Origin of the sequence: Bifidobacterium canis (assembly GCF_009727065.1) — a bacterium.
In the GTDB taxonomy this organism is placed as follows: Bacteria; Actinomycetota; Actinomycetes; order Actinomycetales; family Bifidobacteriaceae; genus Bifidobacterium; species Bifidobacterium canis.
Window position 1 is genome coordinate 519,045 of record NZ_WNLP01000001.1, and the last position, 54,152, is coordinate 573,196.

General features: G+C 61.2%; 43 protein-coding genes, 10 tRNA genes and 4 pseudogenes (1 of these 57 only partly in view). 39 read left to right on the forward strand and 18 right to left on the reverse strand.

Features of this window, described 5'->3' with window-relative positions:
- From uvrA to GSD1FS_RS02180, 10 genes are all read left to right on the forward strand, one after another.
- Positions 1-2,656, forward strand: the 3' portion of a protein-coding gene (gene uvrA / locus GSD1FS_RS02135) for an excinuclease ABC subunit UvrA (protein ID WP_155588232.1). It extends 290 nt beyond the left edge of the window; 2,656 of the gene's 2,946 nt are visible here — the last part of the coding sequence; the start codon falls outside the window, past its left edge; the stop codon is at positions 2,654-2,656.
- Positions 2,657-2,761: 105 nt separating this feature from the next.
- Positions 2,762-5,185, forward strand: coding sequence for an excinuclease ABC subunit UvrC (gene uvrC, locus GSD1FS_RS02140; RefSeq protein ID WP_425481774.1), 2,424 nt, complete (start codon positions 2,762-2,764; stop codon positions 5,183-5,185).
- Positions 5,186-5,241: 56 nt separating this feature from the next.
- Positions 5,242-6,147 (forward strand): shikimate dehydrogenase, encoded by a 906-nt coding sequence (locus GSD1FS_RS02145; protein WP_155588152.1) that lies wholly within the window; start codon positions 5,242-5,244, stop codon positions 6,145-6,147.
- Positions 6,147-7,082 (forward strand): RNase adapter RapZ, encoded by a 936-nt coding sequence (rapZ, locus tag GSD1FS_RS02150; protein ID WP_155588153.1) that lies wholly within the window; start codon positions 6,147-6,149, stop codon positions 7,080-7,082. The genes GSD1FS_RS02145 and rapZ overlap by 1 nt, the downstream gene beginning before the upstream one ends.
- Before the next feature lie 149 nt (positions 7,083-7,231).
- Positions 7,232-8,200: a DNA-binding protein WhiA gene (gene whiA, locus GSD1FS_RS02155; RefSeq protein ID WP_155588233.1), complete on the forward strand. Its 969-nt coding sequence runs from the start codon at positions 7,232-7,234 to the stop codon at positions 8,198-8,200.
- 130 nt (positions 8,201-8,330) lie between these two features.
- Positions 8,331-9,536, forward strand: a complete 1,206-nt coding sequence (locus tag GSD1FS_RS02160) for a phosphoglycerate kinase (RefSeq protein ID WP_155588154.1) — start codon at positions 8,331-8,333, stop codon at positions 9,534-9,536.
- Positions 9,537-9,622: 86 nt separating this feature from the next.
- Positions 9,623-10,405, forward strand: coding sequence for a triose-phosphate isomerase (gene tpiA, locus GSD1FS_RS02165; protein ID WP_155588155.1), 783 nt, complete (start codon positions 9,623-9,625; stop codon positions 10,403-10,405).
- Positions 10,406-10,488: 83 nt separating this feature from the next.
- The gene (gene secG, locus GSD1FS_RS02170) at positions 10,489-10,779 is read left to right on the forward strand and encodes a preprotein translocase subunit SecG (RefSeq protein ID WP_155588156.1); all 291 of its coding nucleotides are present in this window, start codon (positions 10,489-10,491) and stop codon (positions 10,777-10,779) included.
- 107 nt (positions 10,780-10,886) lie between these two features.
- The gene (locus tag GSD1FS_RS02175; RefSeq protein WP_155588157.1) at positions 10,887-11,717 is read left to right on the forward strand and encodes an HAD family hydrolase; all 831 of its coding nucleotides are present in this window, start codon (positions 10,887-10,889) and stop codon (positions 11,715-11,717) included.
- Between the two features lie 146 nt (positions 11,718-11,863).
- Complete coding sequence (locus GSD1FS_RS02180) at positions 11,864-13,498, forward strand: aminotransferase class I/II-fold pyridoxal phosphate-dependent enzyme (RefSeq protein WP_155588158.1); 1,635 nt, start codon at positions 11,864-11,866, stop codon at positions 13,496-13,498.
- A gap of 333 nt (positions 13,499-13,831) precedes the next feature.
- Here the strand turns inward: GSD1FS_RS02180 and tal are convergent, their stop codons facing one another.
- Both tal and tkt read right to left on the reverse strand, forming a co-directional pair.
- Positions 13,832-14,935: a transaldolase gene (gene tal / locus GSD1FS_RS02185; protein ID WP_155588159.1), complete on the reverse strand. Its 1,104-nt coding sequence runs from the start codon at positions 14,933-14,935 to the stop codon at positions 13,832-13,834.
- 99 nt (positions 14,936-15,034) lie between these two features.
- Positions 15,035-17,131 (reverse strand): transketolase, encoded by a 2,097-nt coding sequence (tkt, locus tag GSD1FS_RS02190; protein ID WP_155588160.1) that lies wholly within the window; start codon positions 17,129-17,131, stop codon positions 15,035-15,037.
- A gap of 214 nt (positions 17,132-17,345) precedes the next feature.
- Here tkt and hrcA point away from each other — a divergent pair, with 214 nt between their 5' ends.
- Both hrcA and dnaJ read left to right on the forward strand, forming a co-directional pair.
- On the forward strand, positions 17,346-18,437 hold the full coding sequence (gene hrcA, locus GSD1FS_RS02195) for a heat-inducible transcriptional repressor HrcA (RefSeq protein ID WP_155588161.1): 1,092 nt from the start codon (positions 17,346-17,348) through the stop codon (positions 18,435-18,437).
- A gap of 59 nt (positions 18,438-18,496) precedes the next feature.
- On the forward strand, positions 18,497-19,651 hold the full coding sequence (dnaJ, locus tag GSD1FS_RS02200) for a molecular chaperone DnaJ (RefSeq protein ID WP_343030162.1): 1,155 nt from the start codon (positions 18,497-18,499) through the stop codon (positions 19,649-19,651).
- A 119-nt stretch (positions 19,652-19,770) separates the two neighbouring features.
- On the opposite strand, the gene GSD1FS_RS02205 is transcribed toward dnaJ, so the two are convergent.
- A complete protein-coding gene (locus GSD1FS_RS02205) occupies positions 19,771-20,571 on the reverse strand; it encodes a fructosamine kinase family protein (RefSeq protein WP_155588163.1) in 801 nt (266 codons plus the stop codon).
- Between the two features lie 53 nt (positions 20,572-20,624).
- Positions 20,625-23,164 (reverse strand): annotated as a pseudogene (locus tag GSD1FS_RS02210) (excinuclease ABC subunit UvrA).
- 157 nt (positions 23,165-23,321) lie between these two features.
- On the opposite strand from GSD1FS_RS02210, the gene uppP reads away from it, so the two are divergent.
- Complete coding sequence (gene uppP, locus GSD1FS_RS02215; protein WP_155588164.1) at positions 23,322-24,209, forward strand: undecaprenyl-diphosphatase UppP; 888 nt, start codon at positions 23,322-23,324, stop codon at positions 24,207-24,209.
- 109 nt (positions 24,210-24,318) lie between these two features.
- On the opposite strand, the pseudogene GSD1FS_RS02220 reads toward uppP, so the two are convergent.
- Positions 24,319-25,118: pseudogene (locus tag GSD1FS_RS02220) on the reverse strand (PAC2 family protein).
- Positions 25,119-25,414: 296 nt separating this feature from the next.
- Between GSD1FS_RS02220 and GSD1FS_RS02225 the strand changes: the two are divergent.
- From GSD1FS_RS02225 to GSD1FS_RS02245, 5 genes are all read left to right on the forward strand, one after another.
- Positions 25,415-25,487: transfer RNA gene (locus GSD1FS_RS02225), tRNA-Gly, on the forward strand.
- Between the two features lie 30 nt (positions 25,488-25,517).
- A tRNA-Cys gene (locus GSD1FS_RS02230) sits at positions 25,518-25,588 on the forward strand.
- Between the two features lie 33 nt (positions 25,589-25,621).
- Positions 25,622-25,693: transfer RNA gene (locus tag GSD1FS_RS02235), tRNA-Val, on the forward strand.
- A 31-nt stretch (positions 25,694-25,724) separates the two neighbouring features.
- Positions 25,725-25,797 (forward strand) — tRNA-Val (locus GSD1FS_RS02240).
- A 286-nt stretch (positions 25,798-26,083) separates the two neighbouring features.
- Entirely contained in the window at positions 26,084-27,346 is a 1,263-nt protein-coding gene (locus GSD1FS_RS02245; RefSeq protein WP_196424997.1) for a tyrosine-type recombinase/integrase, read from the forward strand.
- Positions 27,347-27,564: 218 nt separating this feature from the next.
- On the opposite strand, the gene GSD1FS_RS02250 is transcribed toward GSD1FS_RS02245, so the two are convergent.
- Entirely contained in the window at positions 27,565-28,131 is a 567-nt protein-coding gene (locus tag GSD1FS_RS02250) for a hypothetical protein (RefSeq protein WP_155588166.1), read from the reverse strand.
- Between the two features lie 462 nt (positions 28,132-28,593).
- On the opposite strand from GSD1FS_RS02250, the gene GSD1FS_RS02255 reads away from it, so the two are divergent.
- The 13 genes from GSD1FS_RS02255 to GSD1FS_RS02315 all read left to right on the forward strand — a co-directional run bounded on the left by GSD1FS_RS02255 (position 28,594) and on the right by GSD1FS_RS02315 (position 36,819).
- Entirely contained in the window at positions 28,594-29,607 is a 1,014-nt protein-coding gene (locus tag GSD1FS_RS02255; RefSeq protein ID WP_196424998.1) for a pentapeptide repeat-containing protein, read from the forward strand.
- 34 nt (positions 29,608-29,641) lie between these two features.
- Positions 29,642-30,523 carry an adenine-specific methyltransferase EcoRI family protein gene (locus GSD1FS_RS02260; protein ID WP_155588168.1) on the forward strand — a complete coding sequence of 294 codons (882 nt, stop codon included), beginning with the start codon at positions 29,642-29,644 and terminating at the stop codon, positions 30,521-30,523.
- Positions 30,524-30,529: 6 nt separating this feature from the next.
- Positions 30,530-30,964, forward strand: coding sequence for a hypothetical protein (locus GSD1FS_RS02265; protein ID WP_129854621.1), 435 nt, complete (start codon positions 30,530-30,532; stop codon positions 30,962-30,964).
- A 30-nt stretch (positions 30,965-30,994) separates the two neighbouring features.
- Positions 30,995-31,068 (forward strand) — tRNA-Leu (locus GSD1FS_RS02270).
- Between the two features lie 109 nt (positions 31,069-31,177).
- Positions 31,178-31,250, forward strand: a tRNA-Arg gene (locus GSD1FS_RS02275).
- Positions 31,251-31,723: 473 nt separating this feature from the next.
- Positions 31,724-31,797: transfer RNA gene (locus tag GSD1FS_RS02280), tRNA-Gln, on the forward strand.
- Between the two features lie 168 nt (positions 31,798-31,965).
- Positions 31,966-32,025 (forward strand) — tRNA-OTHER (locus tag GSD1FS_RS02285).
- A gap of 135 nt (positions 32,026-32,160) precedes the next feature.
- Positions 32,161-32,232, forward strand: a tRNA-Lys gene (locus GSD1FS_RS02290).
- 5 nt (positions 32,233-32,237) lie between these two features.
- A tRNA-Trp gene (locus tag GSD1FS_RS02295) sits at positions 32,238-32,310 on the forward strand.
- A gap of 286 nt (positions 32,311-32,596) precedes the next feature.
- Positions 32,597-33,451 (forward strand): hypothetical protein, encoded by an 855-nt coding sequence (locus GSD1FS_RS02300; RefSeq protein ID WP_155588169.1) that lies wholly within the window; start codon positions 32,597-32,599, stop codon positions 33,449-33,451.
- Positions 33,452-33,551: 100 nt separating this feature from the next.
- A complete protein-coding gene (locus GSD1FS_RS02305; RefSeq protein WP_129864296.1) occupies positions 33,552-34,145 on the forward strand; it encodes an IS607 family transposase in 594 nt (197 codons plus the stop codon).
- Entirely contained in the window at positions 34,132-35,451 is a 1,320-nt protein-coding gene (gene tnpB / locus GSD1FS_RS02310; RefSeq protein ID WP_129864295.1) for an IS607 family element RNA-guided endonuclease TnpB, read from the forward strand. Before GSD1FS_RS02305 ends, tnpB begins: the two co-directional genes overlap by 14 nt.
- 423 nt (positions 35,452-35,874) lie before the next feature.
- Entirely contained in the window at positions 35,875-36,819 is a 945-nt protein-coding gene (locus GSD1FS_RS02315; RefSeq protein WP_155588170.1) for an adenine-specific methyltransferase EcoRI family protein, read from the forward strand.
- On the opposite strand, the gene GSD1FS_RS02320 is transcribed toward GSD1FS_RS02315, so the two are convergent.
- Both GSD1FS_RS02320 and GSD1FS_RS02325 read right to left on the reverse strand, forming a co-directional pair.
- Complete coding sequence (locus tag GSD1FS_RS02320; RefSeq protein ID WP_034258263.1) at positions 36,808-37,308, reverse strand: hypothetical protein; 501 nt, start codon at positions 37,306-37,308, stop codon at positions 36,808-36,810. The two genes, GSD1FS_RS02315 and GSD1FS_RS02320, sit on opposite strands and share 12 nt — an antisense overlap.
- Before the next feature lie 441 nt (positions 37,309-37,749).
- Positions 37,750-38,373, reverse strand: coding sequence for a hypothetical protein (locus GSD1FS_RS02325; protein WP_155588171.1), 624 nt, complete (start codon positions 38,371-38,373; stop codon positions 37,750-37,752).
- A 595-nt stretch (positions 38,374-38,968) separates the two neighbouring features.
- Between GSD1FS_RS02325 and GSD1FS_RS02330 the strand changes: the two genes are divergently transcribed.
- Positions 38,969-40,366 (forward strand): DNA cytosine methyltransferase, encoded by a 1,398-nt coding sequence (locus tag GSD1FS_RS02330; RefSeq protein WP_155588172.1) that lies wholly within the window; start codon positions 38,969-38,971, stop codon positions 40,364-40,366.
- A 98-nt stretch (positions 40,367-40,464) separates the two neighbouring features.
- Positions 40,465-41,241: a hypothetical protein gene (locus GSD1FS_RS02335; protein WP_155588173.1), complete on the forward strand. Its 777-nt coding sequence runs from the start codon at positions 40,465-40,467 to the stop codon at positions 41,239-41,241.
- Between the two features lie 80 nt (positions 41,242-41,321).
- Here the strand turns inward: GSD1FS_RS02335 and GSD1FS_RS02340 are convergent, their stop codons facing one another.
- Positions 41,322-41,882 (reverse strand): hypothetical protein, encoded by a 561-nt coding sequence (locus GSD1FS_RS02340; protein WP_155588174.1) that lies wholly within the window; start codon positions 41,880-41,882, stop codon positions 41,322-41,324.
- Positions 41,883-41,905: 23 nt separating this feature from the next.
- The gene (locus tag GSD1FS_RS02345) at positions 41,906-42,406 is read right to left on the reverse strand and encodes a hypothetical protein (RefSeq protein WP_155588175.1); all 501 of its coding nucleotides are present in this window, start codon (positions 42,404-42,406) and stop codon (positions 41,906-41,908) included.
- 135 nt (positions 42,407-42,541) lie between these two features.
- Between GSD1FS_RS02345 and GSD1FS_RS02350 the strand changes: the two genes are divergently transcribed.
- Positions 42,542-42,922 carry a hypothetical protein gene (locus GSD1FS_RS02350; RefSeq protein ID WP_054320835.1) on the forward strand — a complete coding sequence of 127 codons (381 nt, stop codon included), beginning with the start codon at positions 42,542-42,544 and terminating at the stop codon, positions 42,920-42,922.
- Between the two features lie 76 nt (positions 42,923-42,998).
- Here the strand turns inward: GSD1FS_RS02350 and GSD1FS_RS02355 are convergent, their stop codons facing one another.
- The 6 genes and pseudogenes from GSD1FS_RS02355 to GSD1FS_RS02385 all read right to left on the reverse strand — a co-directional run bounded on the left by GSD1FS_RS02355 (position 42,999) and on the right by GSD1FS_RS02385 (position 47,721).
- Positions 42,999-44,384, reverse strand: coding sequence for a hypothetical protein (locus GSD1FS_RS02355; protein ID WP_210766383.1), 1,386 nt, complete (start codon positions 44,382-44,384; stop codon positions 42,999-43,001).
- 618 nt (positions 44,385-45,002) lie between these two features.
- Positions 45,003-45,920 carry an RNA-guided endonuclease TnpB family protein gene (locus GSD1FS_RS02360; RefSeq protein WP_196424999.1) on the reverse strand — a complete coding sequence of 306 codons (918 nt, stop codon included), beginning with the start codon at positions 45,918-45,920 and terminating at the stop codon, positions 45,003-45,005.
- Between the two features lie 29 nt (positions 45,921-45,949).
- Positions 45,950-46,078, reverse strand: a pseudogene (locus GSD1FS_RS10365) (helix-turn-helix domain-containing protein); the annotation flags it as partial.
- Between the two features lie 14 nt (positions 46,079-46,092).
- The gene (locus tag GSD1FS_RS02370; RefSeq protein ID WP_155588179.1) at positions 46,093-46,503 is read right to left on the reverse strand and encodes a hypothetical protein; all 411 of its coding nucleotides are present in this window, start codon (positions 46,501-46,503) and stop codon (positions 46,093-46,095) included.
- A gap of 48 nt (positions 46,504-46,551) precedes the next feature.
- The gene (locus GSD1FS_RS02375; protein WP_155588180.1) at positions 46,552-46,995 is read right to left on the reverse strand and encodes a hypothetical protein; all 444 of its coding nucleotides are present in this window, start codon (positions 46,993-46,995) and stop codon (positions 46,552-46,554) included.
- Between the two features lie 300 nt (positions 46,996-47,295).
- A complete protein-coding gene (locus tag GSD1FS_RS02385) occupies positions 47,296-47,721 on the reverse strand; it encodes a hypothetical protein (RefSeq protein ID WP_155588182.1) in 426 nt (141 codons plus the stop codon).
- A gap of 583 nt (positions 47,722-48,304) precedes the next feature.
- Between GSD1FS_RS02385 and GSD1FS_RS02390 the strand changes: the two genes are divergently transcribed.
- Both GSD1FS_RS02390 and GSD1FS_RS02395 read left to right on the forward strand, forming a co-directional pair.
- Entirely contained in the window at positions 48,305-49,288 is a 984-nt protein-coding gene (locus GSD1FS_RS02390) for a hypothetical protein (RefSeq protein WP_155588183.1), read from the forward strand.
- Positions 49,281-49,583 carry a hypothetical protein gene (locus GSD1FS_RS02395; RefSeq protein ID WP_155588184.1) on the forward strand — a complete coding sequence of 101 codons (303 nt, stop codon included), beginning with the start codon at positions 49,281-49,283 and terminating at the stop codon, positions 49,581-49,583. Before GSD1FS_RS02390 ends, GSD1FS_RS02395 begins: the two co-directional genes overlap by 8 nt.
- Positions 49,584-49,666: 83 nt before the next feature.
- On the opposite strand, the gene GSD1FS_RS02400 is transcribed toward GSD1FS_RS02395, so the two are convergent.
- A complete protein-coding gene (locus tag GSD1FS_RS02400; RefSeq protein ID WP_155588185.1) occupies positions 49,667-52,150 on the reverse strand; it encodes a hypothetical protein in 2,484 nt (827 codons plus the stop codon).
- 56 nt (positions 52,151-52,206) lie between these two features.
- Between GSD1FS_RS02400 and GSD1FS_RS02405 the strand changes: the two genes are divergently transcribed.
- Entirely contained in the window at positions 52,207-52,704 is a 498-nt protein-coding gene (locus GSD1FS_RS02405) for a hypothetical protein (RefSeq protein ID WP_155588186.1), read from the forward strand.
- Between the two features lie 11 nt (positions 52,705-52,715).
- Positions 52,716-52,994: a VRR-NUC domain-containing protein gene (locus GSD1FS_RS02410; RefSeq protein ID WP_343030163.1), complete on the forward strand. Its 279-nt coding sequence runs from the start codon at positions 52,716-52,718 to the stop codon at positions 52,992-52,994.
- Here the strand turns inward: GSD1FS_RS02410 and GSD1FS_RS02415 are convergent.
- Positions 52,955-53,920 carry a hypothetical protein gene (locus tag GSD1FS_RS02415; RefSeq protein WP_155588188.1) on the reverse strand — a complete coding sequence of 322 codons (966 nt, stop codon included), beginning with the start codon at positions 53,918-53,920 and terminating at the stop codon, positions 52,955-52,957. The two genes, GSD1FS_RS02410 and GSD1FS_RS02415, sit on opposite strands and share 40 nt — an antisense overlap.
- A gap of 32 nt (positions 53,921-53,952) precedes the next feature.
- Between GSD1FS_RS02415 and GSD1FS_RS02420 the strand changes: the two are divergent.
- Positions 53,953-54,152, forward strand: a pseudogene (locus tag GSD1FS_RS02420) (hypothetical protein); the annotation flags it as partial.

Consider the following 54,152-nt stretch of genomic DNA (forward strand, 5'->3'; position numbering starts at 1 on the left):
CGGGCAGATGGACAAGCCGGACGTCGATTTCATCGAGGGTCTGAGCCCGGCGGTCTCCATCGATCAGAAGACGACGAACAGGAACCCGCGTTCCACCGTCGGCACGATCACCGAGATCTACGATTACCTGCGTCTGCTGTTCGCACGCACAGGCGTGCCGCACTGCCCGGTCTGTGGAGCACCGGTGCAGGCGCAGACTCCTCAGCAGATGGTCGACACGCTGCTCAAACAGCCGGAGGGCACGCGCTTCCAAGTGCTTGCGCCGGTTGTGCGCGGGCGTAAGGGCGAGTTCGCCGATCTGCTCGAACTGTTGCGCGGCGACGGGTATGCGCGTGCGATCATCGACGGCCAGATGCGCCAGCTCTCCGACGACATTGCGTTGACGAAGCAGAAGAAGCATACGATCAGCGTGGTGATCGACCGTCTCGTCATTCGCGACGGCATTCGCCAGCGTCTGACCGATTCGGTGGAAACCGCGCTGAGACTGTCTCATGGCGTGGTGGTCGCCGATTTCGTGGACCGCGACGAGAACGATCCCGACAGGCAGGTGCCGTTCTCCGAGCATATGGCCTGCCCGAACGGGCATACGCTCGACCTCGACGAGATCGAACCGCGCACATTCTCGTTCAACGCGCCGTACGGCGCATGCCCCGAATGCACTGGCCTGGGCTTCAGCCTGGAAATCGACCCTGAACTGGTGGTGCCGGATCCCGACAAAACGCTTAACGAGGGCGCCATCGAACCATGGATGATGACGAAGAGCACAGGCGACTACTACCGTCACCTGCTCGAAGGCCTCGCCAGCCAGATGGACTTCGACCTCGACACCCCATGGAAGGATCTGCCGCAGGACGTTCGCGACGCGATCCTCTATGGCAAGGATTTCAAGGTCGAGGTCTCGTACCGCAACCGTTGGGGGCGCATGCGCGAATACACCACAGGCTTCGAAGGTGTGATCCGTTCGCTGATGCGCCGCCATGACGAAACCGATTCCGAACAGCGCAAGCAATACTACGAATCGTATATGCGCGAAGTGCCGTGCAGTGCCTGCAAGGGCAAGAGGCTGCGCCCTGAGGTGCTGGCGATCACCGTTGACAACAAGTCGATTGCCGACGTGTGCGACATGGCTGCGGAGAAGAGCCTGCAGTGGATCAACGATCTCAATCTGACCGGCTCGGCGGCAAAGATCGCCGGTGAGGTGGTCAAAGAGATTCGCGCGCGTCTCGGATTCCTCAATGACGTCGGCCTGAACTATCTGACGCTCTCGCGTGCCGCGAAAACGCTGTCCGGCGGTGAGGCTCAGCGCATTCGCCTGGCCACGCAGATCGGCTCTGGCTTGGTGGGTGTGATGTATGTGCTCGATGAACCGTCCATCGGCCTGCATCAACGCGACAACGCACGTTTGATCTCGACGTTGCACCATCTGCGTGATCTGGGCAATACGCTTGTGGTGGTCGAACATGATGAAGACACGATCACCAGCGCCGACTGGGTTGTAGACATCGGCCCTCGCGCCGGTGAAGGCGGCGGCGAGATCGTGTATTCCGGCCCTGCCGAGCACCTGGTGGATGCGCCACGCTCGATCACCGGCGACTACATCGCCGGTCGTCGCAAGATCGAGGTGCCGAAGAAGCGTCGTAAGATCAAGCGTTCACGCATGTTGCGCGTGGTGGGTGCACGCGAGAACAACCTCAAGAACATTGACGTCGAGTTCCCACTCGGCGTGATGACCTGCGTGACGGGCGTCTCCGGCTCCGGCAAATCGACGCTGGTGAACCAGATTCTCTACCCGGTGCTTGCCGACAAGCTCAACGGGGCTCGCATCGTGCCGGGCAAGCACACGCGCGTCGAAGGCGTGGAGCAGTGTGACAAGGTGATCCACGTGGACCAGAATCCGATCGGACGCACGCCGCGTTCGAACCCGGCCACCTATACCGGCGTGTGGGACAAGATTCGCACACTGTTCGCGAAAACCCCTGAAGCGCAGGTGCGCGGCTATGGCCCCGGCCGCTTCTCGTTCAACGTGAAGGGTGGACGCTGCGAAGCCTGCCACGGTGACGGCACGTTGAAGATCGAAATGAACTTCCTGCCCGACGTGTATGTGGAGTGCGAGGAATGCCACGGCAAGCGCTACAACCGTGAGACGCTTGAGGTCAAATACAACGGCAAGACCGTCTCCGACATTCTCGACATGCCGATCAGCGAGGCGGCGCAGTTCTTCAAGGAGTATCCGTCGATCTCGCGTTACCTCGACACGCTCGTGGATGTCGGCTTGGGCTACATTCGTCTTGGACAGCCGGCGACCACGCTCTCCGGCGGCGAATCGCAACGCGTGAAGCTCGCCACCGAATTGCAGCGCCGTTCCACCGGCAAGACCGTCTACATTCTCGACGAGCCGACCACCGGCCTGCACTTCGAAGACGTCAACAAACTGCTGCTGGTGCTTCAAGGATTGGTAGACAAGGGCAACACGGTCATCATCATCGAACACAACCTCGATGTGGTGAAGTCGTGCGATTGGCTCATCGACCTAGGCCCTGAGGGCGGTGACGGAGGCGGAACTGTCGTGGCCGAAGGCACGCCTGAGCATCTGGTGCAATGCGATGGTTCGTGGACCGGCAAATTCCTCGAACCGATGTTGCAGACGAAGAAATAATGCCGGCTGGAAATAGAAACCGCTTATAGCTATACGACGCATTGCGTATGGAAAGGATTCGCTATGCCGATGTTCGAGCGTCACGCGCCCGGCACATGGAAGCAGATGGCTTCACGGCTTGCGGAGCCGGCCGCTTCGACGACCGGTTCCGCAACAGGCGGCAGCGGCGTCAACAAGAACGGCGCCCCGCTGCTGGGTGATTCACGCGACCTCTTCCGCCCGAAAACCAGCGACATTCCCGCCCAGCCCGGAGTCTACAAGTGGCGTGACGGCGACGGTCAGGTCATCTATGTCGGCAAGGCGAAGAACCTGCGCAACAGGCTCACGAACTATTTCCAACCGCTCCACCAGTTGCACCCGCGCACGCAGACGATGGTGCTCACGGCCAGATCGTTGGAATGGACCGTCGTAGGCACCGAGTTGGAGGCGCTGACCCTCGAATACACGTGGATCAAGGAGTTCGACCCACGGTTCAACGTGGTGTTCCGCGACGATAAAACCTACCCGTATCTTGCGGTATCGGTGGGGGAGGAATACCCCCGGGTGTGGATCACGCGCAGCCGTAAACGCCGCGACACCCGCTATTTCGGCCCCTATGCGAAAGTGTGGGATCTCAAGAAGAGTCTCGACGGCCTGTTGCGCGCATTCCCGGTGCGCACCTGCACGCCGTCGAACTTCCGCAAGGCGCAGGTCACGAACCGTCCATGCCTGCTCGCATCGATCGGCAAATGCTCGGCTCCCTGCGTTGGCCGCATCTCCCCGAAGGATCACCGACTGCTGTGCGAACGGATTGTCGGCGTGCTCACCGGAAGTCTCGGCAAATCGTATGTCGCCTCGCTCACCGCGCAGATGAAGGAGGCGAGTGCCGACCTTGATTTCGAGAAGGCCGCGCGTCTGCGTGATGAGATCCAGATGCTCGGCACGGTTGTCGAACAGAATTCGGTGGTGCTCGATCAGGATGTTGATGCCGATGTGTTCGGCATCGCCTCCGATGAGCTGGAAGCCTCGGTGCATGCGTTCTTTGTGCGTTCCGGTTCCATTCGAGGTGAACGCAATTGGAGCATCGAACGCGTCGAGGATGTCGACGATGCCGAGTTGATCAGCGATCTGATCATGCAGGTGTATTCCGACTTGGCCGGTGAACGTGAGGGCGAATTCCGAAAAACATCTCACATGCCTTCTGACGTGCCGACGATTGATCCGCCTGTCGCCAAGACGGATGGCGCTACTGGCACCGGCTCGGCTGAACCGGCGCCGATCACCATGCGCAGTTCGCAGATCAAGGTGTCGGAGAAGCGCACTGCGATCGGCTCGACGCAACGCATGTCGGCAGGGGATGCACTGACTCGAGCGCAATCCACAAAGGCCCGCAACCAGCGCCAGGAGCAGACGGGCAGGGCTGACCTGTTGGAGCCGATCGCTCCGGTTCCCCGTCAGGTGTTGGTGTCTGTCATGCCATCTCGTGCCGATGATCTGGAGAGCTATCTTCGTGGGCTGCGCGGCGGCGCGGTGTCGATCAGCGTGCCGGCGCGCGGCAATAAGAAACAGTTGTTGGAGCGTGCTGAGCAGAATGCGCAGCAGGCGTTGCAACGTTCGAAGATGAGCCGCATATCCGACATCGGTGCTCGTACCGCCGCCATGAACGATGTCGCCGATGCGCTGGGATTGGCGCAAGCTCCGCTGCGCATCGAATGCTACGACATTTCGAACACCGTCGGCGGTGCCTTCCAGGTGGCGTCGATGGTGGTGTTTGAAGATGGCATGGCCAAGAAGTCGGAGTACCGTCGTTTCGCCATCCGCGGTGAAGACGGCAAGGGTGCTCTCGATGATTTGAGCGCATTGTATGAGACGCTGACACGTCGCTTCCGCCATGGCAATATTGCCGGAGACAGCGGTGAGAGCATGGACAACGAGAAGCGTCTCGAGCAGGCCATGAATCAGTCGCCGGATTCGAACGGCTCGGGTTCCGATCAGCTTGACTCCGCGGAGGATGTCGCTGAAGAGATGGTGCAGCAGAACACTGATCGCCGTCATTTCGCCTATAAACCGAATCTCGTGGTCGTCGACGGCGGCAAGCCGCAGGTGATGGCCGCCGCACGCGCATTGCATGATTGCGGTGTCACCGATGTGGCCGTCTGTGGATTGGCGAAACGCATGGAAGAGGTGTGGGTGCCTGATGACGATTACCCGATCATTTTGAAAAGATCGTCGGAGGGCATGTATCTGCTTCAGCGCGTGCGCGACGAATCGCATCGTTTCGCCATCACCTATCACCGGCAAACGCGTCGTAAGGGCGCATTGCGTTCGGCTTTGGACGAGATTCCGGGCATCGGGCCGACCTTCCAGAAGCGATTGCTCAACCATTTCGGTTCCGTACGCAACATGCGCGCAGCCAGCGTGGAGGAGCTGGAAGCGGTCAAAGGAGTCGGGCATGCCAAGGCCGAAGCCATTTATGCCGCCTTGCACAACACCGCTGAGAAGAACGATTCCAAAGTCTCTGACGGCAATGCGGGCAGCGTTGATTCGTGATGATCGACCGGTGGCGAATATACTGAGGAACAGAGAGAAACCGACAGAGGGAAGTTATGAGTACTATTCAGCGTGCGGCTGTGTTGGGCAAACCCATCGCGCACTCCCTTTCCCCGGTCTTGCATGAAGCGGCATATCAGTCGCTCGGACTGCATGATTGGGCATACGGCAAGATCGAAGTGGGTGAAGACGATCTGCCGGCATTTGTGAACGACTTGGATGATTCTTGGCGCGGGCTGAGCCTGACCATGCCGCTCAAGCGCACAATCCAACCGTTCGGCACGCCATCGAACCAATGGGCGAGGGAACTGGCCGTGGCCAACACCGTTGTGTTTGATTGGTCTGGCCGGCAACCTCGACTGGCGCTCTACAACACCGACGTCTATGGCATCGCACGCGCATTCCATGATGCGTTCGGCACCGTATCGCGCGCATTCCCAGAGCATGCGACGGCTGTGATCCTCGGCAACGGCAATACCGCAGTATCGGCCATGGCGGCATGCATCATGCTTGGCGTGACAACGGTGACGGTGGCCGCACGCCACCCGGATCGCAATCCGCAGTTCGCGCAATTGGCGGCAGCACACGGGCTTACCGTTTCGGTCATTCCATTGGAACAGGCCATTGAACCGTTGGAACACTGCGATATAGCGATCAGCACGATCCCCGGCAGGGGAGCCGACCCGATCGCCCAGCAACTCAGTGCAACGACTACACCGTTGCGTGGGGTGTTGCTCGACGTCGTGTATGATCCCCGTCCATCGCTGCTGATGCAGGTATGGAGGGCTCATGGGGGACTGGCGATCGGCGGTGAACGGATGCTGCTTCATCAGGCCGTCGCGCAGGTTCTTCTGATGATGGGTTCGGCTGTCGGAACTGATTTCGATACGCTGACGAATAATCTGCCCCAAACGGCTACACTGGAACAGGCGATGTGGGAAGCATTGGAAAAGGAGCTGTGATGCAAGCTGAACAAGATACGCAGAACAAAGGCGAGTCAGCGGATCACGCACACGCCTCCTCTCCAGCCGAAGGCTTCGAGGTTCTGCTGATCACCGGCATGAGTGGCGCCGGTCGCTCCCATGCGGCCCACAGCATTGAAGACATGGGTTGGTATGTGGTAGACAACATGCCGCCGAAACTGCTCGAACCATTGGTCGATATGATGACGGCATCGAAATCCGGCGTGCATAAGCTCGCCGCCGTGATCGACGTGCGTTCACGCGACTACTTCATGGACTTGAGCGCAGTGCTGTCTCATTTGGATGATTTGGGCTTGAAAACGAGGATCCTGTTCCTCGACGCCGACGACGACGTGCTCGTCAAACGATTCGAATCGGTTCGCCGCCCGCACCCGTTGCAGGCCGGCAATCGTCTGATCGACGGCATTCACGAGGAACGCAAGCTCTTGGAGAATCTGGAAGAGCGAGCCGACATCGTCATCAACACGTCGAAGCTGAGCATTCACCAGTTGTCGACGAAACTGTATGACGCATTGATGGGTACCGGCCCTACCACGGTGTCGGTGCACATCTTCAGTTTCGGATTCAAATACGGCATCCCGATCGACGCCGATTTCGTCGCCGACGTGCGCTTCCTGCCGAACCCATACTGGGTGCCGGAACTGCGTGAACTCAACGGGCATGATGCGCCGGTGAGCGAATATGTGCGGTCGAACGACAAGGCCACGAAGTTCCTCGACGCATATGAGAAGGCGATCGAAATCGCCATACAAGGCTATGCGCAGGAAGACAAGCATTTCGTGACGATAGCGATCGGTTGCACCGGCGGTCAGCACCGATCCGTCGCAATGAGCGAGGCCTTGGCTTCGCGATTGCGCTCCCACGGTTTGACCGTGACGGTCTCCGCACGTGAGCTTGACCGTAATTCCCAATGATTGCAACGGATTCTCGCATGCTGGAACACTAGCTTGCCTGCGAGGAAAAATACGCGTGGTTGTCCAAGACTTTCGGTATCACAGAACAGCGGAAGTCAATGCGACACGCCGAACAGTTGATAGACAACAACTACATACAGGAGGATCTTTTGGCGCTTCTCGATGAGGTCAAAAGCGAGCTGTCGAATATCGATGGGGGAACACCGGCGGTACAGAAGGCGCAGGTGACGTCGATGCTGTATTTCGGACGAGGCTTCCGCAGGGTGCAACGCGAGTCGTCGACGCAGATCATTGTTCAGCCACAGTTCGACTCCATGGAGGCCGCCCACTGGCTTCAGGAAACGATTGAAAGCCTCTTCAAGATTCCTGCGGCATTGAAGTCCGTCGACGTGAAGACACCTCACGGTTCGTTGCGCCGCTACGCCGTCGATGTCGGCCCTCGTGCCGGATTCGCCTTGGCTGTGCGCACGGGCATGATCGACCCGCGACTCAACCGCATCGTCAAAGGACTTCCTTCCGAGCTTTCCAACGGCAACATCGCGCAGATCAAAGGCGTGTGGCGTGGCGCGTTCATGTCTTCCGGCACGCTTTCCGACCCCGACAAGCCAAGCGCTTTGGAGATCATCTGCCCGAACGACGAGACCGCCGATTCGCTGATCGCGATGGGGCAGCGCCTCGGCATTCGCGCGTCAAAGCACACGGTGCGCAGCTCGGTGCGCATTCACCTTTCCAACCCCGATGCCATCGAGCGTCTGCTCACGATGATGGGTGCGGGGAGCACGGTTCGTGATTGGACCGGCAAGCGTCCGGATCCCGAAACGCATCATCGTGCGAATCGTCTGGCCAATTTCGATGACGCGAATATGCGCCGTAGCGCGAAGGCGGCCGCGGAAGCGGTTGTGAAGGTGCAGCACGCCTTCGATGTGCTTGGGGATGATATTCCGCAGAATCTGCGTGCTGCAGGCCAGCTGCGCATCGATCATCCAGACTTCTCGTTGGAGGAGCTTGGTCGTGCCGCACGCCCGCAGATCAGCAAGGACGCGGTTGCCGGCCGTATTCGTCGTTTGCTGCAAAGGGCGGAAAAAGTCGAGCAGGAGAACATGGCGAATAAGAGCTGATAAGCTTGAAAGCGGATTGTTTGGCATGATCGCTGATGCCTGGCATCGGCAATGCCGTGCAATGGTTTTGGCGCTAAGATGTGCTGCGGCCGTCGGTCGCTTGGCATCTTGCGGTTAGAAAGGAAAACGAATGAAGACACTCAAGGATCTTGGAGATCTGAAGGGCAAGCGCGTTCTGGTTCGCGCTGATTTCAATGTTCCGCTCGATGGAACCACCATCACCGATGATGGCCGTATCAAGGCTGCCCTGCCTACCATCGAAGCCCTGCGCAAGGATGGCGCGAAGGTCATTCTGATGGCTCACTTGGGCCGTCCGAAGGGCAAGGTCGTTCCTGAGCTGTCGTTGGCTCCGGTCGCCGCACGCCTGAGCGAACTGCTCGGCTGCCCGGTTGTGCTCGCTTCCGACACCTATGGTGAGGATGCGCAGGCGAAGGTCGCCGCTATGAACGACGGTGACGTGGTGCTGCTTGAGAACGTGCGCTTCAACCCTGAGGAGACCAGCAAGGATGAGGCCGAGCGTGCCGCCTATGCGAAGAAGCTCGCTGCTCTCGGCGACGTGTTCGTTTCCGATGGCTTCGGCGTGGTTCACCGTGCACAGGGCTCCGACTACGACGCGGCCGCCGATCTTCCTGCGGCCGCCGGCCTGCTCGTTGAGAAGGAAGTCAAGGCGCTGTCGAAGGCCACGAACAATCCGGAGCGTCCATTCACCGTGGTGCTCGGCGGCTCGAAGGTTTCCGACAAGCTCGGTGTGATCGAGAACCTGCTCGACAAGGCCGATCGTCTCGTGATCGGCGGCGGCATGGTCTTCACCTTCCTCAAGGCCAAGGGCTACGAGGTCGGTACTTCGCTGCTCGAGGAAGACATGCTCGATCAGGTCAAGGGCTACATCGAAACCGCTGAGAAGAACGGCGTCGAACTGGTTCTGCCTGTCGACATCGTGGTGAACAAGGGCTTCCCGGCTGGCGACACCCCGGTTGATCCGAAGGTCGTTCCAGCTGATCAGATTCCTTCCGACATGATGGGTCTCGACATCGGCCCTGAGTCCCAGAAGCTCTTCCACGACAAGATCGTCGACTCCAAGACGGTTGTGTGGAATGGCCCGATGGGCGTGTTCGAGGTTCCGCAGTTCGCAGCCGGCACGCGTGCCGTCGCTCAGGCACTCGTCGATGCGACTGCAAAGGGTGCGTTCACCATCGTCGGCGGCGGCGACTCCGCGGCTGCGGTGCGTCTGCTCGGCTTCCCCGAAGATGGCTTCTCGCACATCTCGACCGGTGGCGGCGCCTCCCTCGAATTCCTCGAAGGCAAGGAACTCCCTGGCCTGAAGGTTCTCGAGTAATAACCCGTATATAGCAAACGCGATGTGAGACGTTCGTGCTTGAGCGTCTCACATCGCGTTTATGCAACCTCACGCAAAAGAGAAACATGGCTACAGCAATACGAATGCCAATGGTCGCCGGCAATTGGAAGATGAACTTCGACCACCTCGAAGCCACGGCTTTTGTTCGCGAGTTTTCCCGCAATCTCAAGAAAAGCCACTTCGATTTCAACCAGTGCGAGGTGGTGCTGTTCCCGTCGTTCACCTCGATCCGTAGCGTGCAGGTCATCGTCGAATCCGAACGGCTCAAGATCAAGTATGGAGCGCAAGCCGTTTCGGTGACATCGCAGGGTGCGTTCACCGGCGACGTGTCGGCCGACATGATCGCGCGCCTAGGTTGCAGTTACGTCATCGTCGGTCACTCCGAACGCCGTAAATACCATCCGGAAGACGATGCGAACATCGTCGACCAGGTGCGTGCTGTGATGGCCGCCGGCATGCAGCCGATTCTATGCGTGGGCGAGAGTCTTGAGGAAAGGCGCAAGGGCATCGAACTGGAATTCGCCGTCGGTCAGGTGCATGATGTGACGCGAGATCTCTCCGACGAAGAGGCCGCGAAACTCATCATCGCCTACGAGCCGGTGTGGGCCATCGGCACGGGTATGGTCGCCACTCCGCAAACCGCGCAGGATGCGGCGCACGCGTTCCGTGAAGATCTTGCGAACACGTTCGATGACCATGTTGCGAACACGGTGCGCGTTCTCTACGGCGGATCCGTGTCGTCAAAGAACTGCGTCGAACTCATTGAAGAGCCGGACGTCGACGGTTTTCTCATAGGCGGCGCCGCGCTCGACGTCGATGAGCTCACGTCGATCTGCAGAAAACAATAGCGACGACTTCGCACTGACGTTTCCGTGAAGATTGTTGGGTTGGCCGTGTTCAGTAATCGTATTGTTCCGGGCAATGAGGTACTATGGTCACCGTTAAGAAATTTTTGGAGGTACTTGTGTCTGCTCTTGCCATTGTCAAGCTGATCTTGCAGATTGTGCTCGTTATTCTCAGTCTGTTGCTCACCCTGCTGATTCTTATGCATAAGGGCAAGGGCGGCGGTCTTTCCGACATGTTCGGTGGCGGTCTCACGCAGAACGCCGGCTCGTCTGGTGTGGCAGAGAAGAACCTGAACCGTTGGACGGTGATCATCGCCCTGATCTGGGTTGCGATCATCATCACCCTCGGGCTGTTCACCAAGTTCGGCATCGCCTGATTCATCGTTGCGAAGAAACCCATGCTTCTTTGTGAGGCATGGGTTTTTCTATACTCGCACACAACAAATTCCTGACTCATCACAACTTACGGTAGGGGAGAAGTAGCTTGACGCAACCATTCATTGTGGCTGATCTTGACGGCACGCTGTTGCATGACGGAACGACGTTCGAACAACGCGCGCTGTCTCGGTACACGATCGAGACAGTCGATCGGCTGCATGCGCGACACATTCCGTTCGTCGTCGCAACGGCTCGACCTGTGAGCACCGGACTCGACATGGTAAGGCAACTCAATGCCGATGCATGTATCTATCTTAATGGAGCGTTGATCGATTTTCATCCTCGAACATCGAGTTATGCGATGCTGACCGGCGCGGCATCGGCTCCTGCTGGGCAGTTACTGAAAATCGGTTTGTCATCGCGACGTGCGTGCGAAGTGTGCCGAACGTTCGTCTCGACTTTTCCGAATATCGAAATCGGCATCGTCATGGACGATGTGCGCTACACGAACTTCGATGTGAGCAAGTATTGGAAAACGCAGGAATGGAAGTTCACCGATTTTACTGATGTACCTGAGGGGACGGCAGATAAGATCATCATCTTCCCGCATGATGAGCCGCACGATGTGCTCGCCTCGTTGATTCCTGACGACCTGTCGTTGAACATCAGTGAGGGAACACTGTGGATGCTTATGAATCCGCACGCCAACAAAAAGTACACGATGGAACTGCTGTGCGACAGATTGAACATCGATCTGGCTGACGTCATAGCGTTCGGCGATGACGTCATTGACATTGACATGATGACCACAGCCGGCACCGGGGTGGCAGTCGCCAATTCAAACCCACACGTATTGAACATAGCGGATGAGATATGCAGTTCAAATAATGATGACGGCGTTGCCCACTGGATTGAACAAAAGATACTGCTGAACTAGATGTTCAATATAGTTCAATTTTAAATTATGTAAGATGTGAGGCATATTGTTCAAAACTACGACACGCTCACATTGAACTAAATATTGAACTTATGATATTTTGAACAGAGCACTGTAATTGTTCAAAATATGTTTCAGGGGGCGCTATGGCACAGTTCAACGACAGATTGAACCAAGCTATGGAACTGCGTGGCATCAAGCAGATCGATTTCGTCAAAGCAGCACATGAGCACGGAGTCAAACTCGGCCGTAGTCACATCAGTCAGTATGTGAGTGGGAAGACCCGCCCGAGAAAAGACATCGAATACTTCCTGGCCGCCGTGCTGCGAGTCAACGAGCATTGGCTGGCGGGGGAGAATGTGCCGTTCGACGACGATCCGGCCACATTCGCACACGTGTCGCAGCAGATCGCTGAAGCAAACCACATCGAAACGTCGGAGCATCACACCCAGTCGCCAAAGGAACAGGAGCATCATATGGAACCGGAACATAACAGCGACGTGCAGAATCCGTCTTTCCCCGATGTTCCCGCATCGGTCAACGACGAGCCGAGCATGCCGACCACGCGCAGAACGTTCACGAAGTCGCACAAGCTCGACAACGTGCTCTACGATGTTCGAGGACCGGTAGTCGATGAGGCGGCTCGCATGGAGGCCGCGGGCATGCATGTGATGAAATTGAACATCGGCAATCCGGCCCCGTTCGGTTTCCGCACGCCTGACGAAGTGGTGGCGGATATGGCGCATCAGCTCGCTGACACCGAAGGGTATTCGGCGTCGAAGGGCCTGTTCTCCGCACGCAAGGCGATCATGCAGTACGCCCAGCTCAAGCATCTGCCGAACGTGGACGTCGAAGACATCTACACCGGCAACGGCGTGAGCGAATTGATCAACCTGAGCATGTCCGCCCTGCTCGACAACGGTGACGAGGTGCTGCTGCCGGCACCGGACTACCCGCTGTGGACCGCATGCGTCACATTGGCCGGCGGCAAGGCCGTGCATTACATTTGCGATGAGCAATCCGACTGGTATCCGGACATCGACGATATGCGTTCGAAGATCACCGACCGCACGAAGGCGATCGTCATCATCAATCCGAACAATCCGACGGGAGCGCTGTACCCGACGGAAGTGCTTCAGCAGATCGTCGATTTGGCGCGCGAGCACCAGCTGATGATCTTCTCGGACGAGATCTACGACCGCTTGGTCATGGATGGGTTGGAACACACGTCCATCGCTTCGTTGGCGCCTGATTTGTTCTGCGTCACCTACAGCGGCCTGTCGAAGTCTCATATGATCGCCGGATACCGCATCGGCTGGATGATCTTGAGCGGCAACAAGGCTATCGCCAAGGACTACATCGAAGGGCTTGACATGCTCACGAACATGCGCATCTGCTCGAATGTGCCAGCACAATCCGTGGTGCAGACGGCCCTTGGCGGCCATCAGAGCGTCAAAGACTACTTGGTGCCGGGAGGACGCATCTACGAGCAGCGTGAATACATTTACGAAGCGTTGAACTCAATCGACGGCATTACTGCGGTCAAGCCGAAGGCCGCGTTCTACATCTTCCCGAAGATCGACACCAAGAAGTTCAACATCCACAACGACGAGCAGTTCGCGCTCGATCTGCTGCATGATCAGAAGCTGCTCATCGTGCAGGGTAGCGGGTTCAACTGGCATGAGCCGAACCACCTCCGTGTGGTGTATCTGCCGCGCGTTGAAGTGCTGAAAGACGCCACAGCGAAGCTGACGAACTTCTTCAGCTACTACCATCAGTGAGTTCAAGCATCAATATCTGAACTAGTGGTCGAACATCACATAACGGTGGTGTGGGAGAGTATGGATCTTCCACACCACCGTTTTTGCTATGCACTCTTGTATTGAACATGATATTCATAGAGTTCAAAACTATTTTTGAATAGTTCAAAGTTTCGTTTGAGAAGTTCAATATTCAATGTTCTGTTGATCTGTTTCAATATTGGCACTGTCTCAGCGATACATCGAAACCGGTCAGCTTTACAAAATTATAAGAATATGAAAAGGCCGGTGCGCTTCCACATGGAGCGCACCGGCCTTTTGATCTCCTAGTCTAGGAGTGCCGTGATGTTAGAATCAGGCGTTCACGCGGTCGATGCCGGACTGAACATCGGCGAGCACGGAATCCCAGGACTTGATGAAGGCTGCGACGCCATCAGCTTCGAGCTTGTCAGTGACGTTCTTGAAGTTGATGCCGACCTCAGCGAGATCGTTCATGATGTCGTGAGCTTCATCGAAGTTCTCGGTGATGCCGATGGTGGCCTGGCCGTGATCGGCGACAGCGTTCAGCGTCTTCTCTGGCATCGTGTTGACGACGTTCTTGGCAACGAGCTCGTCAACGTACTTGACGTCGGAGTAAGCGGCGTTCTTGGTGCCGGTGGAAGCCCACAGCGGACGCTGCTTCTTGGCGCCCTTGGCTTCGAGAGCAGCCCAGCGCGGATCCTCGGCGAACTTCTTCTCGAAGAGTTCGTAAGCGAGGCGAGCATTGGCAACAGCGGCCTTGCCTTCGAGACCCTTGGCCTCGAGGGAGCCGATCTCTTCCAGCTGCTTGTCGACCGCGGTGTCCACGCGGGAGACAAAGAAGGAAGCGACGGAAGCCATCTTGGAGAGATCCTTGCCGTTGGCCTCAGCCTGAGCCATGCCCTCGATGAAGGCGTCGATGACCTGCTCATAGCGTTCGAGCGAGAAGATCAGCGTGACGTTGACGGAGATGCCCTTGGCGAGGGTTGCGGTGATGGCCGGCAGGCCTTCGAGGGTCGCCGGGATCTTGATCATGGCGTTCGGGCGGTTCACCTTGGCCCAGAGTTCCTCAGCCTGCTTCTCGGTGGCTTCGGTCTCGTGGGCGAGACGAGGATCGACCTCGATGGAGACGCGGCCGTTGACGTAGTCGGAAGCCTCAGCGACCGGCTTGAAGATGTCGCAAGCGTTGCGCACATCGGTGGTGGTGAGCTCGCGAATAGCGGTCTCGACATCGACCTTACCCAGTTCCTTGAGCTGCGGATCGTATGGGCCGACCTGGCTCAGAGCCTTCTGGAAGATGGACGGGTTGGTGGTAACGCCAACAACGTTGTCGTTCTTGATGAGCTCTTCGAGGTTGCCCGACTCAATGCGGGTGCGAGACAGATCGTCCAGCCAGATCGAAACGCCGGCATCGGAAATTGCCTGAGTAGATGCAGTCATTATTTATCTCCTACTTATTTGTTGGATAAAACCATATGCTGTTCAAAACCAAGTTTGAACAAGGGGGAGGGGATGCCTTGCAGCATCCCCTCATACGATTCAGCGAGCTTCTTCGATGGAAGCCTTGGCGGCTTCGACGACGTGCTCGGTGGTGATGCCCAGATCGATCATGTTCTGTGCACCGTCACCCTGCAGACCGAACTGATCGATGGCGATGGCCTTGCCGTAGGTGCCGAGGTACTTGTACCAAGACATTGCGGAACCGGCTTCGACGGAAACGCGAGCCTTGACGCTCTTCGGGAGGATCTCCTCCTTGTATTCCTCGTTCTGCTCCTCGAACCATTCCATCGAAACCATGGAGATGACGCGAGCCTTGATGCCTTCGGAAGCGAGCTGCTTGCCTGCGGCGAGAGCCCACTGGACTTCGGAACCGGAAGCCATGATGATCACGTCCGGCTCACCATCGCAGTCGAAGAGCACGTAAGCGCCCTTGCGAACGCCGTCCTTGGCCTTTTCAGCGGTCTCAACGAGCGTCGGGACACCCTGGCGGGTCAGCACCATCGCGGTCGGCAACGTGTTCTTCTTCTCGAAGAAGTAACGGTAGGCTTCAGCGGTCTCCCACTCGTCGGCCGGACGAACGACCTCGAGCTGCGGGATGTCGCGGAAGGAGCTCAGGTGCTCGATCGGCTGGTGGGTCGGGCCATCTTCACCCAGAGCGACGGAATCGTGACTCCAGATGTAGAGGTTCGGGATCTCCATGAGGGCCGACAGACGCACTGCTGCGCGCATGTAGTCGGCGAACATGAAGAACGTGCCGGAGAACGGGCGGGTGTCGGAACCGAGCAGGATGCCGTTGGTGATGCAGCCCATGGCGAACTCGCGAACACCGAAGTGCAGCTGACGGCCATATGGCGAGCAGTCCGGCCACTGGGTGGTGGCGTCATCGGCAGGAGCGAAGGAGGCAGCACCCTTGATGTTGGTGTTGTTGGAACCACCGAGATCGGCGGAACCGCCCCACAGCTCAGGCATGATCGGCGCGATGGCGTTGATCACGGCACCGGAAGCCTTGCGGGTAGCGACCTTGGAGCCGGCTTCGAAGCTGGCCTCGAGATCGTCGATGGCCTTGTCGAACTCAGCCGGCAGCTCACCGTTCTTGATGCGGTTGTAGAGAGCAGCCTTGTCTGGGTTGGCCTTGGCCCATGCGTCGAAGGCGGCGTCCCATTCCTCGTGAGCCTTCAGACCGCGCTCTGCGACCTTGCGAGCGTGAGCGAGGGCTTCCTCGTCGACCTGGAAGTTCTTCTCCGGGTCGAGACCCAGAGCCTTCTTGAGGCCGGCGACGGCTTCGTCGCCAAGAGCGGAACCGTGGGACGACGGATCGTTCGTCTTGCCCGGGGTCGGCCATGCGATCAGCGTATCGACCTTGATGAAGTGCGGACGATCGGTGACCTGCTCAGCCTTCTCGATGACCTTCGACAGGCCTTCGATGTCTTCCTTGTAGGAGCCGTCAGGCTGAATGAAGCTGAACTCGTCGGTGTACCAGCCATAGGCCTTGTAGCGTTCGATGACGTCTTCGTCGAGGGAGATCTTGGTCTCGCCTTCGATCTGGATGTGGTTGGCGTCGAAGAAGACGAACAGGTTGCCGAGCTTCTCGTTGCCGGCGAGGGAGGAGGCTTCACCGGAGACGCCTTCCTCGATGTCGCCTTCACCGCAGATGACCCACACCTTGTGGTCGAACGGGGACTTGCCTTCTGGTGCTTCCGGATCGAGCAGGCCACGCTCGTAGCGCTGGCCGTAAGCGAAACCGACTGCGGAGGCGACGCCCTGGCCCAGAGGACCGGTGGTCATTTCGATGCCCGGGGTCAGGCCGTATTCAGGATGGCCTGGGGTGCGGGTGTCGGCACCGCCGCGGAAGTACTTGAGGTCGTCGAGGGTCAGACCATAACCGGAGAAATACAGCTGCACGTACTGCGTGAGCGATGCATGGCCGCCGGAAAGAATGAAGCGATCACGGCCGGCCCAGTTCGGGTCGTTCGGATCATGCTTGATGAAACGCTGATACAGCGTGTAGGCAATAGGAGCCAGAGAGATTGGGGAGCCCGGATGGCCGTGGCCCGCCTTCTGCACTGCATCGGCGGAGAGGGCCTTCGCCATCTTGATGGCGCGCTCATCCAATTCAGACCAGGTGTTATCGGTCATAAGTGATCTACTTTCCTTCCAATATTTCGAGCATCGGCGCTTCGGCTTGTGCCGAACGCCCAGCTCTTCACATTGCATTTACATAGTAACCGCAATAACCGACGAGGTTTCGAGCCGATGGCGTGTTCATGACGCTTTCTCTACAAGCCGCAAAATTAGCACTCCAATATCATGAGTGCTAATACAATGGATACGAAAGGCTTGAGGGAGATATATGAGTCAGACACGTCGCATGCTGGTGTTGCGCGCCGTCGTAGAAGACTATATACGGCAGCAGGAGCCAGTTGGATCCAGTGCATTGGCGGCTAAGCACAATCTTGGTGTCAGTCCGGCAACCATTCGAAACGATATGGCGGCACTTGAGGAGGAGGGGTATCTTGTACAGCCCCACACTTCCGCAGGGCGCATTCCCACGGAGAAGGGGTATCGCTATTTCGTCGATTCCCAGGCGTCGCTCATGCCGTTAACCGCTGAGCAACGCCGTTCTGTGACGAGTTTCCTGAGTGATTCGGTGAGCTTGCAAGACACGCTGCAACGCGCCGCCCGCATTCTCGCGACGATCACCGGGCAGTTCGCCGTCGTCTCGGCTCCTTCGCTGTCTCGTTCGCTGATGAGGCATGTGGAGATCCTGCCCGTTTCCACCGATTCTCTGCTGCTCGTCGTCATCACCGAAACCGGTAGGGTCGTGCAGCGCATCGTTCACGCTGCGCACATGCCAGATCTCGAGCAGTCGCAACGCATCAGTGACGAGATCAACCGGGAGTGCCACATGCTCACGTTCAGGCAGTGTGCTGCCAGAATACGCGCATTGCCAACGAACGAGGACCTGCACGCGCCATTGCGCAATGCGATAGCCAAGGCGTTCACCGGCTTGGAGAACGAGGAACGCACCAACGAGCTGTTCACGTCGGGCGCATCAAGCTTGACGCATCAGCATATCGACGCCGAGAACCTGGCGCCGCTGTTCGACGCGTTGGAGGAGCAGGTCGTGCTGATGCGACTCATGTATGACCTGACCATCCACCCCGATCAAGGCGGCGTCGGCGTCGCCATCGGCTCGGAGACGCACACTCCCGGCCTGTTGCACGCCTCCGTGGTGAGTAGCGGGTACGGGCGCAGTTCGACGCCTCACACAGATGAAGAGGATGCGAATGCGAATTCCGACGAGGAGCAGATGCCCATAGCCGTCGTGGGGTCGATCGGTCCTACGCATATGAACTATGCGGTGACCATGGCCGCGGTGCATGCGGTCGCCCGGTATCTGACGGAATTCCTGCGCCACGACCATAATGGGACGCAGGAATAACCATCAACGCTTTCGAGTAGCACTATACAGACAACGTAACCATAACGGAAAGAATGGCAGTGGCTGACTATTACAAGGTTTTGGGTGTTGAACACGACGCGACCGAAGAGGATATCAAGCGTGCATATCGCAAGATGAGCCGCAAATACCATCCTGATCTGGCGGGTCCCGAATTCGAGGAGAAGTTCAAGGAGGTGAACACCGCCTACGAGGTGCTCTCCGACCCGGAAAAGCGCCGCATGTTCGACATGGGCGTCGACCCGAACGATCCAAGAGGCTCGGCCGGCTACGGTAATGGCCAGTCGTTCTCTGGCTTCGATATGGGTGATGTGTTTGGCCAGTTCTTCGACGCCTTCGGTGGTGGCACCGGCAATGGCCCGATTCCACGCAGCCAGCCAGGGCGTGATCAGCTCGAAGAGTTGAGCGTCGACTTGAAGACCGCGGTCTTCGGCGCACAGCAGCATTTGAAGTTCTCCACTTTTGGCACATGTCAGGCGTGCAAGGGAACCGGCTCCGAGCATGAGGAGCCGCCGGTGACCTGCCCGACGTGCCATGGTGCCGGCTATACGCAGAAGGTAGTGCGCACACTGCTGGGGCAGATGATGACCTCGGTACCGTGCGAAACCTGCCAGGGGCATGGCAATGTGTTCGAACATCCATGCCAGGAATGCCAAGGCACCGGTCGCATTCGCACCGAACGCGATGTGGTGATACCGATTCCGGGTGGCGTGCAGACCGATTCGCGGCTGCGCGTGCCGGGTCAGGGCGAGGCTGGCGAGTGCAATGGCCAGCCGGGCGACCTCTACGTCGACATCACGGTGAAGAAAGACAAGCAGTTCACTCGCGATGGCAATGACCTGCACTGCTGGATCCGCATTCCGATGACGTGGGCCGTGCTTGGCCATACGACGACGATCGATTCCTTCGATGGCGAGCAGACGCTTGAGATTCCGGCTGGCACGCAGCCTGAGCAGACGATCGAACTGAAGAACCTCGGTTTGACGAAGCTCAACGACAAGGAGCAGCGCGGCAATCTCGTGGTGCATATCAACGTGCAGATCCCGACGAAGCTCAACGACAAGGAGCGTCAGCTGGTCGAGGAGTTCGCACAGCAGCAGAACGACGCGAACGAGCAGCCGGTGCAGCAATCCTCGCGTCCTGCCACACCGCAGAAGAAGGGATTCTTCAGCAAGATCAAGGATGCCTTGGGCTGAAGAGCCGCTCGCCGGTAGAGTTTAAGGTATTCACAACGAAATCAGGGTGGTGTCTGCGGATTATCTCCGCAGACACCACCCTGATTTGATTTTTGCAGTGCAATATCTACAACTGTCTGTCAGTGCAGCAGCGAGCGGCACATCTCACGGTATTCACTCACGTAACCGCCGCCGAAGAACACACAGTGCCCTGCGATGGGGTAGAGCTGCCATAGCGTGATGCGTTCCTGCCAGCCAGCCTTCAATGGGTGTACCGACATGTATCCGTCGGTGATTTCGGTCAGGTAGCTCATACCGAACAGGTGCAGCATCGCGAGATCCTCCTCACGATGCCCGCCATGCGCGGCCGGATCGATGAGCACGGCTTCGGTCTCACCGGAATCGGCTGTCCACATCACATTGCCGCTCCACAGATCGCCATGCACACGAGCCGGCTTGTCTTCGGCGGCACGCCCGAGAAGCTGAGGCAGGGCGTCGATGACCTCATTGGTCAGATCCATGTCGGATTCACGCAGCGAGCCACGTTCTATGCCCATCTGCACCATCGGACGCAGGCGCCCTTCAGCCAAATATGTAGCCGGATCGGTCCACGTACCCGTGTCCATCGGCACCGGATCCTGCAAGGGGCCGAAATAGCAGGTGCCATCGTAGTCTTTGGGCGCAGAGCCGAAATACGGGGCGCCTGCATCGTGCATGCGAGCGAGCGCGGCGCCGAAATCATATGCCGCCTTCGCTGTAGGCATCGCCGGATTCACGCGTTCGATGTCTAGGTAGTCATCACCCCAGTCGAAGACTTTGACCACTCGCGGACCGCCTTGCGCGTGGGCTTCGCCGAGCCATTCGAGTCCTTTGCCTTCACATTCGAAGAAACCCTTCGGGGCGAATCTGCGTGTTTTTCTGTATGTGGTTGCGTTGTTCATGGTGCTCCTTTGTGTTCGCCGTTGCCGATCACATTCATCGTATGCGCATCGTGTTATTTCACGTTGCGTCGCTCCTTCTCGGCCTGCGTGTGAGCCAAGGTCTGTGCGAGATATGTGCCGGTCAAACTGTGCTTGTCGCCCGCGATCTGGCGTGGCGTGCCTGTTGCGACGATGCGGCCACCTTCCTCGCCTCCGCCTGGCCCCATGTCGATCACATAGTCGGCGTTGGCAATCAGGTCGAGGTCGTGTTCGATGACGATCACGCTCGCCTGCGCGTCGATCAGTTGCTGGAACACGCCGATCAGTGTGCGCACATCGAGCGGGTGCAGGCCGATCGTCGGCTCGTCGAACACGAACAACGCGTTCTTCTGGCTTCTGCCCATCTGTGAGGCGAGTTTGAGCCGCTGCGCCTCACCGCCGGAGAGCGCAGGGGTGGCCTCGCCCACGGTCAGATACCCCAATCCCAAGTCTGAGAGCGTCTTCAAACGGTTGCGTACTGACGGCAGCGAATGCATCGTCTTCATGGCATCGTCGACGCTCATCGCCATAAGCTCGGGCAGCGTGCAGCTTGCATTGCCTTTATGCGCATGCCAGCGTATGGCGTCCGCCTGTTTGCCGTAACGACTGCCACGGCAGTCGGGGCACACGATCTGCACGTCGGGCAGGAACTGCACGTCGAGCACGATCGTGCCGGTGCCATCGCAGGTCGGGCAACGCAGCGAACCGGTGTTGTACGAGAAGTCACCAGCACCGAGTTTGAGTCGTTTGGCGTCATCGGTTTTTGCGAACAGTTTGCGCAGCACGTCCATCACGCCGCAATAGGTGGCCACCGTGGAGCGTACATTCGCTCCGATGGGCGTCGCGTCGATCATATGCACTGTGTCGATGCCGCCAGCTTCGAGATGCTTCACATGCTCCGGCAGCGCCGCACGCTCAATTTCGGCCTGCAATGCGGGCACCAAACTTTCCAGCACCATCGTCGTCTTGCCGGAGCCCGAAACGCCGGTCACCGCCACCAGTCGCTCCTTCGGGAATCGAACGTCGAGTGCATGCACCGTGTGCAGGGGAGCGGTCTGCAAGGCGAACGCCCCATCGTCGAACACGTGCGCCGCCTCAACCTGTGGTCGTACGCGCACTTCGTATTCTCCGGAGAGGAACCGTCCGATCTTCGAATCAGGATCTTGTTCGAGAACGCTTGCACTGCCTTGTGCCAGCACGCGGCCGCCGTTCGCCCCGGCCTCGGGGCCCATCTCTATCAGCGAATCCGCTTCGCGCAACACTTGGGTGTCATGGTCGACGAGCACCACGGAGTTGCCTTCGTCCACCAAGTCACGCACCACATGCAGCAGCCCGTCTACATTGGCCGGATGAAGACCAATGGATGGCTCATCGAGCACATACAGCACCCCGGTGGTCATGTCGCGCACAGCGCGCGCCAGTTGCACGCGTTGACGTTCTCCTGTAGACAGCGTTGAGCCGCGACGGTCGATCGCCAAGTATCCAAGCCCGAGTTCAAGCAATCGCCGTGACGTCAACGCAAACTGTTCGCACAATGCTTTCGCCATCGTTTGCATATCCTGCGGCATCGTCTGCGGCAGATGCTGCACCCACGGCTGCAATGCGCTGAGCGTCATCTCGCAGATCTGCGGCAGCGTTTTGCCGTTCAGCACCGAAGCTCGCGCCCGCGCATTGAGTCTCGTGCCGTGGCAGTCCGGGCATGGCCCTTCGGTGAGGAATCGTTCCACTCGTTTCATGCCGCGTTCGTCTTTGACTTTTCGAGTGCGTTCTCGACGGTGGCGTTGGCGTTGTAGAACGTGAAGTTCAGCTCGGTGACCTGGCTGCGTTTCTCCGACGTGTAGAGAATATGCTTCTTCTCGGCCGGCCCGTGCAACACGATGTTCTTCTCATGCTCAGTCAGCTGGTTGAATGGCACATCGGTGCGCACGCCCATCGCACGGCACACGTCTTTCATGATCGACCACATCAGCGTGTTCCATGGGGCAACGGCACCCTCGTCGATCGTCAACGACGGATCGGGCACCAGTGATGCTTGATTCACCGTGCGCACCACGCCGGTTCCGTCACATGAGGGGCATGCGCCCGTCGAGTTGAACGAGAAGTCCTGCGCGGCCGGTGGTATGAACGTTGCGCCGCAAACCGGGCAGGTGAGTTCCTTGTCGAGTGCCACGTTCGTGCTGGGCGGCACCAAATGACCATTCGGGCAGGCATGGCTCGCCAATCTGCTCATCATCAGCCTCAACACGTTGAGCAGCTCGCTCATCGTGCCGAATGTGCTGCGCACGCCGGGAACGGCGGGTCGCTGGTGCAATGCCAGCGCAGCCGGAATATGCTCGATGCTGTCGACGTCCGCTTCACTGGCCTGTGTGAGCCTGCGGCGCGTATATGCCGACAACGCCTCCAAATACCGGCGCGACCCTTCGGCATACAGCACTCCCAACGCCAACGACGATTTACCCGACCCCGAGAGTCCGCACACGCCCACCAGCGCATGCAGCGGCACATCGACATCGACGTTCTTGAGATTATGCACTCTCGCGCCACGGATCTGTATGCACTTCGGCAACTGCGCCATCGTGTGCCTCCATCACGTCCGGAAATGTTCTCTATCAATGTTCTACCAGCATCACCCCATCGTGAAAAAGCCTTGACGCGCTTCCGCGGGGAAGCCACCCGCTACAGTGAGAGACGCGACAAGCAATTCACAAGCAAACCACATGTAAAGAGGGTTCATGAATTTCTTCCAAGCCATATTCCTTGGATTGGTGCAAGCGCTTACCGAATATCTGCCGGTTTCGTCGAGCGCCCACATACGCATCGTCGGTGACCTCATGCTGGGAGGGGATCCCGGCGCCGCGTTCACCGCCATCATCCAGATCGGCACCGAGCTCGCCGTGCTACTGTATTTCCGCCATGACATCTGGAACATTCTCAAGTCGTGGTGCCTGTGCCTTGCCGGCAAGGAAGGCAAGGACCGCGCTTCGCGATTCGGCGCCCACAACAAAGACGCTCGTCTCGGCTGGTACATCATCATCGCCACCATCCCGATCCTGATCGCAGGCGTGCTGTTCCAGAGCGTCATCGAAACCACATTGCGCAACCTGTGGATCACGGTTGCCATGCTGTTCATCTTCGGCATCATCCTGTGGATCGTCGACGACAAATCGCGTCAAGTCAAGACGTTGGACGACATCAACACCAAAGACGCCATCTGGTTCGGCATCGGCCAGATGCTCGCGTTGATTCCGGGCGTCTCGCGCTCCGGCGGCACCATCACCTTCGGCCGTGCCATGGGCTACCGCCGCGACGCCGCCGTGCGTGCCGCATTCCTGATGGCCATTCCCGCCGTGTTCGGCGCCGGCATTCTTGAAGCCGTCAAAGCCATCAAAGACGTCAACGCCGATGCGATGTTCCCTGGTTGGGGAGCGACGATCGCGGCCACGGTGGTTGCCTTCGTCGTCGGCTACATCGTGATCATCGGTTTCCTCAAGTTCGTATCGACTTACTCCTACAAGGCTTTCGCGATCTACCGCATCGCCCTTGCCGTCATTGTGGCGATTCTGTTGCTGTGCGGCGTGCTGTCGCCAATGGAGGGCATTCCGGTCGCCGGCAACGCCTGATGGTCTGACCTAGCTTCGCATCAATGCAGTTGCCCTTCCCGTAGTAGGGAAGGGGCCAACTGCATTGATGGAGCTTTCTCGTTTCGCCGCGCTCCTTGTTCCGGTCGTTCTAATCCTGATCTCTCAGGAACGCTTCCGCCTCCTGCACCAGTTGTTCGGCCATAGGAGCGCCGGAAGACGACAGTTCCTTGGCTTGCTCATGCATGTCATGCTCATGCTCCAGCTGAACGAGGAAGCGCCCGAGATCGGCGTTATTGCGCACGATGATGTCGCAACGAGAACGCCACTGTTCGGCCTTGTTCTCAAGAGTGCCGGTCGGAGGGTTCACGCCAAGCGTCTCACCGAGCTTTTCCAGCAGTGTCAACGTCGCCTGCGGACATGGGTCGTTCGAACCGAGGTATTGCGGCACCGACACCCATAGTGATGTCGTGTCGAATCCCTGTTCGACGGCCATCGCATCGAGTGCGTGCGTGATGCCGATGGGTCCGTTGTATGCGGAATCCGGATCCTGTGCCACACCGCTGTTGGAGATGTCGACGGGAAGCGAACGGGTGTGCGGGCATTCGGCGAGCATCGAACCGAGCGTGATGATGCGTTCGACGTCATATTGCTCCGCGAAACGAAGGCTCTCCTTGCAGTATTCAAGCCACAGATAGTTCGGTTCAGGGCCGAGTTGTGCGAGAATATGCAGGTTCTCGTTCACCTCGATATCGTAGAACGCCGTCTGTGGCCACAGAATGCATCGCGACCCCTGCACGGTGCACTGCATCGGTCGTGCAGTCTGATAATCGTAAAACCGTCTTTGTTGATATGACCAACCTCAAGGGACCTGCACCTCGACACAAGATGCCGGATCACGTTGGTCGCGCTCTGGCATGCATCGTTCCAACCGTCAAACGCCGCAACCATGACGTATCTGGTTCTGATTCCTTGTTCATTCATGTTTACAACTGTAACCCTTGAAAAGCGTGCATTCTGTGAAGGTAATCCCTGAGTGAAGAGTGTGAATATTCGTTCACAAAACTACCCGCCGCCAGCGTCAATTCCACGGTTTCCAATATCAATGACAGCAATCACAAATAAATGGAAATACTCGAAAGCAGTCGAGAGAAAGACACATCGGCGACACGCCGAAGTTGCGAACTTCAACAATCACGCTATAGTAGATACTCGTGCTCAGGCAGAGGAAATCTGCGAGAACACATGCGGACATAGCTTAGTTGGTAAAGCGCGACCTTGCCAAGGTCGAGACCGCGGGTCCGAGTCCCGTTGTCCGCTCTAAGGTCCGACGAGCGTAACAGACCTTACGGTGGGTTAGCCAAGCGGTTAGGCAGCGGCCTGCAAAGCCGTATAGACGAGTTCGACTCTCGTACCCACCTCGCATGAATGGTAGCATTCACGCAAAGCTAACCGGGCGGTTGGCGCAGAGGTAGCGCACTTCCCTGACACGGAAGGGGTCACAAGTTCGAATCTTGTATCGCCCACGAGCCGAGCAATCGGCATATAATTGAACACGGGTGATTGGCGCAGCGGCTAGCGCACTTCCTTCACACGGAAGGGGTCGTAGGTTCGATTCCTACATCACCCACATCCAAACCCCACGGACCAGCGGTTCGTGGGGTTTTGTTTCGGCGTGTCCGTTGGGATTCCCCGGCGTGTCGGGCGTGTCGCAACAAGGGCGTCCATGGTGTGTGCGTTCCGGTTGCCTGTCACGTTTCGGAAACGTGACAGGGGTGTTTAGACACCTGTTTAGACACCAGCCTCATGCAAACCACAAGTAACAATCCTTTGTCGCATTAGGTTAGAACATGAGAACACACCGGTTCGGTAGCATCACCGAAAAGAAGAACAAGCAAGGCAAAACGGTCGGGTGGATGGCGGCGTACGCGCATCCCAAACAACCCAAGGGCAAGGTCAGGCGTCAGTTTCCCACGGCCGCGTTGGCGCGTGAGTGGTTGGAGGGGGAGGAGCTGCTGGTGCGCGCGTACAAGCGTGGCACGGCGGACTGGACGCACCCCAGGGAACGGGACGCGCGTGAGCATACGCGGGGCGTGTTGTTCATGGATTGGGCGGACGAGTGGATGGACAAGTGGGGCCGGTTCAAACCCAAGAGCGCGCGTGAACCGTTGGCGCCCGCCACACTGCGACGCAAACGCCTGCTGTTGCACCGGGTCAAACAGGTGTTCGGCATGCGCGCCCTGGAGGAGATCAGTGTGGCGGACGTGAACCGATGGCTGGACACCTGTCCGTTGGATGCGACGCCCAAACGGGAGGCGTACATCATGCTGCGCGCGATCATGCGGTGCGCGGTGCAACCGCCGGACGGGCGGCCAGCGTTGTTGGACCGGTCGCCGTGCATGGCTCCGATCCCACGGCGCGTGTTGTCGGACAAGTCGTTGATGGTGGAGGTCAGTGCGGCCGATGCGGCGCGTATCAAATCGTTCATGCCCGCATACACGGCCGTGAGCGTGAACGTGCTGCTCGCGTTCGGTTTGCGTATCGGTGAGTTGTGCGCGTTGCGTGTGGACGATTTCGATTTCGACCGCATGGTCGTGCATATCCGCCACAGCATCCGGCGAGGCCCGGATGATACGGGCGAGTTGCGTCTGGCCGAGTTGAAGACGGTGGGCAGCATGGACGCGTTGCCGATCCCGCCCCAGTTGGTGCCGGTGTTGCGGGAGCATATCGACCGGTTCACGGACGCGCCGCGGCCGGGGGCGATGTTGTTGCGGCCGGCCAAATCGCGGGTGATGAGCGACCGGACGTTGCGTACGCAGTTGGAGAAGGCCGCGGTGAAAGCGGGCCGGCCTGATGTGACGCCGCATGCGTTCCGGGCGACGGCGATCAGCCGGATCATCCATGAGGGCGGCGAGATCAAGGATGCGCAGTTGTTCGCGCGGCACACCGACCCGTTGGTCACGGTTAGGTTCTATGAGCGTACCCGTGGTGAGCAGACCCGGCGTGAGTTGAGCGAGTTGGCGTACGGGAGCATGTTCACCGCACCCAGGTCCCGGTTGGAACTGGAGCATGAGTATGAGCGGGCGCAACATGAGTTGGCGCGGTGGGCGGACCGGTGCCGCAGCCTGCACACACTGCTCGAACAAGACACGCCTGGTGGCGTTTCAGCCAACGGTTGACGATAAGGGTGGGGTCGTTCTGATCGGCGGCCCCACCCTTTGTCGTGGTGGTTCACCAGTTGTCGGCGGCGCAGTCGGGGCACAGTTCGCCCAGCAGGCAGCTTGCGCACACGGCGCAATGGCAGTCCATGCAGTCCATGCCATGGGTGGGGTTGCCGCAATACTCACACATGTTCTCATGCTCCTTGTCGTGCAATGGTTGTTGACGGGATGCGTCCTCACCAATCCATGGTGGTGTGGGCGAGCAGGCGGGCCTGGGTTTGCACCTGCGGGTCGGGGTGTTCGGTGAGGTCACGGGCGGCGCGTGTGGCCAACCGGGGGTCGCCGGCGCACATGGCCAGTATCATCAGTGCGGTCGGCTGGTCCACTGTGTGTCGTGCGCTGGTGGGGTCCATCACCTCGCCCATGTCGAGCATGTGTTGGAACGCGCCCACGGTATTGGTGTGTTCCAGGGAGCGGGCGAACCCGTCCGGGTCGAGGACGGCGAGCTGATCGTACAGGTTCAAGGCCACATCATGCTGTTGCAATCGGGTCAACCCATGCGTGTCCAGTTCCCCGTGGGCGATCATGTCACGGCACGCGCGGCCACGCACGGTCGCATACGGGTTGGTGTGCGCCATATGGGCGACGTCGCACCGATGGCCACGCATGATCGCCTGTTCCATCATGCGCATCATGTCCTGCACCTGCGGATCGGTGAATCGGTGGGAGCACACGTCCATGGCGGGCGGCTGTGGTGTGTCGGGCAATGGGGTGATGGGTGGCAGCTGGTGTTCGGTGACCATCTGCCGGTAGGTGCGGGCGCAACCCAGGGTGTGGAGTTGGGTGTGCAGTTCGTGGGGTGTGTCGCCGTAGTGGTGGGCCAGATGGCGGGTGAGGTCATGGCGTTGCCCATCGGCCAACATGGTGGGGGACACGGCCCCGCGGGTGATGCGTTCATGCCATGCACGGCCGCGGGTCAGGCTGTCGGGGTGGTATAGGGCGGTGCGTTCCAATGTCCGGTCGTCCACTTGGGGGCCGTTGCCGGTGTGCTGGTCCAGGTGGGGCAGGCCGGTGGGGTCGGTGGGGTGTGTGGTGTATTGGCCGCCCGTACCATTGGGTGCGCCTTTGGGTTTGCGTGGCTGCATCATCGCCGCCTTCCTTGCCATGCCAGGGTGGTGCCGGCCTTCTATGCCCTTGTGGCGACGGTTTGTCGCATAGCAGGGGGATGGCAAACAAGAGTTCCGATCATGCGAAGGACGGGTGTGATGACACAGCCACGCAAACCCAAGGGCGCGCCGAACAGTGCGGGCGGCCAATACGACACATACGCGCACAACAACCGGGAGTCTCTGCCCGCATTGGACCGTGAGCTCGCGTGGGAACGGGAACGCGGGGAGGGTGGCCGTGTCGAACAATCGCAACAACCAGCCCCGCCCATTGGTGGGAGCGATGTGGGGTATGGGCGGGTGGACCCGTACCTGCCGTCACCGGTGCGCGCCGATCTGGTGGAAGGGTCTCGTATCAACGGCGATCTGGGGGCGATCCCATTGCAGTTCCGTGACCTGACATGGAGCGAATGGGATCGGGTGCGGATGGGGGGCGCGAACCTCAACGGCGCGAACCTCACGGAAGCCCGGTTCGACCGGGTGGATGCGCATGATGCGAACTTGGTGCGTGCCGATCTGACCGGCGCCGTCATCCGGAACAGCAGCCTGCGTGGCGTGCGGGCGGCGGGCGTGGATCTGCCCCATGCGCAGGTCACGGACACGGATATGCGCGGCGCCGACTTGCGTAACGCGGATGTTGATCATGCGGCACTGCGCAATGTGGACTTGTCTGGCGCCCGGGTGGAGGGTGTGGCGTTCCACCGGGTGGACACGTTGTCGAATGTGGATCTGACCGGTACCGGGTTGACCGGTGCCAGCGGCACGTTCGATGGGCTTGGTCAGATGAGCGTGGTGTTGGGGGACCGTGAGCAAGGGGTGTGCCGCTATGAGCGGACGGTCGATGGCACCCATGCCGGGTTCTATCCGCCCACCCCCGTGGGTGAACCGTTGCGGCACCCGGACATGCAGGCGTCCACCCAACGGGGTGTGTCCCCGGTGTGGGAGTCCCGCCAGGACATGGAGATGGCGGTGCACGCATGGGGGTTGGGGCCGGATGCGGTGCGCGTGTTGGACGCGCACGCCGATTACGAGCATGGGGTGTGGCGGGATACGGACATCGCGTTGTGCGCGGCCACGGTGGACACGATCGGCGGCAAGCCCGTCACACAGTGACCTGTTAGCGTGTTGGGCCGCATAGTCGGCTTGTATGGTCAATACGAATATGTTGCGTGCCCGGCGTGGGGAGAGCACGGACGAGTGGTACACCACATGGCCGGTCGTGGACCGGGAATTGTCCCGGCACATGGATGGGTTGCGTGGCATGCGGGTGTATTGCAATTGCGATGGGCCGGAGAGCATGTTCGCCCAATGGTTCGCCATGCATTACACCCAATTGGGGTTGGCCGGGTTGCGTCTGTCACGGTTCAACCCGGCCTCGCATACCCTGTTCGCCCCGGACGCCAGCGGGGACACATGGGAGTGGGATGGAGCCGGTTGGGTGCATGCACGGTTGCATGGCGACGGGTCGTTCGACAGTGTGGAGTGTCTGCGGTTCGCCGCCCAGGCGGATGTGGTGTGCACGAATCCGCCGTTCAGCCTGTTGGGGCAGTACCTGCCGTTGATGGTGGAGCATGCGCGGCATGTGCTGGTGTTGGGCAACATGAACGCGGTGAAATACCACGGGGTGTTCCCGCTCATGATGGGTGGCCGGTTGCGGTTGGGGTATGACACGGGACGTATGGGGTTCATGGTGCATGGAGAACGGCCGGCGGTGTTGAGCACCGCACGCTGGTTCACCACCCTGCCCGTGGAACGCGCCCCGTTCCACCCTCAGGGCACGGGGGAAGGGTTGCCGGTGTTCGATGCACATCCGGATGTGGTGTGTGTGGATCGGTTGGTGTTGCTGCCGGACCGGCCGGGCTTGTATGGGGTGCCGGTCACGGTGTTCGACCGGTTGCCGGACCCGTGTTGGCGGGTGCGGGGGTTGTTCACGTCGGGGACGCATTCGTATGGCATGGGGCGCCATGGTGGGTGGCCGGGAACGGTTCGCCCGCGTGTTGATCGAACGCCTCCCCGACTAGATGGTTAGGAGTTGATGGTGATGGAAACCGTGGAGGAGCAGAAGGCGAGGATCGCGCGCATGCGGCGCCCGTTCAGCAAGGCGCGGTTGGCGTGCAAAGCCGCCAAGGATGATGTGCAGGCTATCTCGTCACTGTTGGACATCGCGATGGGGTGGGAGGATGTGCACGATGATGAGGACCAGCGTGTGTTCGACGCGTACCGTGTGGTGTTGGACGATCTGTTCCTGCAGGCGCAGACGAATGTGAAACTGGGCGACGAGTATGCGGATGAGGATGTGCGCCAAGGGGTGCGGACGGCCGGTGAGTTGGCGGATGTGCGCCAATGGTTGAGTTGGGCGCGTTGGTATGGGCTGCCTCAGTTGCATGAGCGGTATCTGCGGCATATGGATGAGGAGTATGACATGGATATGCGGGAGGCCGAATCGTTGGACCGTTCTTGGGACGCATAGTGGGGTGTGCCGGACGGTTGCCCGGTGCTGGTTCCCCTGGCCCAACTGGTAGAGGCGGCGAGCTCAAACCTCGCTGGTTGCGGGTTCGAATCCCGCGGGGAACACGAAAGAAGCAGTCCGGTCATCGGCTGTGATGCCATATGCATGTGGAGAGGGATGGAGCACCTGACCATCATCCCAACCCCTGGGGTAGGCGGGGGTAGGTGGCCGATTGCCTTCGTGGCCCAGTGGATAGGGCGTCCGCCTCCGGAGCGGAAGGCCGCGGGTTCGAGTCCCGCCGAAGGCACGGGTGCCAGATGATGGCCGTCATCTGGTGCTTACGGAATTGGCTGAAACGCCCTAGGGTATGGAGGGCAAGGCACATCCGGGCTTCACAGCTGGGTTAGTGACCCAACGGACGGTGCGCTTAAAACGGAGCTTACGCACACCGTACCTTGGCGCTGCCGGTGAAATCGAATCCGGCATTCCGGCCTTACACCCTGTTTGATTGGGGTGTGAGTGGCCTGTTGGTGTAATGGCAGCACGCCGCCCTCTGTGGGTGGAGATCCAGGTTCGAATCCCGGGCGGGTACGCAAGGTACGCCACCCGTCGGGCGTGAGGGACACGACGGGCACCGGACCCATGTGGCGGGTCCCCGCGGCATCCACCCTGTCGTGGCACAGCAAGCGTTTGCGGGTGGTCGCAATGGCGGGCGGTGTCCGTCACATCCGGGCCGGCGGGTGGCGTCCAGCGAGTGGGTGGACGCGCAAACCGGCATATAGGCGGGTGGTGCAATTTGGCAGCACGACGGTCTTTGGAACCGTATGTTGCAGGTTCGAATCCTGCCCCGCCTGCGAACCATCCACGGAGGTGGACACACCCCTGTGAACTCTCTGTAGTGGAGGGGTCGAAGGGCTGGTCCTGGCGGCCGCCGGTTCGTGGATGGCTGTCTGGCCGAGCTTCGCATACGAAGCCGGAGGCCTGCGGCCGGACATTGGCGGACAGGTTGATCGCCGTCCGTCAGGGGTGTAGCTCAAATGGTAGAGCGCTAGCGGATGCTGGTTCGAGCCCAGCCGCCCCACGTGCGGGCCTTGGTGCAGGCTCGTCCCGATCCTATTAAAGATCGAAAGGGTCGAAGACACGCCATCTTCGGCAACACCATAAGGCGATGGTGAACGCATCCCGCATATGCGCCGATCATAACGGTGGGTATGCGCGAGGCTGTAGCTCAGCGGAATAGAGCACCGGACGTTTAATCCGGGGACGCGGGTTCGAATCCCGCCAGCCCACGAATACGCGGATAGCTCAGTTGGTAGAGCGGCGGTCTCCAAAACCGCAGGCCGGAAGTTCAAACCTTCCTCCGCGTGCGAACCGCCCCACGGGGCGGGCGGCTTGCCCGACCGGCAGGGTCGCACCATCCGAGGGGTGCGGCTGAATGCCGGCCGGGGGTGGGCTGCGATCCTGTGGGATGGTTCCGACTGATTCTAGATACTCAGTCGTTGGGGAGCCAGTGGTTCCCATAGCTGATCTACCGGGTGTAGAAACAGTCCCCTGGGGTCGTCGGCAACCACCGGCGGCCCTTGCCCAATCCCGACCCCATGCTTGTTCTTCGGCAAGGACGGTATGGCGTTGTGGGGTGTGACGCATAGAGGCATGGCGACCCACAACATTCGAGGAAACGAGGGCGAGCAACGCATGGGCAACATGGACCATATCAACAGCGGCGACGAGACCGCCATCATCCCTGTCATCGACATGGCGGCCACCAAGGAGGACACATGGGAGGACACGGCCCGTCCACGGTTGCCGCGCACGGGCTTCGGCGGCTATCAGCCGGCCGCGGTGGACGCGGCGATCGGTGATTACGAACGCCGGTTGGGCCAGGCGAAATCCCAAGCGAACAGCGCATGGGCGCAACATGACCTGGTGGTGGCCCAGCAACGTGAACTGATCGAGGAGAACAAACGGTTGGCCACGCACAATGAACAGTTGCGTGACCAGTTGGAGCAGGCCCGGCATGATGCGGCCAACAGCATCGAGGCGTTGGCGAAGCAACAGCAGGGGTTCGTCAACGATTGCCGTGCGCGCGGCGAACGGCTCGTCCAGGAGGCGCAGCAGCAGTGCGACCAGTTGACGGCCCGGGCGCAACAGGAGGCGGACAAGACCGTGGCGGCCGCCCACACACAGGCCGACCAAATGGTCGCGTCCGCGCAGCAGACCGCGAAGGAGTTGACCGAACGGGGACAGGCGGCAGTGCAGGAGGGTGAACGGCAGGCGGCGCGGATCGTGGAGGATGCGAACCGGCAGGCTGAACAGCAGGCGCGTCAGGCTCAAGGGGAGGCGGACCGGATCGTCAAGGACGCCACGGCGCATGCGCAGCAGGTGCAGGCTGAGTGCGACCGGATGGTGGCGCAGGCCCGTGAGCAGGCGGCGCATGCGAAGGGCGTGTACACCGAGTACATGGAGAAGCTGCGCGCGTTGGCGGATAAGCTCAACAGCGTGGTGTGACACCCGCATGGGAACAAGATAGCGCGCACGCCACGAGGGGCCGTTATCTGTTGGTGTATGAGTTTGTTTTGCGTGGTTTGGATATGTTATACTTGGTTTCATGTTGGTGAAGGAATGGGCGGCCCGTGAGGGGTTGCATCCGCAGACGGTGTGGAAGTGGTGCCGTGAGGGCACGATGCCCGTGCCTGTGGAGCATACGCCGACCGGTATGTGGCTCATCCACGACCCGAAATACGAAACCAGGTCGTGCGCGACGCCCGACGGTTCGCGCACGGTGTGCTATGCGCGCGTGTCCAGTTCAGACCAGAAGACCGACCTGCAACGTCAGGCCGACCGGCTCAAGGCGTTCGCCCTCGCCATGGGCGTCGAACACCCTGAGGTCGTCATGGAAGTGGGGTCAGGCATGAACGACAAGCGGCGCAAGCTCAACCGTCTGCTGGCCGACCCGGGTGTGGGCACGATCATCGTGGAGCATCGTGATCGCCTTGCCCGTATGAACGCGGGATTGGTCGAAAGCGCGTTGAAGGCGCAGGGGCGGCGCGTCATCGTCGTGGACGACGAGGAGCTGGACGACGATCTGGTACGGGACATGACCGAAGTGCTGACCTCGTTCTGCGCACGCCTGTATGGACGCCGATCAGCCAGGCATCGCGCGGAAAAAGCGTTGGAGGCGATGCGCGATGACCTCGTATGAGGCCGTCAGGGTGCGGCTCGACCCCTCGCCGCGACAGGAGCGTCTCATGGAATCCCATGCGGGCGGGGCGCGCTACGCGTACAATCTCATGCTCACGCACGTCCAACGCCAGCTCGCCTTGGGCGAGAGGCCCGATTGGACGATGTACGCGATGCGTCGATGGTGGAACGAGTGGAAGGACGAGCTCGCCCCATGGTGGCGCGAGAACAGCAAGGAAGCGTACAACAGCGCGTTCGAATGGCTGTCCCGGGCGTTGAGGAACTGGTCGGACAGCAGGAAAGGCAGTCGCGCGGGCCGCAGGGTCGGCTGGCCGAAATACAAGTCGAAACGTTCCAGCGTCCCGCGTTTCGCATACACGACGGGTAGCTTCGGCCTCATCGACGGCGACCCCAAGGCGTTGCGGATGCCGCGCATCGGACGCGTGCACTGCATGGAGAACGTCGCCCGACGCGTACATGGGGGACGTGTCGTGCGCATGACCGTCAGCCGCCACGCGGGCTTCTGGTATGCGTCTCTCACCATCGAACGACAATCCGCGGGCACCCGCCCGAAGACGGGAAAACGGGAAAGCGCCAACCATCCGGTCGGCGTGGACCTGGGCGTCAGGACACTCGCCACCCTGTCCGACGGCACCACGTTCCCCAACCCCCGCAACTACGTGAACGCGCAGCGCAGGCTCCGCCACGCGCAGCAGACGCTGAGCCGACGAAACAAGGACATGAGCCACGGGCGCGGATCGAACCGATGGAACAGGGCGTTGGCGCGCGTGCGCCGCATCCACGCGCACATCGCCGCACAACGCGCCGACCATATCGGCAAACTCACCACATGGCTCGCCACCAACTACACGGACATCAGTATTGAAGACCTCAACGTGCAAGGCATGAGCCATAACAGGCGGCTTGCCAAACACATACTGGACGCGGACTTCCACGAGTTCCGCCGCCAACTGGAGTACAAGACCGCACGCGCCGGCACGAGACTGCACGTCATCGACCGGTGGTATCCAAGCAGCAAGACATGCAGCCGCTGCGGGACGGTGAAAGCCAAACTGCCCCTAAGCGAACGCGTCTACCATTGCGACAAGTGCGGGCTTGACATGGACCGCGACCTGAACGCGGCCATCAACATCATGGTCGCCGGGAGTGCCCCGGAGACCCTAAACGCACGCGGAGGGGACGCAAGACGCGACCGACGCAAGCCGGCCGCGCAGACCCCTGCGAAACGTGAACCAAGCAGCCAAAACAATGGCATGAGACTTGGAGCTGGCCCCGGCAACGAGGCCATGCAAACTACAACAAACTAGTTTGCAACGGCACTCCACCATCCCATTGGCGGGCTTGTGGGTTTTCCACCACGCCCGGTCACGGGCCCGCAGTTTGGCCCGCAACCCCCGTAACCGCTCATCCAATGCGGCATCATCCATGGGTTCGGGGCGCATGGCCTCATCATGGTAGAGCACGGCGGGCAACGCCATCCCGTTGGCATGGTCCTGCAACCATTGCACCGCCTGGCCGGTGTCCGCGCACACCACATCCGCGTGCATGGCCACCGGCATGGCATCCAACCCCATGGCATGGCGTTGTTCGGTGACCAGCTGTTGCACCTGCGCCAATGTGGCGTCCGGGCCCAATGTGAGCACTTCCATATTCCACCGCTCCTTGCCCTACCGATCAAACACATTCGACGGGTGTGATGCGTCCTGTGGTTGGACGCATCAGGCCGGGGCATGACGAACAGCTCGCTTCTGGCCGCGCAAGCGAACGCGGACGATGAATTCTACACACCCCTGTTCGAGATAGAACACGGTCTGGCGCCATACCTGGACCGGTTGCGGGGCGCGCGCATCCTGTTGAACACCAACGACGGGCAATGGAGCATGTTCTGGCAGTACCTGACCGGCCGGTTCCACGAGTTGGGGCTGCGGGAGGTGGTGAGCATGGAGTACAACCCCGATCATGGCACCCTGTTCGCCCAACCCGGCGACACCGGGCGTCTGCACCATTATGACGGACAGCGCATGTGGGTGGAGGACACGCATGACAGCGGCGGCTTCGACGCGCCCAGCGGCCTGGACGCGTTGCGCCACACGGACGTGGTGCTCGGCAACCCGCCCTTCACCCGGTTGCATGACTACGTGCCCCTGTTGTTGGCCACGCCGGTGGATTGGCTGATCGTCGCGAACATCCACTGCGTGCTGTACTCACGGATCCTGCCCGCGTTCATCCAAGGACAAGTGCGGGTGCGCGCCGGCAACGGGGGCATGTGGTTCAGACTGCCCGAGGGCCGTACGGCGCATGCGCGCATGCGGCGTGTGGACACGGATGGGCGGCCCATGGTGCGGGTGACGAACACGGGATGGTTGACGAACATGCCAACCGAACCGGCCGTGTTCACGCCCACCCACCGGTATGACCCGCACACCAACCCCCTGTATGACACGATCAACGCGGTCGACGCGCCCAGCCGCAACCTCATCCCTTGCGATTGGGCGGGGCGTGTGGGTGCGCCGGTGAGCATCCTCAACCGGTGGCCGGCCGGCTACCGGCCCATAGGGATGCTCAGCACCGGGCACGGCCCCTTGGACCATGGCGCGCCCATGGTCCAAGGGCGTGCGTTGTACAAACGCATCCTGATCGAACCGGGCCCATGGCCCGGTGTGTTAGAGCAATAGGTCGTCATGGACGGTCACGTCCAAAAACACCACCGTCCCATTGTCCACGACGTATCCCAACCGGGGTGCGCTGGGCATGCGGCTGATGGACGTGCGTTGCACCGGCAACCCATGCCAGGTGCGTGTGGGCATACCGGCGCCGGTGCCCGCACGCAACGGGTGCGTGCCACGCGCGAAGGAACATGTGTCCAATCCCAGCAGCACCTCCACCATCACATCCACCGTCTTCCACCGGTCCGCGCTGTGCGGCCACTGCTCGAACGAGTCCGCATACCGCCATTGGGCCGGCAGGGGCCGGGAGGGTTTCTCCGCGGCCGGGATGCGCTGCAACCACCGATAGCGGACCATATAATCGAGCCGTTCACGCCAGTCCACACTCCACTGGTCCGGGTCGGGCACCAACGCGCGCAACCGTTCCAGTTCGCGTTTCTGCTCACGCACCCGTTCGCGCATCTGCCGCATCGGCTGCGTGTCATCCGCCCGCGGCATACGCGCCGGCGTGGAAGAGACGCTGGTGTTGTCACAACCCAAAACCCATGGATCAAAGAGGGTATGTCGTCTCCTTCCATGGGCCGCCAGTAGCGCGAGCGCCCGTCGGGGCGCCATGCGCGGATGGTGCCGGGGGTGATGTACTGGTTTCCGGCGGCTTGGTTGAAGGCGCGTTGCGCGTCCCATTGCAATCGGACGATGTCGCATACGTGGTTGAACCGTCGGGCGAGGAGGGTCAGGTCGGTGGGGTCCTGGTCGTGGTAGGGGACGATGGCTATCAGGGGGCGGGTGCGGTGGTGGAGGGTTTTGGCGAGTTTGTCGCCGTCCGTCCATTGGTCCAATCGTTGGTACAGTACGGTTGGGGTGTCATTGTGCGCCATGGGGGGCTCCTTTGTGTCATAGGGTGTTGCCTCCCATGGGTATGCGTCCGCGTACGTGCGGTCAGGTGGTGATGGGCATGGTGTCCGCGGATAGGGTTGTGGGGCGTGGGCTTGGTGGGGTGTGGCCGGTGGTGTGGTTCCATGCACTGGTGATGGCCCATTGCGCCACGGTGCGGGGGATGCGCGCCTGGTCGCGGTGCAACTGTGTGTACAGCCATGCCGCGGGGGATTGGCTTGGGGCCATGAGCCACATGCTGCGGGTGTGTGGGGTGCTGTAGGGGAATGGTTGCCAGAACATGTCGACCATGTGGGGGTTGTGGCTGGTGTGGTCCTGGATGAGCATGAGCATGGCGGTGAGTGCGGTGGGCAGTTGCATGTGGCTGTGTGCGTTGAGGCGTTTGGCGGGCAGGTAGTAGTCCGTGTGCAGGCGTGCTCCGCCCAACGTGTCCGCCAATTCGATGGTGCGCATGGGGGTGAGGGTGTGGGGTGCGCGTGTGTGGAACAGCATGCCCGCCTCCCCGTAGGTGCGCCATCGTTCGAGCATGGTGAGCAGTCCGGTGAAGTTGACCACGTCGACACTGGGGTAGTGCAGGCCCACCAGGCGGAGCAGTTCGTGGCGCCATGGGGCGCCTTGCATCATGGGTGGGTTGGGGGTGGTGGCGTGTGGATCGGTTGGCGTGGTCATGGTGGACGGGGATGCGTCCCATGGTGTTCTCCCGTTTGCCGTGTGGCACCCTAGAGGGGTGGGTTTTGTTTGGCTGCCGAAATAACAATACAATGGTCAATGCATTGGTTTTTATGTTGCGGCTGGATTGGTGACGCAGTGACATCCCATGTTTCTTCACCGACCTGCAACTGTCTTCACCGACTTCTGACATAAGTCACCGAAGAAACATGGGTTTCTTCACCGACATTGAAAAGTCACTGAAGGCTCCCAAGCCTACTGACGATTGAGGTTTATGAAGTTTCTTCGGTGACGCACCGACTTTTAAGGTCTTTCTATAGGGGAGCCGATTCCAAGGGTTCCTTTATGAACCCACTGCGTCGGTGAAGAAAGTTGTTTTTGGGGCTCTGAACTTCAATCGGCAGTAGGGTTGAGCACTCTTCACCGACATCACTGCGTCGGTGAAGGGTGCCCTGGGGCCACTGAAGCATGCCGCCGTTGCCAACGGGCGCCGCAACCGGGACGGACGGTTATTTTTCCCCACCGTCCCTGTGTTTTTCGTTGGCATTGTTTTTGTTGGCGTGGGGTGCGGGGTGGTGACGCATCGCCAGCGGGCATGGATACCAGCAAGGAACACACACACCCATCGGCCACCCCGTTGTTGAGCCTGTTCTCCGGGTACGGCGGTCTGGACATGGGCGTCGAACAGGCGTTGGGGCCCATGCGCCCGGTCGCCGTGTGCGACATCGAACCGGGGCCCACCGCGATCCTCGCCGCCCACTGGGACGCGCCCAACCTGGGGGACATCACCCACGTCGACTGGCAGGGGATGCCCCAAGTGGACGTGGTGTGTGGCGGCAGCCCGTGCCAATCCATGTCCTTGGCGGGTTTGCGCGCCGGCATGAAACACGGCACCCGTTCGGGGTTATGGTCCCACCAGTGCGATGCGATCGAAACATTGCGGCCCGCGTTGGTGGTGTGGGAGAACGTGGCGGGCAGCCTGTCCGCCGTGGCGTCCAGCCAACAGGACGTGCATATGGCGGACGCGCGCGGCCGTTTGCTCGCCGAACACGGGTTGTGCGGTTGCATGGAGCCCCGCCCGCCCATGGTGGACGGGTTCACCCCGCACACCGGGGAGGGCGCGGGCCGTATGGACGACCAGTTGTTGGACTGGCTGCGCGCCCACCAACTTTTGGGTGAGGCGGGCCAATACCAATGCACGCAATGCGGGTTGCCCCTGTTCGAGCATGCCAACGGCCAATGGTTGGCGGGGGACGCGCGGTTGGACGGTGCGCACACGGGGTGCACGATCCGCGCGTTGGGACGTGTGTTGGGGGATCTGGCGAACCTGGGCTATGACGCGGTATGGCACGCCATGTTCGCCTCCGACACGGGTGCGCCCCACAAACGCCTGCGCGTGTTCGTATGCGCCTGGCCACGCGAACCCAACCCAGCCGATCCCACTCCCGCCAATGCGCGTCTGGCGCGCCTGGCAAGCCTGGGCCCCATGCGCCCTGAGGGCATGCCGTTCGCCACATGGGACCGGGATAGGGACGTGTGGTGCAATCCCATGGGCGGTGACCTGTTCGACGAACCGGCCATGTTCACGGACCCGTGGCCCAAGCACGGGATCATGGCCGAGGGGCGCGCATGGTTGGCGCCGGCCGAATGGGTGAACCAACCCGTGCACGACCCGGGGTTGCAACCGGCCGGCAGTGGCAATGGCATGGTGATGTACACGCCGAAGGCCACGGACGCGGCCAGTGACCTGCCCGGCGTGTCCGGCCGGCCCCTGTCGGGGTCGACGTTTTTGGCGACGCAGGTGCGCCTGTTGGATTTCCCCGGACGGATCACCAACAGGCAACGGCGATTCCGTGACCGGTTGCTGCCCACCCCCAGCGCCGTGTACGACGCGGACAAGGCCGGCAACCAGGCCACCAGCCGGTACCGGGCGCACACTGGGCGTCAATTGGGGTTGTCGGACATGGTCAATCTCATGGGAGAGGAGCAATGATGGCGTATCCACGATTCGAAGGGTCCACCAGTGGGTTTCTGCCCACACCACGCGCCCGGGATGCGAACGGGTTGAATCAGCGGTGCAACCAGGAGTGTTTGGAGGGCGCCGTCAGGTTCGGCATGCCGTTGATGCTGCCCACACCGAACACCATGGACATGCTGCCCGCCCGCACGGGCGCCGCCCGGGACCGTATCCTGCACCGTGGCCGGGCCAGTGGCATGGCGTGCGAACAGACGGGCAACGTGCGTGAAAGCGTGATGATGATGACCCCGGACGGGTACGGGCGGTACGGGCGGTTCACGCCCGCGATCCGGGTGTGGGAGCGGACGTTGGGCCGCACGGCGCCCAGTCCCACCTGCATCACACGCGTGTTGCGCCAATGGGTGCGCCAATTGCCCACGGAAGGGCTCACACCCGGCTGGTTGCTGCGCCATGCGCTGACACCCAACCGCCCCAAAGGCGAACAGTGGGTGACCATGCCGATGCGCGGGCGCGTCATGGCCATATGGCGCCAATCGGGCGATGTGTCCGCGTTGCTGCCGTTGGATGTGTGGCAGGCCATCTGGGCGGACCGTGTGGGCGAGGATGTGGTGTTGGACGCGGACATACTGCCCCAACCGTGTGTGTTGCAGGCATGGGAGCGGCTGTCGGGCCGTGCCCTGCCGGCGAGTTTGACGTATCTGTCACCCGTGTTCGTGGAGTGGATGATGGGTTTGCCCGCCGGGTGGGTCACCGACCCGGAGCATTGGCGGGGCGTGGAGGGCAACCACCGCAACATGATGATCCGCATGCTGGGCAACGGGGTCGTGCCCCGCCAGGCCGCCGCCGCCATCGACTGGTGCCTGGGGTTGCGCGAACACCTCAGCCAATGAACCTGCATAACCCAAAGAGGGGGGTGTATGGGTGTATGGAACCGGCCCCATACGCCCCTACACCCCCGTTACAGGTGTGATCATACGATGCCGAGGATACGTTCGCGGGGGTAGGTGATGGTTGTGCCGAACAGGGTGGTGACCGTCACCAGTCCCGTGGCGGGCGTGTCATAGTCGATGGCGGTGTACGTTCTGGTGGTGATGGTGTTGCCCCACACGGCGTTCAGCTGGTGGTAGGCGTGCCGGGTGCACAACACCGCGATGGGGCGTTCGTCCAACGCGGCGGTGGGGGAGAGCGTGCCGCCGCCGGTGGCATACATGATGAACCGGTTACTAGTGGCGGTGGTGCGTTCACGCAATTCGAACAGGTTCTCCCTGTCCGGAGCCTTCGTGGCGGTGACGATGTGCTCCCCATATGCCCCATTGTCGTCGCATGTGAGCAGCAGATACGATTCACCCTCTTTGACCCGGCGCACCCGGTCCGTCCAAGTAATCGACCGGCGCGCCTGCTTGGCCAACCGGTCGCGCATCCACTCCGGCATATCGTTCGCATTGCCCATGATCGTCAACCTTTCTTGCATTGTGGTGGTGTTCGCGTATGCACCCCACCCATGCGTCCCCGGCCCGGGCATCGTGGGCATGGATGCACATTGCATGGCCGGGTTCATGCCATGACCGCATGGCTACGCATGCCCACGGACGCGCCCACGGCGGCGAGCGCTGCAAGGCTCGGCACCGGTTGGCTGGCATCGAGGTGTGCGGTATGCTCATGCAATGCCTCCATGTCATCGGTGAGCCATGCCAGCCACATCGCCAACGCCGTGGCCATATTGGCGTGTTCGGCGCACACGCCCCGCATCCGTTCGGCGAGTCCCATGAGACGCCTGTACCCGGTGGCGTCAATTGGGGCGAGCCCCTCGCAGATGGCGTTGAGCGTCTCTTTCACCTGCTGTTTGTTGCCGGGCGTGTGGGGGTGTTGGGCGAGGTCGAGCGTATCGGTGAGCGTCCTGGTGGGCGTCAGGGCGCACATGATGAGCGCGTCACGGGCGGCGATATCGTCGTCGATCAGCGCGGCCAAGGCACACACCGTGGTGTCATCGACGGGCGTGCCATGGGTGAGATGGTTGTAGGTGGCGGTGATGAGTGTGGTGGTGTTCCGGTCCATGATGCTCGTGCTCCTTACGGTGGACGGTTGGCATGGTGCATGCGTCCGCGCCCCGTCATCGCACCACGGGGACGCATGAGCCATGCCACGGGCAGCCAACACGGGCCGCCAACAGGAAAAAAGGGGGGAGCGGCCATGGGCAACCACAACCAACAGGGGCATGTGCATGAGGGCGAACCATACCCATACGACCTGCCCCACAATCCCGCATCACAGGCGTTGCGCGACGAGGCGGCGCACTACATGGAACTGGCCGGACGGTTCACGGACTGGCTGTTCGACCACACCGACCATCCGATCGACCTGCTCGCAGGCGACCCGGACGCCATCCAAGAGGCCACCATGCGCGAACGGCTGATCGCCGACCAAGCCAACACCTACCAAAGCCTGGCACGCCAACGCCTCGCCAGCGCACGCCGCGACGAGTGGCGCACCATATACGGAACCGAACCATACGAATGGCCCCATTGCCAGCAATGCCACAAGGATGCCGCACAAGCACGCCATCAATACTGACCCGCCCAAGGCCACGGGACACACAAGAACACCCCACCCGCCTTCAAATATGGGTGGGGTGTTCTTGCGCACGCGGTCACTCAGCCCCCATCGCCCCATCGATATGCAAGACGATCGCGGACGCCACCGTGCGGGCTGTGGCCAACGGCTGACCGCCACCGGGCATGGTGGCGATCTGCTGGGCCCAACGGCGTGTCTCCGCCCGATCGCCCACACCGCCAACACAATCGGCGTACAACCGCACCGACGCGGACAACCAAGCCGCCCCTTGCATATCATCCGCATTGCTCTCCACACACGTCAACACCGTGGACAACGCCCGCGCGTTGCGTTGGGCGCTCGCGTCGGGATGCGCGGCCAATTGTTGGACCAGGGTCTGTTGCAATCCCACGCCCTCGCTGGCGGCCTTGGTGTTCATCTGCCCGGTGAGCATCTCGACCGTGTGGACCGGATCATGGTTCAACCCCAACGCGATGGTGGACAGGGAGTCCATGTCCCCGGTCGGGTCTGGCGCATCCAGCACACGGAGCGTGGATTGCCGCACTTGTGTGGTGAGGGTGCCGTCATTGCCCGTATACGCGGCTTCGCGCATGCAGATGACATTGTTCAGGTCACGGCCCGCATATTGCGCGTTGCGTTCGTTCTGCCGGTACATGTCCATGTTGAGGCGCGTGTCATGGTCGAGGTCGGTGTCCGTTTCGTTGGAGCGCCCTGTACCCCACACGTATTGTTCGTACGCCTGCTCGCTGTTGTTCATCGTGACAATCTGCATGGGAGACAGGTTCTCCATGTGCAATCCGGGGTGCCGGCACGACAGTTCGTACGCGGCGCGCACATACAAGGGTTGGTCACCCCACGCCTGCTCCCATTCATGTTCGCCCACGAACCCGTCCGGGGTGGCGTGCACCGTTTCACCCGGGTTGAAATCCATGGATTCGCCGGATTGTTGCGCCAATTGTTCGCCGGTCCGGCGGACACGATCCGCAACCGTGGCGCCGATGGGCTCGTCCAAATCGTAATCGTCCTCGTCCTTTTCGGTGTAAAACACGTACGCGGGGTGGAAACCACCCGCATCATAAGCGTGTTCGATCTCAGCGGGGCTCATGTGGGCGACCTCGTCCGTGGTGTACTGGCCGTTGTCGGCGAGCATCCATGCTTTTTCCTCCAACGGGTGCTCGTCCCACACGTCCCGCCAATCGTCCTCGGTGACGTAATCGCCGAAATCGTTGATCCGGTAACACCCGCCAATGGGCAGATCGTCCCAGTCCTGCTTGCGGTCGAACAGTTTTTCCGCGATCTCGGCGGTCTTGTCGATGAACTGTCCGCCCACGGGTTGGGTGGACACGTCCAACGCGGGCAGGCCCATGTCCGTGTGGTTCATATGGTCGAATTGGCCTCCCGTGCCATTGGGTGACCCTTTGGGTTTGCGTGGCTGTGCCATGATCATCATCCTTCCCGACATATGGTGTGCGTTCACCCACCCTCTATGCGACCGGAAAGGGGCAATCAGCAGCGGGGTTGAGCGGCCGAGGAGGAGTGTCCTCGCCTGTATGGGGACATCCCCGTCGAAGTGGGCGCGAACGGCGAGATGCGGGGAGTGTCCTCGCCTGTATGGGGCGACTATGAGCCGGAGCAACCGGCGTCACGTCCAACGGAGTCTCCACTCGCGTGTGGGGCGTCCTCCAGCCAGCTCCAGTGCCTCGCATGTAGGGAGTCTCCACTCGCCATGTGGGGGCGCCCTACTGCGGTGACGATGATATGCTGCACCCAGTGGGAGTCTCCACTCGCGTGTGGGGCGCCCCCTGTCCGAACCGTTGAAAAACCAAGGTTCATCATCATCGGGGAGGCCCGAACACCTTCGATTCGCCCCATGAGCATGTGGACATGACCGTCTTGCGACGGTCAGCTTCAAGCCTCACACCACCACTACGATGGTGGCTGCTTGATAGGCGCTTCCCAGTACCCGTCCAACGATCCTAAGGTGGTTGGCATTGGGTTCTCCACGCCCGTTGTCCGTATCCCCACACCAAGAGTGCGGTTCGTATCCTGCACAAGCCTCTTATGCAGCTGTCTGTTGTGGTTATGCGTCCGGCGACGGTCCATTGGCAAGACGTTGCGCCAACGCCATGGCGTCCACATGCTGTTCAACCGTCATTGGTTCGTGCATGTGCACGATGGCGCCGGTACGTGCCGTTTTGTACGCCAGTTGGCGGGTGAACTCGGCGAACGCGGCGTCCGCCAACGGTTGGGCGAGCACATGGTGTCGCATGCCGCGTGCCAGATGGATGCGTTGCACATGGATCACGCCATAGTGTTCGGCCAACCGTTTGCTGGCCGCATGCAACGCGTTGTCACGCAACGCCTTGACACGCTTGTGGATGCGGGCGACCTTGCGTTGCTGATCCAGATAACGGACGCTTCCGGGGGTTTTGCGCGACAAATCACGGGAGGCTTTTCGCAGATCAGCCAACGCATGCCGGTAAGGCCGGGGGTTGGTGAGCCGGGTGCCGTCGGACAGGGCGATGTACTCGTCCAACCCGAACACCACCCATACTTCGGGTTTCGTGTTCACGGGCGGTGTGGGGGTGGGTGTTTCGCACAGGATGCTCGCATACCAACGTCCCGCCTCACAACGGATCGTCGTGGTTTTGGTGGCGCGTCCAGCCACCAGCCGTTCGACGTTGCGCAATGTGTGGACGCGGCCGATGCGGGGCAGTTTCACGCCGTGCGCGTCCGGGATGGTGATAGTGCTGAACGCGAACGCCTTGGCCGCGGCGCGCGGTTTGAATTTGGGGAATCCTACCGGGCCGCCTTGGCGTTTGCCGGACAGGCTTTTGAGGAAGTTGGCGGATGCGTGGCCGAGGTTGTCGAACGCGCAGTTGAACACCTGCGAGGCGACCTCGGGCCACCACGGTGCCAACGTGTCGCGGTTGGCGCGCCACCAATAGCCGAACTTGACCACATTGTTGTCGATCTTGACAAGGTCCTTCTTGGCCACCCCGCCTCGATCTGCGCCTTGCGTTCGTCCAGTTGTCCCTTCATGTGCGCCAATGCGGCGTTGTACGCGAAGCGTGCCGCGCCCGCGTACATACGGAACATGCGCTCCTGCGCGGGCGTGGGGTCGAGCGGGACTTTCACCGCCTCGTAATCGGCCATGGGTGGATTCCTTTCTAGAAGTACCGCAGCAGGTCCGGTACGGTCAACCCGTGCGGCGGCGAAACGTGGTCATGCATGTATCGCGTGCACACCTCGCGCATGGCACGGTCGGGCATGCCTTGTTTCAATGCCTGCAGTTGCATTTCCTCCAATTCGGCGCGCAACTGTCCATGCGTCCGCCACCATGCCTGCGCGCGTCGTTTGATAATCGACGGCCGTGTGCCGCGCCGGCATGTGGTGGTTTTGTACCCGTGTGCGCGGTATGCGGCCGCCGCGGTGCGGTATCCATATCCTTGCGCATCGTCCACGATGTCGCTGGTGGCCGTGTCCACAAGCCGCCACCGGGTTTCCATGTGGTCGAAATCGTACCCGTCCCCGGCTGGGACCGTGACCGTATAGGGGACGGCTTTGAGGTTGCCGGTCATGATGCCTCCTTTGTGCTTGCGCACCCCGGTTATGCGTCCCGCTGTCGTTTACGCATCTATGTCGTCGCCGTACGGCAACCCGGAAGCGACCAACGCGTCCTCGAACATGGGGGTCCCGCCACGGCCCTGTGATTGGTGCACGTTGGGCACATGGGAATCACGGATGCGGTAGTGGGTGAAGAAATCCTCCATGATGTCGGCGTGTTCCTCCCATGTCTGGAACTGCCATGCGTGGAACGTGTGTCCGGCGAAGGTGAAGTATTCGCCGTCCTTGCCTGTTCGGATGCTGCGCTGTCTTGTGAGGGTGCGAAGCCCCCTCTTCCTGACCGTGAAAAGCACCTTGCGCGCCTCGGCGTCGACCTCGTCGATGGTGCACAGAATGGTGCTGAGCGAATTGTTGGCCGTGTCTGCACGGAACCTGCCGGGCAGGTGGTGTGCGCGCACGATGTCTTCGATGATGGCCGGCGCCTGCGTGTTGGTGATGATGGTCATGATCCCCGTCCTTTCCCGTGTGTGGTGTTGGCGGATTCATGCGTCCGCGCAAAGTTGGGACGGTGCGGGGGGGGAGAACTGCGCCCGCCCCGGCCGGACGGTGGGTCCAACCGGGGCGGGCGTGGAAAACAGGCTGCCGGCACGGGAAAATATGCCAGGCAAACATGGACCATCATAGCAAAGGCCGCCACATGAGAGGGTCAGGGGATGATGGTGGTGTGGCTGAACAACGCCAGACGCAACCGCATGCTGGCCGGCAGGGTGCCGTCCGGGCGGCGGGTGACGGGACGGTTCGCATCCTCATCGTTTGCGTTTGCGGACGGGGTGGCGTGATTGGCGTGGGGGAGCGGGGCGTGCTGGCTGGTTCTCTGCATGGTGTGTTGTGGCCTCATGATCGTTGTCCTTGCCGGTAGGGGTGGGGGTGTGGTTCCAGTCGCGTACTGTGCGGCGGGTCTGCCAGATGAGGAACAGGGCGCACCATATGAGCATCTGGTCGAACGCCTCACCGTAGAGCATGATGCGGTACAGCACCGTGATCCACGGCGCCAACGCGACCACCACCACAGCCATCACGATCCTTCGTGTCATCAGCCGGCCGCGTGGAGAACGCATGGCATGCCATATGGTGGTCGCCTTATGGCCGATCCATGCCGGCCATGCGCGCCAACCGTGCGCACGCCGTGCGCCCGCGTCGGCCGACTGCGTGTCGTGTGGGGGTGTCTTCATGCCCCACCCTATGCGTCCGGGGTGCGCCACCAGCATGCACGACAACACACGGCATGCAAATAATGACACCGATAATACTGTACTGCAGGAGGGTTTTATTCCATGTTGGGCGGATGACATGGGTCGCGGGCGCCAACCACACGTTTCACCGACCATGCAGGTATCTTCACCGACGCAGTAATGTCGGTGAAGAGTGCTCAACCTTACTGCCGATTGGTGTTAGGGGCTTCGAAAACAAGTATCTTCACCGACGCAGCGTGTTCATAAAGGAACCCCCTAAATCGGCTCCCCTATAGAACGACCTTAAAAGTCGGTGCGTCACCGAAGAAACTTCATAAACCCTTTATGGCAGTAGGGTTAGGAGCCTTCAGTGACATTCGAATGTCGGTGAAGAAAGTTAGGTTTCTTCACCGACATCACTCGCACGGTCGGTGAAGATAGTTGCAGGTCGGTGAAGAAACATGGGATGTCACTGCGTCGCCGATTCTGACGGACACAAAAACCAAACCATTATGGTTTGCATTGTTTACCCCTCCGGTTCGGATAATAACTTGCAAGGAGAGCAACGGCATAGGGGATGGGTATGTTCGATCCCAGTGATGACAAGTATTGGGCGATGGGCAGCCAACTCAACTGGTGGGACTCCACGTTGGGCTACCGGCCGGCATGGCTCACCGATCCCACCCAGGCCAGGCAGCGCCTGCAACGGCGTCTGCCCCTCGTGTTGCGCGCCCTCGCCTTGATCCATGAGCACCGCACCGTGGAAACCAGCCAACTGCACGCTTTGGACCCGCAACTGCCCGCCAACCCACGCGCCCTGATCTACATGGACATGGCATCCATGGGCTTGGTGGACGTGGGCTACCCGTTGTCCATCACCGGGCGCGCATCCAGCACCCCCGGCTATACCCCCTTCACCGCATGGCGCCTGCCGATCCACACCACCATCGAACCCGTGCTCGACCAGTTGGGATGCACCCCGATGCAAACGGCCGCCATAGGGCCAGGCCCGTTGCGTGGCGCACGCCAATACGACAGGCACAACCTCATGTGCGCCACGTTGAGCATCACCGCCCGCCAACACGGTTGGCGCACCGTGGGGGAATTGTACGGACGGTTCAGCCTGCTCACCGGCGACCCGTTGGCCGGCCACGGCGGTCCCGATGTGACCCTCATCGGCGAACACCTGCGCGTATGCGTGGAGTTGACCGCGAGCGCGAATTTCTCCCTGACAGGCAAGTTCGCCCGGTGGGATCGGATGTTGGCGTATGAGGCGTGTGCGGATACGCATGTGGTGTGGGTGAACGCGGCGCGTACGGATAGTCTGCTGACCCAATTGGAGGGGTTGTGCCGGCAGCGGGCGCGCCATCATGCGGCCGATTGGCGGGTGTGGCGTGACCGGTTGGAGACGGTGGATGGGTTCACGCCAAGCCCGGGTGCGCCCCGACGGGCGGATGGTGGGTGGGCGCGCGGCCAGTTGGCGCGCATGGTGTCCGCGTTCGGGTTGGACGGGTTGGACGGGTGGCGGATCCCCGCCATGTTGGATCCGGGGGTGTTGTATGACTGACGCATTGGGGCGGGGCATGACGAAGCAGAATATGGGTGATGGAACGTGTTTGGCCGGTCTGGGGGCGCCTGAGTTGTTCGGTGCGTTTGCGGCGGGCCATGATGATTATGTGGTGTTGGCGGATGCGTGGCGTGCGTTGGAGCATTTGGATCCGGTCCAGCGGCGCCGGGTGTTGGACGCGTTCCGTGTGGTGGGCCGTCTGGCGGGCCCGGGTGATGGGTTGGCGGAGTGCATGGGGGTGTGCGCGGTCGTGATGGATCAGGCACGGCGTGCCAACACACCCCACTGCCCATAATCCACCGCCGGTACCAGATGCGATAGGGGGTGTGGTTCCCATCATGGGGATCACACCCCCTGTTTGTGTTGCCGGTTGGCGGGTTATTCGTCCCGCATGCTCACCCCGTCACCATTGGTGGGATCCGGGGTGGTGTGGCGGCGGCGCGTGATCATGGTCGCCGTCAGGGCGCCCAAACCAACCACGGCGAGTGCCACGCTGGCCCAGATGAGCACGCTGGTGGTGGTGCCGGTGGCGGCCAACGCGTCCTTGACCTGGTCGACCGGGGTCTTGGCGGTCACATGCACACGGTAGGTGACGGTGACCAGCCCGTCGGCGCTGACCGTTTCGATGGTCGCGTCATGGCCGTGTTTGTCCATGCTCACGCTCATGCCGGTCATCTTGTCGAATACGGGGGTGAGCACATACCGGTCGGGGTTGTCGACGGGCACGGTGTACTCCAACCGGTCGGGGGTGAACCCGTCAATGGGGGTGCCGTCGAGTTTGATGCCGGTCAGGCCCGCCCGGTGCGTGTCGTGGGTCAGGTAGGTGACGGTGAGCGTGGTGCGCCCGTATGTGGTGTGGTCGGCGGCCAGCACGTCCAGATCGTATTTCCATGTCATGCCGTGCATTCGGGTGCCGGTGGGTTGCACCACCTGTCCGGCGTACGAGCGCCATGCCAGCACGCCATGTTCGGGGATCGTGAACGTGGTGGCATCCTGGGGATGGTATTCGCCATTCAGGGTGTACCCGTAGGACACGAGTTTGGTGTTCGTTTCACTGGGGTTGGCCTTGTCGGACACCTGCCCGGTGGGGGTGGGTGGCTCGAACCTTTCGTCCGCGGTCTTGTCGGTGTGTTCGCGCACGAGGGTGACGGTGTAGGTGCGGGTGGAGCCGTCCGGGCCGGTGACCTGCCAGGTTTGCACCGTCGTGTACGCCGTCTGCCGGCTGGCGCCCGCCACGACTTTCACGCCCGTGCCCGCCACGGGGGTGACCGTGACCTTCTCGCCCTGTTTCGCGGTGATCGTGTACGCGGTGACCGTGGGTTTGAACCCCGCCAGGGGTTGGCCGTTGACCATGAACCCCTCCAGGACCGCCAACGTGGGGGTCGTGTCCTCCGCGGGCGGGTTGAACGGTTGGCGTACGGTGACGGTGCGTGCCACGGGCGTGGTGCCGGTCCCGTTCAACCGGTCGACCGTGTACGACACGGTGAACACCCGTTCGCCGTTGGAGCCCAGGCTGTTGGCCACATGCGTGTCGCGCACGGTGTTCGCGGTGGGGTCCACCCCGCCGACGGTCAACTGGTAGCGTTCGCCGATGCGGGTGTTGTCCAACGCATCCAACGTGATGGCCTCGGGCAGTGCGGTGGCGTCCCGCATGCCACTGGACCACACATCCGTAGTGGCCCCGTCCCCGTTGGTGGCGGTCAGCGTCAATTGGGCGGACGGGTCGTAGGTGTGGGAGGCGGTGACGATCACCCGCACCACGGTGCCATGCGCATCCCGGCCCGTGTAGGTGATGTCCCGTGTCCAGGTGCGTTTGCCATGCTCGCCTTGGGCGAGAGTGACGGGCCCCAGGGTGGCGTGCAGGCGGGTGCCGTCCGACAAGGTGGCGTCGTGGCCCTCCCATGCGGTCACATCCGTGACCGCCCCATTCGCACCCCGGGTGGAGCCCAACAGGTTGGCCGCGTCCGCGCGTGCCGTCCACACGTTGTCCGTGAGGGTGAACGCGGTGGGTGGTGTGGACAGGCCGTCCACATGGACGGTGGTGGGGGTGCCCGCCGGTTCGGCCACATGGACGGTGACCTGTTGGCCGCTTGGGGTGGTGCCGTGCAATTCGCGTTCCATCACACCCACACCCAACGTGTCCGCGCCTTGGGTGAACACCGCGTCCGGGCCGGTCAGGGTGAACGACTGGCCGTCAGGGCCGGTGACGGTCAATTGGTCCTTGGGGTCGCTGTCCATGGTCAGGGTGAACGAGTCGGTGGCCTGGTCATAGTGGAGTTGTTCGCCTTGGAACGTCCACTTGGCCGTCGCCAACGCGCCGATCGCATGCTCCAACCGGGTGCGGGCCGTGTCGAACCGGGTGGCGCTGGCCGTGTCCACATCCACCTGGCCGGCTTCATCCAACGCGGCCTGCAACGCGGCCCATCCGGCCGGCAGGTATTCGTGTTCGTCCAATGCTTGGGCCCGTTGCAGGGTTTGCGTGAACTGGCGTTGCTGGACGCTGGTGCCGCGCATCGCGTCCAACACGGTTCGCAGTTGCACGTCCGCTTGTTCCAACCGGTCCGTGTCCGTGTCTGTGTCGGTGAGCAGTTGGCGTGCGGTGGCGGTCAGGGTGCGCAACCGGGCTGCGGCTTGCGTATCCTCATACGTCAATCCACGATCCAGTTCCTGTTCGGCCGCCCGCACCGTGCTCTCCAACCGGTCACGGGTGGCGTCCTGCGTGTCCGTGGCACTCGAAGTGGGGGTGGGGGTGGGGGTGGTGTCGGTGGCGTGCGCCGGGGCGACGGTCATGCCGGCCGCCAACACGGCGGCAACAGTGCCCATGGCGACCGGGCGCCACGGTTGGGATAGGTGCTTGCTCATACGCGGTTCTTTCCCCGCCAACCCAACGCGCATATTGCACAATCGGGGTGACGGCAATGGTGTTGTCCAATTACCACCGGCCACACCCCAAGGGGGTGGCCCGGCTGCATCCCCCCTATGCGCCCAAAACCACACCGGACGCATACCTTATGGTCATGCACTGGTATGACGAGTACTGTTCCCACCCCGGCCAAGGCGCGTACAGCCCTTATGCGCCCGTACGCGCCCTGGCCGCCCGGACCCAACCGTTGCCGTTGCGCACCCAAATGCGCCTGGCCCACGACCCCATTCCCGCGGTACGCCAAGCCTTGGCCGCACACGACCCGTTGCCCGCACCTGTCATTGACGAGCTGTCCTGGGATCCCAATCCGCGGGTGCTCGCCACGCTCGCCGAACACCATGCGTTGACCGGCGAACAACACACCCGCCTGTTGCAGTGCTTGGACCCGGCCGTGTGCCGTGTGCTGGGACACGCGGACATGGCGGCCGTGCTGGAGCAATACACGGCCGGCTGGCAACCGGACCGGCCCGGCAAACATCGGGGGCGGCCATGAGGGAACGCAGTGTGGAACACCGGTTCACCATGTTGGCGCGCCAACATGGCGGATGGGCGGCCAAATGGGTGTCACCCGGTGTGGCGGGCGTACCCGACCGGATCCTGTTTTTGCCCGACGGGCGCATGTTCCTCGTGGAGTTGAAACAACCCGGAGGCCGCACGCACGGCACCCAACCCGCCATCCACCACAAGCTCGAACGGTTGGGCCACCATGTGCATGTGGTGTCCGACCCCGACCTGTTCTTCCGTCAATTCGTCGACGGGGCGGGGGACGGGCCGGAACCCTGACCCGTCCCGCTGGCCGTGTCCAACAGGTTGCCATGCCACCGGTTCATGTACTCACGCAACCCGGGCGCATCCCCCGGCGCACCCCACGCGAGGATGCGTGGTGTGCCGTCCGGGTCGGCCAACAACAGGTCGAACCCGTATTGCACCGGTTGGTTGTCCCGGCCCGTCATGGAGATCGTCACCCGTGCGAACGCCCTATCACTGGTCTGGTTCTCCTTGTCGACCTTGCCCATGTCCGCGTACGCGACCCGGTCGACCGTCGCGGACTGGAATTGGCCGGCCAATCCCAACGGCTGGTACACGCTCGCCGGATCGGGGTCGGCCATGATGACCTTGAGCCGGTCCGCGTCCGACCCGGTGAGCGCCTGCGCCCATTGGGTGACGAGCGTGGAGAGCGCGTCCGAGCCTTGCGCGTCCTTGATCGTGCCGCTCCAGCCGACCGTCCCGTCCGGGGTGAGCGTGTCGGGCACCGCCACCGGGCTCGCGTTCGGATACCCTATGGGCGTGCCGTCCCGGTTGACCGCCACGGCCACCCGCCACCAGCGCGCCCCGTTGGCCACCGTCAGCACATGCCGGTACACCGCACCGCCACTGGTAGGGGTGCGGGTGGCACCGTCCCAACTGACCACCCGAGCCTGGGCGCCCAACGGGTGCCCCGTGGCCAACCATTGCTCCGTGATGCTGTACGCGGCCTGTTTGCCGGTCTCATTCAACGACACGCCCTTGGGTGTGGCCGGGGTGGGCGTGTTGGATACGGTGAAGGCCGCGTACACGGCCAACAACAGGGTCACCCACGTGACCAGCCGCCACCAGCGTGTGCGGGACGCCTGGAGTTTGACCAGTTGCACATCCGGGTCCGGTTCACGCTGTTTGGTCGGATCCGCGAACCATTCGTCATCATCCTTGTGTTTCCTCCACCAAGCCATGCCGGCCGTCTATGCGCGCATAGACGGGGGATGTGAACACAAGCACACCACCACGTCACGGACGGGTGGTGTTGAGGAAAGGCGAACACCATGAGACAGGTCACCTTGGCCGCGGCCCGCAAATCGTCCAACCCAGCCGGCAGGCCATCGAACAGGCATGCGGCTACATCGAACAGAACGCCACGTTGAAGACACTGCTGATCATCATCGGCGCCGTGTTCCTGATCATCAC

What these genes read in the sequence shown, in the direction of transcription:
- uvrC (WP_425481774.1), top strand. Translation starts at nt 2,762, where the DNA reads ATGGCTTCACGGCTTGCGGAGCCGGCCGCTTCGACGACCGGTTCCGCA.
- GSD1FS_RS02145 (WP_155588152.1), top strand. Translation starts at nt 5,242, where the DNA reads ATGAGTACTATTCAGCGTGCGGCTGTGTTGGGCAAACCCATCGCGCAC.
- rapZ (WP_155588153.1), top strand. Translation starts at nt 6,147, where the DNA reads ATGCAAGCTGAACAAGATACGCAGAACAAAGGCGAGTCAGCGGATCAC.
- GSD1FS_RS02160 (WP_155588154.1), top strand. Translation starts at nt 8,331, where the DNA reads ATGAAGACACTCAAGGATCTTGGAGATCTGAAGGGCAAGCGCGTTCTG.
- tpiA (WP_155588155.1), top strand. Translation starts at nt 9,623, where the DNA reads ATGGCTACAGCAATACGAATGCCAATGGTCGCCGGCAATTGGAAGATG.
- secG (WP_155588156.1), top strand. Translation starts at nt 10,489, where the DNA reads ATGGTCACCGTTAAGAAATTTTTGGAGGTACTTGTGTCTGCTCTTGCC.
- GSD1FS_RS02180 (WP_155588158.1), top strand. Translation starts at nt 11,864, where the DNA reads ATGGCACAGTTCAACGACAGATTGAACCAAGCTATGGAACTGCGTGGC.
- tal (WP_155588159.1), bottom strand. Translation starts at nt 14,935, where the DNA reads ATGACTGCATCTACTCAGGCAATTTCCGATGCCGGCGTTTCGATCTGG.
- tkt (WP_155588160.1), bottom strand. Translation starts at nt 17,131, where the DNA reads ATGACCGATAACACCTGGTCTGAATTGGATGAGCGCGCCATCAAGATG.
- hrcA (WP_155588161.1), top strand. Translation starts at nt 17,346, where the DNA reads ATGAGTCAGACACGTCGCATGCTGGTGTTGCGCGCCGTCGTAGAAGAC.
- GSD1FS_RS02205 (WP_155588163.1), bottom strand. Translation starts at nt 20,571, where the DNA reads ATGAACAACGCAACCACATACAGAAAAACACGCAGATTCGCCCCGAAG.
- uppP (WP_155588164.1), top strand. Translation starts at nt 23,322, where the DNA reads ATGAATTTCTTCCAAGCCATATTCCTTGGATTGGTGCAAGCGCTTACC.
- GSD1FS_RS02245 (WP_196424997.1), top strand. Translation starts at nt 26,084, where the DNA reads ATGGCGGCGTACGCGCATCCCAAACAACCCAAGGGCAAGGTCAGGCGT.
- GSD1FS_RS02250 (WP_155588166.1), bottom strand. Translation starts at nt 28,131, where the DNA reads ATGGTCACCGAACACCAGCTGCCACCCATCACCCCATTGCCCGACACA.
- GSD1FS_RS02255 (WP_196424998.1), top strand. Translation starts at nt 28,594, where the DNA reads ATGACACAGCCACGCAAACCCAAGGGCGCGCCGAACAGTGCGGGCGGC.
- GSD1FS_RS02260 (WP_155588168.1), top strand. Translation starts at nt 29,642, where the DNA reads ATGGTCAATACGAATATGTTGCGTGCCCGGCGTGGGGAGAGCACGGAC.
- GSD1FS_RS02265 (WP_129854621.1), top strand. Translation starts at nt 30,530, where the DNA reads ATGGTGATGGAAACCGTGGAGGAGCAGAAGGCGAGGATCGCGCGCATG.
- GSD1FS_RS02300 (WP_155588169.1), top strand. Translation starts at nt 32,597, where the DNA reads ATGGCGACCCACAACATTCGAGGAAACGAGGGCGAGCAACGCATGGGC.
- GSD1FS_RS02305 (WP_129864296.1), top strand. Translation starts at nt 33,552, where the DNA reads ATGTTGGTGAAGGAATGGGCGGCCCGTGAGGGGTTGCATCCGCAGACG.
- tnpB (WP_129864295.1), top strand. Translation starts at nt 34,132, where the DNA reads ATGACCTCGTATGAGGCCGTCAGGGTGCGGCTCGACCCCTCGCCGCGA.
- GSD1FS_RS02315 (WP_155588170.1), top strand. Translation starts at nt 35,875, where the DNA reads ATGACGAACAGCTCGCTTCTGGCCGCGCAAGCGAACGCGGACGATGAA.
- GSD1FS_RS02320 (WP_034258263.1), bottom strand. Translation starts at nt 37,308, where the DNA reads ATGCCGCGGGCGGATGACACGCAGCCGATGCGGCAGATGCGCGAACGG.
- GSD1FS_RS02325 (WP_155588171.1), bottom strand. Translation starts at nt 38,373, where the DNA reads ATGACCACGCCAACCGATCCACACGCCACCACCCCCAACCCACCCATG.
- GSD1FS_RS02330 (WP_155588172.1), top strand. Translation starts at nt 38,969, where the DNA reads ATGGATACCAGCAAGGAACACACACACCCATCGGCCACCCCGTTGTTG.
- GSD1FS_RS02340 (WP_155588174.1), bottom strand. Translation starts at nt 41,882, where the DNA reads ATGCCCACGATGCCCGGGCCGGGGACGCATGGGTGGGGTGCATACGCG.
- GSD1FS_RS02345 (WP_155588175.1), bottom strand. Translation starts at nt 42,406, where the DNA reads ATGGACCGGAACACCACCACACTCATCACCGCCACCTACAACCATCTC.
- GSD1FS_RS02350 (WP_054320835.1), top strand. Translation starts at nt 42,542, where the DNA reads ATGGGCAACCACAACCAACAGGGGCATGTGCATGAGGGCGAACCATAC.
- GSD1FS_RS02355 (WP_210766383.1), bottom strand. Translation starts at nt 44,384, where the DNA reads ATGTCGGGAAGGATGATGATCATGGCACAGCCACGCAAACCCAAAGGG.
- GSD1FS_RS02370 (WP_155588179.1), bottom strand. Translation starts at nt 46,503, where the DNA reads ATGACCGGCAACCTCAAAGCCGTCCCCTATACGGTCACGGTCCCAGCC.
- GSD1FS_RS02375 (WP_155588180.1), bottom strand. Translation starts at nt 46,995, where the DNA reads ATGACCATCATCACCAACACGCAGGCGCCGGCCATCATCGAAGACATC.
- GSD1FS_RS02385 (WP_155588182.1), bottom strand. Translation starts at nt 47,721, where the DNA reads ATGAAGACACCCCCACACGACACGCAGTCGGCCGACGCGGGCGCACGG.
- GSD1FS_RS02390 (WP_155588183.1), top strand. Translation starts at nt 48,305, where the DNA reads ATGTTCGATCCCAGTGATGACAAGTATTGGGCGATGGGCAGCCAACTC.
- GSD1FS_RS02395 (WP_155588184.1), top strand. Translation starts at nt 49,281, where the DNA reads ATGACTGACGCATTGGGGCGGGGCATGACGAAGCAGAATATGGGTGAT.
- GSD1FS_RS02400 (WP_155588185.1), bottom strand. Translation starts at nt 52,150, where the DNA reads ATGAGCAAGCACCTATCCCAACCGTGGCGCCCGGTCGCCATGGGCACT.
- GSD1FS_RS02405 (WP_155588186.1), top strand. Translation starts at nt 52,207, where the DNA reads ATGGTGTTGTCCAATTACCACCGGCCACACCCCAAGGGGGTGGCCCGG.
- GSD1FS_RS02415 (WP_155588188.1), bottom strand. Translation starts at nt 53,920, where the DNA reads ATGGCTTGGTGGAGGAAACACAAGGATGATGACGAATGGTTCGCGGAT.